Here is a 55199-nt window from a genome sequence, read left to right on the forward strand (position 1 = left end):
CGGATCAAGGCAATGTGCAAGCGCGCAGGCATCGCCAAGCTCGACGGCGGGCCCAAGGGTGCGACGATCCAGTTCCACAACGACAAGTTCGCATCGCCCCAGGGGCTGGTGGAGTTCATCAAGGCGCAGGACGGGCTGGCCAAGGTGAAGGACAACAAGATCGTGGTGCGCCGGGACTGGAAGAAGGACAGCGACAAGATCAAAGGCGCCTTCGCCATTGCCCGCGACCTCGCCGAGAAAGTGGTGGCGGAGAAGAAGAAAAAGGCCAGGACCTGACCCAGGCGCCAGGGAAATTGGGATTCTTCTGGTAAATTCCCTTGCAGGAAATTTGCTCAGCCGCAGCAGCCGTCAGGGACCATCGCGGCCTGAGCGCAGAAACAGGAGGCGCCGACCGCGCGGTCGGCGCGCGCCAGCGCCAGGTCCAGTTTCTGTTGTATGTGTTTGATCTCAACGTGTTTTCCGCGGGCTTTCAGGCAGTCGTGCAGCCCCTTGAGACTCCAGACGTTGCCCGGGTGGATTGAGGCACGCGGCAGCGTGCTGTCGAGGCCGAGATCGGCGCGGTAGACGGCTTCGGCTTCTTTCGAACGTCCCTGTTCGAACAGCAGTGCGCCGAGCGCGTGGCGGGCGGGCTGCATCCAGCCCCAGGGCTCGTCATAGGGGAGGCTGTCGTCAAGCTCCGCCGAGCGGCGCAGGTGGTCAAAAGCCGTGTCAAAGTTGCCCTTGCGGTATTCAATCTCCCCGCGCAGCATTTCTGCAGCAATTTCAAGAAGGTCCACCACGCGGTTGTTGTGCAGCAGGCGGCTTTCCGGCACCCGTGCCATCGCCTCGAGGAAGCGCGCTTCCTCGGCCTCAGCCTCTGCGACCCGGCCGGTGGCGGCAAAGGCGATGGCGCGGGCATAATGCGTGTTTGCGGAGAGCGTGCGGTACAGGTCCGTGTCGGCGGGCAGCTCCAGTGCCATTGCCTCCTCCCAGCGCCCGAAGCGCACGAGAATATGCGGCAGCATCGCAAGATAGCTTTCGAAATAGTCCGCCATCGGCGGGCTTTCGATACGCAGCATGGCCTCGGGCGTGGTTTCCCACATGGCCTTATTGGCGCGCAGGGCCGGTTCGATCTGGCCAAGGAACAGCGCGCCGTAGATCACAAAGTGGTAGTTGTGCAGGCGGTAGCCGGTGTAGATGTTGAAAGCGCTTTCGCGGGCGTAATACTTGAGGTCGGCCTCCACCGCCTTCTGGTTCCAGTGCACGACGCCGTGGTAGTCACCGCAAAGCACATCGATATGGGTCGGCATATGCACCAGGTGGCCCGCGTCCGGCACCAGCGTGCGCAGCACGTCGGCGGCCTTCAGCGCCTTTTCGGGGGTGGGCGACATCTCCATCAGGTGGACGTAGAGGTGCAATATGCCGGGATGCTGCATGGCGCCGGGAGCGGCCTGCATGGCGTCCTCCAGCACATTCCGAGCTTCCAGAGTGGCCGCGCCTTCCGCCGGGGTGCCGCGCTTCAGGTCCCACATCTGCCAGGGGGTGAGGTTCAGGAGGCTTTCGGCATAGACGGTGCGCAAGTCCAGATGGTCCGGGCAGGCGGCGAAAGCAGCGCGCATCGCATCGGCAAAGGCGTGATCCCAGCCGTGCATGTCCGCGGCCGGCGTGCGCTGCGGATAGCGGGCGGTGAGCGCACGGATCAGCTGAATCTCGGCCTCCGTGCAGCCGTCCTCCAGGCAGGCGAGTGCGGCTTGCGTTGCGTCATAAGCGACCGCGAGCGCGTCCGCGCGGCCCTTGTCGTCGCGCAACGCCCAAGGGAGGTTGTAGTTCGGCCCGGCGGCATAGGCTATGCCCCAATGCGCCATGGCACAGCGCGGATCGTGCGCCAAGGCGCGGCGGAAGCAGGCGATGGCCTCGTCGTGGTTATAGCCGTAGGTCCAGATCAGGCCGCGATCGAACCAGAATTGCGTATCGGGTGAGGTGGTGGTCACAGGGCAGGTGTAGCTGCCGAGGTTGTAGCCGTACCGCATGAAAAAACCTCCCCAATCGTCTGGAGAGGTTAGGCGCGGGCCGGTGCCCGGGCAAGGCGGTTTCGGGTGCGGATCACTCGGCCGGCAGCCGTTCCTCGGTCCGGGCCATTTGCAGCATCAGGAAGAACGCCAGCGAGGCCATCGCCAGAAGCCCGCAACCCAGGGGCAGCAGTGAGCCGTCGAACATCAGCCCCACCGGCGCGGCGATCAACGCGGCCAACACGGTGGAGATCGAGCCAATCACAGAGGCGGCCATGCCCGCGATGTGGCCCATCGGTTCCATCGCGATGGCGTTGAGGTTTCCAAGCGTGGTGCCTGCGAGGAAGAAGACGCTGGTCTGCCAGAAGACGAAACAGGCAAACAGCACATTCTGGGGAAGGCCGGCAGTGCTCAAAAGCAGCATGATCGTGCAGACCGCGATCTGCACCCGGAGCGACCAGGTCACGATGCGGCGCATGCCGACGCGCACAACGATGAACGCGTTCAGCACGCTGGCGGTGCCTGCCATCAGGGCAACGAGGCCGAACCAGAACGGAAAGCTTTCGGCGCGGCCGAAGATCACGTCATAGATCGGCTGCACCATGGTGAGCATGGTCAGCAGCATGCCCATGCACAGCGCCTGCACCAGGATCGACAGCCGCACCGAGGGATGGGCGAACATCTCCTGCACCGCGGCCATGAGGAGCGGCATGCGGAAGGGGCGGCGGTCCTCGCGGGCCAGCGTCTCGGGCAGGCGCAGACCCATCCAGAGCACCATGATGACGGCAAACAGCGCAAAAGCGAGGAAGATACCGCGCCAGCCGGAGAACGCGATGATGCCCGCGCCCAGCATCGGCGCGATGGCCGGAACCAGAGTGAAGATCATCATCGCAAGCGACATCAGCTTGGCCATTTCCCGGCCCGCAAAGAGGTCGCGGACGATGGCGATCCCGACGATGCGCGGACCCGCGGCACCCAATCCCATCAGCACGCGGGAGACCAGCAGCACCTCCAGTGACTGCGCCAGCCAGGCCGAGGCCGCCCCTAGAATGTAGAGCGCCGCGCCCCCCGCGATCACCCGCTTGCGGCCGAAGGCGTCGGACAGCGGCCCTGTGAAGAAGGTGCCGATCCCGATGCCCAGCATGAAGGCGGTCAGCACCAGCTGGGCGCGGTTGACGTCATCCGGGCTGAGCGCGGCACCGATTTCCGGCAGGGCCGGAAGCATGGCGTCGATCGAAAAGGCAATGGTGGCGAACATCATCGCGATCAACGCCACGAATTCGGCCTTGGCCATGCCGTGCGCAGGGGAATTCGACATCTGGAACCTCTTACACCTCTTCAGGCGGCGCCGGGGATCGGTCCGGACTGGGAGGCATCCGTTCCGGGTATCACGAATCCCCGGAGCGGACCAGCACCGCGCTGCACAGAACGCTGTGCATTGTTGCGATGCTTAGAGGTTTGCGTGGCTCAGTCCGCGCTGCCATCCGCCAGCTGGCTGCGCAGGTCCGCGATCACCTGCTGCCAGAGTTCGGGCGGCTGGGCGCCGGGCACGGCGTGCTGGTTCGCGATGATGAATGTGGGCACCGAGGTCACGCCCATCTTGCGCGAATGGGCATCGCGGGTGCGGATGGTCTCCACGTCATTGTCCCCGGCCAGCAGCCGCGCGGTCACCTCAGAGTCCATACCGATGGAGGCGGCGATCTCCGTCAGAACGCCACGGTCGCCGATGTCCTGCGCCTCTGCAAAATAGGCCTCGAACAGGGCATCCACCGCGTGGGTCTGCTTACCCTCGATACCGGCCCAATGGATCAGCCGGTGCGCATCCAGCGTATTCGGCGTACGCTGCATAGCCTCGAAGTTGATGCTCAGCCCGGCCTTCTCCGCATGTTCGACCACCGGCGCATAGGCCTTCACAGCACCCTCCTTGCCGCCGAACTTGCGCTCAAGATACGCGCGCCGGTCCATGCCCTCGCGCGGCATGTCGGGGTTCAGCTGGAAGGGGTGCCACTCGATCACGAAGGGATGGTCCGGCTCTGCGGCCAGCGCCCTGTCCAGATTGGCCTTGCCGATGTAGCACCAGGGGCAGATCGGGTCGGACAGGATGTCAAGTTTGACGGCGGTCATGCGGATGTTCCTTTGAAACAGGCGGGCAGGGCGCGGCGGAGGAGCTTGCCGTTGGGGCCTGCGGGCAGGGTGTCGAGGCGGATGTAGGCGCGCGGCTGTTTGTACCGTGCCAGCCGTGCACTGGCAAAGGCCGCCAGGTCATCGGCATTCAACTCTTCGGGACCGGTGTAGAAGGCGGCGATTATAAAGGTTCCGGGCTTCACCTCCACCGCCGCCACGCCGGCCTGGGTGATGCCGGGATGCCCGGCCAATGCAGTCTCCACCTCTATCGGGGAGACCCGGTAGCCGCCCGCGTTCATCATGTCGTCGCTGCGGCCGGCGTAGCGGATGGCGCCGGTACCGGTCATTGCGCCCAGGTCGCCGGTCATGAACCACTCGCCCTGAAAGCGGGCGCCGGTCTCGCCGGGCGCGTTGAGGTAGCCGAGCATCAGTCCGGGGTCGGAGCGGTGCACGGCAATGGTGCCTTCCGCGCCGCGCTCAACCACACCTTCAGGGCCGACGATGGCCACCCGCCGGCCCGGCTGCGGGCGGCCGAGCGTGCCGTCTTCAGCGGGCGCTCCGGGGGCGGCGGAGATGAACGTGGAGCATTCTGACATGCCGTAGGCTTCGTATAGCGGCTTGCCGGTGGCAGTCTCCCAGGCCTGCTGCAGATGGGCCGGGAGCTTTTCTCCCGCCGCAAGCCCGTGGCGCAGGTCCGGAAGATCCAGCGGGCCCTGCGCGAGCATCTTACGGTAAACGCCTGGGGCGGCAGCAAAAAGCGTGGCGCGGTGGTGCTTAAGGAGCGTGGGCAGTAGCTCCGGTGTTGTGCCGGGGGCCGGGATCAGGGCAGTGGCACCGTTGGCCCAGGGGTCCATCAGCCCGGTGCCCAGCGTGAAGGTCCAGTTGAAGGCGCCCGCGTGCAGCAGGCGGTCCTCAGGGGTAAGTCCATACCAGCCCTCCACCATCATCCGCCGGGCCCAAATTGCCCGGTGTGCATGAGCAACCGCCCGCGGGCTGCCGCTGGTGCCGGAGGTGTAGACCACGTAAGCCAGCCGCTCCGGATTTCCCATCGCGTAGCCGCAGGGCGGCAGTGCCTGCATCGCGCAGAGTTCCTCGCGGGTGATCTCATGCGGGTGGGGCGCGGAGGCAATGGCGGGGTCGCGCAGCACCGCGGCGGGCCAAAGCTCTGCGAGGATGCGCGCCACTTCCGGCCCGGTCAGCTGCGGCGAAGTGGGCACCGGAACCAAGCCCGCGGAAATGGCACCGAGGTAGGCGACCGGGAACTCAACCGTGTTGCCGAGCCGGAGCAGCACCATGTCCCCGGGCGCAAGCCCCGCGTTCAAGAGCCCTGTTCCCGTGCCGCGCACCGCGGCCTCCAGCCGCGCATAGCTCCAGTCCCCGGCGCTGTCCCCGGAAACAATCGATAACGCCGTCTTCTGCGCCAGCCGGTCTGCATGGCGCAGCACGTAGGCGGCGAGGTTGAAGGGAGAGGGGCAGGGCGCAATTTGCGCCGGATCGGAAAGGGCCAGCATGGGGGATGGCTAGCCCGTGCCGTCCTGCGTTGCAAGCCGCCGCGGAGGCGCATATAGAGTGGTCATGACGGACCGCGACCCGAAATCCCTGATCACCATCGCCCGCGCCAGCGGCGGTGAAGAAACTGCCGAACCGCTCGATCTGGGCGCCCGGGTGCGCGAGCTGCGCAAGGCGCGGGACTGGACGCTGGAATATGCCGCCAACCAGGCGGGGCTCGCGCGTTCTACCCTGTCGAAGATCGAAAACGGCCAGATGTCACCGACTTACGAGGCGTTGAAGAAGCTGGCGGTGGGGCTTGAGATCTCGGTACCGCAGCTGTTCACGCCGCCGCAGCGCGATCAGGTGAATGGCCGCATGACCGTGACGAAATCTGGCGACGGGTCGGCCCATGCGACCGCCACCTACGAGCACGAGCTTCTGGCCGACGGGCTCACCCGCAAGCAGATGCTGCCCTACCGCGCCCGTGTCCGCGCCCGCGCGATGGAGGAATTCGACGGCTGGGTGCGCCATGACGGCGAGGAGTTTCTCTATGTGCTGACCGGGGTGGTTAAGCTCTACACCGAGTTTTACGAGCCGGTTGAAATGCGCCGCGGCGACAGCGCCTATTACGATGCTGCCATGGGGCACAATGTTATCTCGCTCAGCCCGGAGGATGCGACGATCCTCTGGGTAACCTCGCTGGCCTGACCGGGACTCTTGCCTGCCTGCCTTAGTTGGTGCGGCCGTCAAGTTCCTTGAGCAGGCTTTCGATATAGAGGAAATCATCCACCTCCTCCCGGGCTTCGGTGAGGGTCAGATGGTGGGTGCGGGCCAGATAGGCGACGAATTTGTCCCGGTCTTCCACAATGGAGGGCGCCTTGCTCACTTTCAGATATGGAAAGCGCTGTTTGATGCGGGGCATCCTGTCGAACCAGCTGGCAGCTGCTGCTTGTACAGGCATGGGGGGCACTCCCTGACAAACGGTTTCTAGCTATCGGACCCTGATGGTAACACTTTTTGCCGTTGATGTAACGATTGTGCGAAGGTGTTGCCGCCGAGCCACGAATTTGGGCGGGAAGCTGCCGTTCCCGCCCATGCCGCACTCAACACTGAAGCAGGGTTTCAGGCCTTGGCAAACAGCCGCGGCAGCACCGCCTGGCCGAGGCCGACGGCGATCAGCTGCATCAGGATGAACATCGGGATATGGCCCGGATAGATACCTGCGAAGGTGTCGCTGAAGCCGCGGGCGATGGTAACCGCCGGATTGGCAAAGCTGGTGGAGGCGGTGAACCAATAGGCGCCGGTGATGTACAGGCCAACCAGCGCGGGCACCGCCTCGGGGCGGGAGCGCAGGCCGCCGAAGATCACGAACAGGAGCCCGAAGGTCGCCAGCACCTCAGCCAGCCACTGGGCGCCGCCGCTGCGGTGCATGGTGGCAGAGCTTTGCAGCACATCCAGGCTAAACATGCCGTGGCAGGCCCAAACCCCCAGGATGCCGCCGCAGACCTGAACAAACACATAGGGCGGCACGGCGCGCCAGGCGTGTTGGCCGCGCAGAGCAAAGGCAAGTGTGACGGCCGGGTTGAAATGCGCGCCTGACACCGGGCCAAGCGTGGTGATGATGACGTATAGCATGCAGCCCGTCGCTACCGCATTGGCCAGAAGCGCCAGCGCCACGTTTCCGTCGGCCAGCCGCTCGGCCATGATGCCGGAGCCGACAACGCTGACCAGCAGCATTGCGGTGCCAAGACCCTCAGCGAGCAGCTTCTGGCCGGTCATGCCAGCTCTCCGATGCGGGCCAGTTCTGCGCGCAGCTGCTCCGGCGCCATCTCCTTGAGTGGCAGCGCCAGCAGCGCCTTGGCGCGCCGCTCCAGCGTCTTGAAGGCGGCGCGGAAGGCGCGGTCCCAGTCCTCGGGCTTGGCCGCGGCCGGGTCCGGCACGCCCCAATGCGCCCGCAGCGGCGCGCCGGGCCAGACCGGGCAGGTTTCACCCGCGGCGGCGGCGCAGACAGTGATCACCAGATCCATTTCCGGCGCGCCCGGCCCGGCGAATTCGTCCCAGCTCTTGGAACGCGCGCTGGAGACGTCGATGCCCTTCTCCGTCAAAAGCGCAAGCGACTGCGGATGCACCAGCCCGGTCGGCGTGGAGCCTGCAGAGTAGGCGCGTACGATTCCGCGGCCTGCGTGGTTGAAGATCGCCTCCAGCAGGATTGAGCGGGCGGAGTTGCCAGTGCAAAGCACAAGGATATTCATCGGTTGAAGCCTGTTGTTGAGGTTAATGGGAGGGCTGCATCCGGCCGATATCATCGACGCTGTGCTGCAGGGACATGCGGTCCAGCGTCTCATACGGCAGCGCGGTAAAGGCGCGGATGCGGTTGCGGAGAAGCCCATAGGCCTGCTGGAAGGCGAGGCGCTGCCCGGCCTCGGTGCCATCTGCCTTGACCGGGTCCGCGACGCCCCAGTGGGCGCTCATCGGCTGGCCGGGCCAGGCCGGGCATTCCTCGTTGGCGGCTTGGTCGCAGACGGTGAAGATGAAGTGCATCTTCGGCGCGTCCTCCGCGGTAAACTGGGTCAAATTCTTGGACCTGAGGCCGGAGGTGTCATAGCCCTTGGCCTCGAGCAGGGCTGTCACCTCAGGATGCGGCCCGCGGGAAGGGCGGGTGCCCGCAGAAAAAGCATGGAACCTGCCGCTGCCTTCACGGTTCAGGATCGCCTCGGCGAGCAGAGAACGGGCCGAGTTGCCGGTACAAATGAACAGCACGTTCAAGGGCGCCCGGGCGGCGGGCAGGGGCAACGCTTCTTCAGAAAAAGGGGCGCAGACATCCGGCCGGTTCTGGCAGCAGCCCGCGAGAAGATCGTCGAACATCCCGCGCAAACCGGCAAGGTTTGCGCCATAGAACAGCGAGGTGCCCTGGCGCTGCTGCGAGATCAGCCCGGCCTGTTTCAGCACCCCGAGATAGGCGGAGGCGGTGTTGGGCTTGAATCCCAGCGCGGTGGCGATCTCACCCGCCGGGACGCTGTCCGGATAGCGCCGCATCAAAAGGCGGAACAGCGCAAGTCGGTTCGGATGCGCGAGGGCGGCAAGCTTATCGGAGATTTCTAATTCCATAATTCGCGAATTACGGAATTAGATGCCGTGAGTCAATCCGCCCAAGCCGGAAAAATGGCTTGGGTCGAATCAGGTCTTTTGTGGGATTGAAGGGGAGGCGGTCAGTCCGCCTGCCACCACCAGACATCGGGCATGAAGTCGGTGCGGTCGCCGTAGACCGGCAGCACATCCGGGTAGCGCATTTCCTTCACATGGGCGATGCGGCCGGTGTCGAAGTTCCAGAACGGGATGACATAACGTCCGGCGGTCAGCACCCGGTCGAGCGCGCGCACGGCGGCGGTGAAATCATCCGGGTCTTCCGCGGTCAGCATGGCGTCGATCATCGCCTCCGCGGCGGGGCTGTTCATACCCATGAGGTTGCGGCTCCCGGGGGTTTCCACCCCGTCTCTGCCCCAGTAGTAGCGCTGCTCGTTACCGGGGCTCAGCGACAGCTCGCGGCGGTAGCGCGTGAGGTCGAAATCATAAGCGTTTTCTCGTTCGACATATTGAGCGTTGTCAACGGTTTCCGTTGCCAAGCTGATACCCAGCCTCTCCAGGGCACGGGCGTAGATTTCGGCAACAGTCTTCATTTCGGCATCGCCTTGGCGGATCAGCAGGGAGAGCTCCAGCGGCTGGCCTCCGGCGTTGCGAAGCACGCCGTCCACGACGGTCCAGCCGGCCTCGCTCAGGAGCCGCAATGCCTCTCGCAAATTTGACCGGTTGCGCAGGCTGCCGTCACCCTCGGGTAGGCTGTAGCCGTCCAGCGTACCGGGCACCAGACTGTCCGCAAAAGGCGCGAGCAGGGCTTCCACCTTGCCGGTTGCGGGCCCGGGCTGCATCGCCAGATCCGAGCCCGAGAAATAGGAGGTGATGCGGCGCGGCGTGGAACCAGCTACGGTGGTGCTGATGTACTCGTAATTGAAGGCCAGGATCAGTGCCTCGCGCACGCGCCAGTCATCGAGCGGCGCCCGGCGGGTGTTCATGACCAGACCGGTCATGCCGGAAGGGCGCAAATGCGGGATCTCGCTTTTTACCACGTCGCCGCGCTGGATCGCCGGGAAGTCGTAGTCGTTTTCCCACTTGGCGGCGTTGAACTCGCGCACCGCGCTCAGTTCTCCCGCCTTGAAGGCCTCCATCAGCACGGTTTCGTCGCCGAAGAAGTCGATCCGCATCTCGTCGAAGTTCTGGGTGCCGCGGCGGAAGGGCAAATCTTTGCCCCAGTAATCCGGGTTGCGTTTAAAAGTCACGAAGCGCCCCGGCTCATGATCGCTGACCACATATGGCCCGGTGCCGACCGGGGCGCCCTCGATAGCGCCGCTGCCAAAGGGCTTGCCCTCGAACTGCGCCTTCTTCAGCACCGGCCGCATGCCGGCGATCAGCGCGAGCTCCCGGTCTTCGGTGTTGAATGTGAGGCGCAGGCTGCGGGGGCCGGTCTGCTCGATTCTCTCCACCTTGGTCCAGAATCCGCGGTAGCGCGGATGGCCCTCGGTGCCGAGGGTTTCATAGGACCAGATCACGTCCTCGACGGTGACCGGGCTGCCGTCGGAGAATCGCGCCTCCTCCCGGAGAGTGAATTCGACCCAGGACCGGTCTTCCGCCACCTCGATTGATTCGGCCAGCAGCCCGTAGAGCGTGAAGGGTTCGTCCCAGGAGCGGCCCATCAGGCTCTCGTATCCCCAGAACCTGAGCTGCCACGGCGGGGTGCCTTTGAGGGTGAACGGGTTCAGGCTGTCGAAGCCGCCGGTGTTGCCGAACACCACCCGGCCGCCTTTGGGAGCGTCGGGGTTCGCGTAGGGTAAAGCCACAAAATCCGGTGGCAGCGCGGGGTCGCCATACATAGCTATGCCATGGCGCGGTTCCGCACCTGCGAATCCGGCGCCCGCCAGCAGGGTGATTCCCGCCAGCATACCGCGCCATTTGTGAGAGATTATTGACCGCACTTGCCTAGCCATCCCGCTCCGCCCTTATTTTCTTGAGCCTGCACGCTACGAGCGCTTTTTCGTCTTTTCAAACTTTTAGCTTGGATGGAAGCCGGAAATTGCTTATAAAGGGATCACTGCTCGATAGGTTTCTTGCCTGTATGAAACCTGCCTCAATAACTGACGCCCGCCTTGTGCGGGCGTTTTTTTGTGCGGTATCCCCTGATCCGTGGCGCGAAAGCGCGCCCTGGTCCGGGACGGCTTTGCCGGAAAATCAAGGCTGACCCAACGTCAGTGTGCGGTCAGCGGCTGCGGGAACACCCGTCTGCTCTTGCGCGTTCCCTTCGCGCCTGCAGCATGGCAGAGTGCAGCCAGTTACGTTCAATCAGACCCGAGGGGAAGCCCATAATGTCCTTGCATGGAAAAACTGCCGTCGTCACTGGCTCCAATTCGGGAATCGGGCTGGGGGTTGCGCGCGAGCTGGCGCGGGCCGGGGCCGATGTGGTGCTGAATTCCTTCACCGACCGGGAAGAGGACCACGCCCTGGCTGCGGAGATCGCCAAGGAATGCGGCGTCACTGCGCGCTATATCCAGGCCGACATGTCCAAGGGCGCGGAATGCCGGGCGCTGATCGAGAAGGCGGGCGCCTGCGATATCCTGGTGAACAATGCGGGCATCCAGCACGTGGCGCCGATCGACACCTTCCCTGAGGACAAATGGGATGCGATCATCGCAATCAACCTCTCCTCCGCCTTCCACACCACGGCTGCCGCGCTGCCGGTGATGCGGGCTGCGGGCTGGGGCCGGGTGGTCAATATCGCCTCTGCCCACGGGCTCACCGCATCGCCCTATAAGTCCGCCTATGTCGCGGCCAAGCACGGCGTGGTCGGCATGACCAAGACCGTGGCGCTGGAGACCGCCGAGGAGCCGATCACCTGCAACGCGATCTGCCCGGGTTATGTGCTGACCCCTCTGGTGGAAGCGCAGATCCCCGACACCATGAAGAAGTACAGCATGGGCCGCGAGGAAGTGATAAAAAAGGTCATGCTGGAGCGCCAGCCGAGCCGGGAGTTCGCCACGGTGGAGCAGCTCGGTGGTACTGCGGTGTTTCTCTGTTCCGATGCCGCCGCCCAGATTACCGGCACCACTATCAGTGTCGATGGCGGCTGGACAGCACTGTAAGGCGGACGACGGGAAAGGGGCCGGGCCCCTCCTGGCCCTTCGGGGCCAATTCACCCCCGCGGTAATTCCGGTCAGAAAGTAAAGGACGGATCATGGCGAAGCGGATCAATCTGGCTCTGCAGGGCGGCGGCGCGCATGGCGCCTTCACCTGGGGGGTGCTGGACCGGCTGCTGGAGGCGGAGGAGATCGAGGTGGCGGCGATCACCGGCACCTCGGCGGGCGCTTTGAACGGAGCGGCGCTCAAGGCGGGCCTGGTGCATGGCGGCCGGGACGGCGCGAAGGCGGCGCTGGATGCTTTGTGGCGGCGTATGGGCGCGGTCGGCGACATGCGCTTTGCCCACTGGTTTGCCAACTTTGATGCGGTGGCCTGGGCCGGGGTGATGGAGGCGGCAATGCCGTTTTCTCCGCTTGAGGCGGCGAGTCAGATGATTTCGCCGTACCACTACGGGCCGTTCTACGATAACCCGCTGCGGGACGTGGTGGAGGGGTTCAACTTTTCCGAAGTCTGTGCGGATGAAGGCCCGGAGCTGTTCATTTGCGCCACCTGCGTGCGCAGCGGCAAGATCCGCATCTTCGAAGGCGATGAGCTGAGCACCGAGGCTATCCTGGCCTCGGCCTGCCTGCCGGATATGTTCCAGGCGGTGGAAATCGAGGACCCGGAGACGGGGCGGATGGAGGCTTACTGGGACGGCGGATTCACCGGCAATCCGGCGCTGTTTCCGCTGTTCCGCGATGACCTGCCTGGGGATGTGCTGATTGTGAACATCAACCCGCTGGAACGCGACGAGATCCCGAAGACGCCGCAGCAGATCCGCAACCGGGTAAATGAGATCAGCTTCAACACCTCGCTCCTGCGCGAGCTGCGCGCGGTCAGTTTTGTGCAGCGGCTGATTGCGGAAGGAACACTGGAGCGCGGGCGGATGAAGGAGGTCTTCGTGCATATGGTCGCCGATGACGACCTGATGACGCGGCTGTCAGTCACCACAAAGCTGGTGCCGGTGCCGCAAATCCTGACCCGGCTGAAGGCGGCCGGACGGCAGGCGGCGGAAGTATTCCTTGACCGTCACGAGGCCGATTTGGGAGTGCGCTCCTCCGCCGATCTGCCAGCGATGTTCAGTTAGGCGGCGCTGTCGCCTGCGGGCTTGCGGCCCTGTCCGGCCGGGCGGCTCGGGTCCTTGGCATTGGGGTAGACGAGCCCGGCCGAGATGACCAGCTTGGCCGCATCCTCTACCGTCATGTCGAGTTCGACCACGTCTTCTTCGGGGAAGAACAGAAGGAAGCCCGAAGTCGGGTTCGGAGTGGTAGGAACAAAGATGCTCATCAGCCGGCCGCTGACATCGGCCCGGTCGGAGACCTCGCCCTTCGCGGTTGTGGAGATAAAGCCGATCGCCCAAATTCCCTTTCGGGGGTACTGGATCAGGCACGCCTTGTCGAAGCTGCGTTCAGCCTGGGCAAAGACGGTTTCGGAGATCTGCTTGATGCCGGAGTAGATCGTGCGCACCACGGGCATGCGGTCGACGAGGCGCTCGGCAAAGCCGATCAGCGAGCGGCCGATGATCCCCTTGGCAACCCAGCCCACCACGATGGTGAACAGCAGGAAGATGATCAGCCCGACGCCGCGCAGGTTGATGCCGATATACTGCTCGGGGCGGAATGTGGCAGGCACCAGCGGCAGCACCACACTGTCGATCCAGCCCATCACGGTCCATAGCAGCCAGACCGTCAGCCCGACCGGCGCGATGACGACAATGCCGGTGAAGAAAGACGCCCGGAGGCGTGCAAACAGGCCCGGGCGGCGGTGGGGTTCTTGGTCAAATGGCGTGGTCATCGGTCTGCTTGGCGGAATTGGGTGATGGGAACCTAGGCACGGTCCCGGGGCGGAGCAATGGCCCCGCCCCGGAAATCAACTCAGCCGCGCAGATTGTTGAGTTCCTGTGCGATCTTTGCCGCAAGCCGCGCATTGTTGCGCACCAGCGCGATGTTGGCAGTGAGCGAACGGCCCCCGGTCAGTTCGAAGATGCGCTGCAGCAGAAAGGGGGTAACGTTCTTGCCCGCGATGCCCTGGGCGTCGGCCTCGGTCTGGGCCTGTGCGATCACCGGGGCGAGGTCTTCGGCCGGGATCTCGTCGGCGGCCGGGATCGGGTTGGCGATGAGCTGGCCGCCGGGCAGGGCCATGGCCTGGCGGGCGGCGTGCGCGCGGGCGATCTGGGCCGGATCATCCATGCGCAAGGGAGCCTTCAGATCGGACTGCGCGGACCAGAAGGCGGGGAAGCTGTCCTGACCGTAGGCGATCACCGGCACGCCCTGGGTTTCCAGCACTTCCAGGGTCTTCGGCACGTCGAGGATCGCCTTCGCGCCCGCTGCGACCACGGTAACCGCGGTCTGCGCCAGCTCCAAGAGGTCAGCGGAGATGTCGAAGCTGGTCTCCGCCCCCTTGTGCACGCCGCCGATGCCGCCGGTGGCAAAGACCTCGATCCCTGCGAGCCGGGCCGCGATCATGGTTGCGGCGACGGTGGTTGCACCGGTGCCGCCGGTGGCGATGCAGGCGGGCATGTCCGCCCGGGAGATCTTGGCGACACCCTTGGCCCGGCCGAGCGCCTGGAGTTGGTCCGGCTCAAGCCCTGCGTGCAGCACGCCTTCGATCACCGCCATCGTTGCAGGCACTGCGCCCGCGTCGCGGATGTCCTGCTCAACCTGGGCGGCGACTTCCACGTTCTGCGGGTAGGGCATGCCGTGGGTGATGATGGTGCTTTCGAGTGCCACCAGCGGGCGGCCTTCGGCCTTGGCGGCCTCAACTTCGGCGGAATAACGGATCTCGATCAAAGCGGGGGTTCTCCTGAAACATAAGTGGCAGCAGCCTTGAGCGCCGATGCCAGCGCGGGTTCGCGGGCGGCGCCGCGGGCCTCGGCCGCGATATGCGCGGCCATGAAAGTGTCGCCCGCGCCGGTGACGCGCGCGACTGTTACCCGCGGCGGCACCAGGGTGATGGCGCCCTCAGCGCTGGCTTCGGTGGCGGAGCTGCCGCCGTCGGTGACCAGGACCCGGGCAGCGCCGCGGTCCAGCATGGCCCGGGCGGCGGTTTTGCTGTCGGTGAACTCGGCCTGGCAGAGGATGCCGGCTTCCTCCAGGTTCACGTAGAGCGTGCCGCGGGTATGGGCGAGGAAGGGGCGCAGGCGCTCGGCCTTGCCGGGCGAGGCAGGGGCGACGCGCAGGTCTGCGCGGGCAAAGGCGGGGCTTGCCAGGATATCGTCAAGCAGCGACAGGGTGAGGTTCCCGTCGAGCGCCACCTGGCCTGTATAAGGCGCGGCCTCACTGCCAAGCGTGCCATCCGACAGCGGGCGCAGGATCTTGTCGCCCGCCGCCTCCAGCGAGTGGGCATCCGCAATGGCGGCGATCAGCCCGTTGGCGCCTTCGACGGCCATGTAGCGGTCGGTCGGCAGGTCCTCGGAGCGGTAGACGTGATCGGTGATCAGGCCAAGGTGGCCGCAGGCGGTGATCAGCTCGTCCCCTTCGGCGTCGCGGCCAACGGCGGTCAGAAGGCCCGGGCGCAAGCCGAAGCGCGCCAGCGTCATCGCAATATTCATCGCAACGCCCCCCGGGACCCGGGTGATCCGTCCCGGCATGTCGGAGCCGCGCTGCATTTCCATCGGGCAGCGGCCGATGATGTCCCATAGGACCGAGCCGATGCACAAGATTTCGGGGGCCTGGCTGCCGGATTGTTGTGTCATAGCGTCCTATTGCCGCCTTTTGGGCGCTGCCGCAAGCGGGATCGGCTGCGGGAGGACCGGGCTCAGCCTCCGGGCACGGCAAAGGTGAGCGATGCCCAGAGGCTTTCCCAAACTGCATCTTCGCCCTCCGGAGCCGGGCGCAGGACCACGGCATTCAGAAGGTACTGGTGACCGGGCAGGACCGGAATCGCCGCTTCGCCAGTGTCCGAGGTTTCAACTGTCTGCCGGGTCACGCCGCCGTCCGGGCCGCGGGCAAAAACCTCGACCTGCACGTGCGGGCGCGGTCCGCCCTGGTAGAGCAGCCGCACCGGTATCGTGTTTAAGTATGTGGTGTAGGGGTTGGCGAGCGCAACGAATTCCGTCTCGAGCCCGGTCTCGCGGTCGCGGCCCGTGCCGCCGCCAATTGCCACCAGCGACTTGGCGTATCGGGTATAGCGCTCGCTGAACCCGGCCTCGGGGAGACCGCGCGCCAGATGCTGAGAGCGGATGCCCCTAATCTCTTTTTCCTCCGTAAACCTCTGGAACGCATCCCAGTTGTCATAACGGATGGTCTGCGGTTCAGTTTGGTGCAGCAGCAGCCACAATCCATCACCAACGGGGCCTGCCTGCAGCGCGGGCATGTCACCGGAACGGCCCTCATAGCGCTCGGCGCCGCGGCTGCTGATCAGATCGAAACGGGCGATGCGGTGGCTGAGATAGGGCTGCTCGGCGCCCATGAAATGCTCTCCGTTCCTGAGCCGCGCGATGAGCGGCGCGCCTGAAGGGGCTTGATATTTCTCCGGCGCAATCCAAAACTCGTGGGACAGCCCCGGCGCCGCCGCGGCGGCGAGGCCGAAGAAGAACATTTGGCAGAACAGGCGGAACCGCATGACGTTGACCTCGGCAGTCCAGACCGGCGCCTTTGGGCTGCAGGCCGTGTTGCAACTGCTTGTGTTTAATCTGATTGCCGTCTGTCTGGCAATTGCGCCACGGGCGGCGGCTCATGAGGTGACCCCGGCGATTGCCGATTTTACCGTGGAGGGGGGGCGGATCAGCATCAGTCTGCGGCTCAATGCCGAGGCCCTGGTCGCCGGGATCGACCTCGACGGTCTGAGCAATACGGACAACGCCTCTGGCGCGGCTGATTATGACGAACTGCGCGCGCTGCAGCCGGAGGAGCTGGAACCGATGCTCCGGCTTTTTGCGGAGGACTGGCTGCCGGGGTTCGCGATCGACGCCGGCGGTCCGGTCCCCTTGGCGCTGGAGGCGGTTGAGATCCCCCCGGCCGGCGACACCATCCTGCCGCGCGCCACCCTGTTGCGGCTGAGCGGCGCGGTGCCGCCGGAGGCGCGCAGCCTGCGCATCGCCTGGCCGCAGGGCTCCGGCGGGGTGGTGCTGCGGCAGCACGGGGTGGAGGAGCCTTATACCGGCTACCTGCAGGGCGGCGAGCGCTCGCCGCCCGTGCCGCTCTCCGGCGGCGCCGCGAAGACGCCGGTGCAGGCCTTCGCCGAATATGTGCCGGTCGGCTTTTCGCATATCCTGCCCAAGGGATTGGATCATATCCTGTTTGTGCTGGGGCTGTTCTTCCTGAGCCCGCGCCTCCGCCCCCTCTTGGTGCAGGTGAGCATTTTCACTCTGGCGCACACTATCACGCTGGCGCTTGGCGCCTTGGGGATGGTGAACGCAAACCCGGCGGTAGTGGAGCCGCTGATTGCGCTTTCGATCGTCTTTGTTGCGGTGGAGAACGTCTTTGCCCGCAAGCTGCATAGCTGGCGCACGCTGGTGATCTTCGGCTTCGGGCTGCTGCACGGGCTGGGCTTTGCCTCGGTGCTGGGCGCCTTTGGCCTGCCGCCTGCGCATTTCGTGCCGGCACTGCTGGGCTTCAATATCGGGGTCGAACTGGGCCAGCTTGCGGTGATTGCCGCGGCCTACCTCGGCGTGCGGCTGTGGTTCGGGCGGCACCCGAAGTACCGCGGCCGGGTGGCGATCCCGGCCTCGATCACAATTGCGCTAATCGGCGGCTACTGGTTTACCGAGAGGATGCTGGAGGTGCTTTAGGCGGGCGGGGCAGCCTGAGCCGTCTCAGCCCATTGCGCGCTTCAGGGTCTTCAGCGCGGCAAGCGGGTCCTCGCTGTGCCAGATCTCCTCGCCGATGGCGAAGAAGTCGGTAAAAGGCGCGATCTGGCGCATCAGCTCCTCGGTCAGGCCGCCTTCGGCCACCACAGGGATTTCGATCATCTCGGACCACCATTGGAACAGCTCGAGTTCCGCCTGGGTGCCGTCTCCCAGTCCCGAGGTGCCGACGGGGCCAAAGCTGATGTAATCCGCACCCGCTTCGCCCGCGGTCATGCCGTCGTGCTGCGAGGCGCCGCAGAAGGAGCCGACGATGGCATCGGCGCCAAGCGCCTTGCGCGCCGCCCGCACCGAGCGCGAGGCGTCGGTCAGATGCACGCCGTCGAGCCCCAGCCGCTCGGCCAGGATCCGGTGGTCGGAGATCACCAGCGCCACGTCGCGCTGCATCGTCACTTCGCGCAGCGCATCGCCCGCGCGGCTCAGCGTGTCCTCGTCCCGGCTGGCCAGATCAAGCCGCACGCAGGCGATATCGACCTCGTCCAGGACACGGCCCAGCAGCGCCGGGAATTTGCCCAGCTCAAAGCTCGGCGGGCTCACCAGGTAGATCTGCGGCTGCTCCGGGGCGTTAGCGGGGGTGTCCATCACGTTGGTCCTTTTGCCGGGCGGGTGTGCGGGCGTTTGGCCGGTGTTTACCCGATTTGCCGCCGGACGCAAGGATTTGCGCAGACCGCACACGCCGATCCCGGGCAGAACAAGGGCGCAAGACCTTGCCCCCCGCCGCTGCCGGGATTACAGCAAGGCGGATCTATTTCAGAGCACCCGGAGACCCAGATGCCCACCGGCACCCCTCAGCCCGCCTTTGTCCTTGTGCGCCCGCAGATGGGTGAGAATATCGGTGCCGCCGCCCGGGCGATGTGGAACTTCGGGCTGGACCGGATGCGCATCGTGGCGCCGCGGGACGGCTGGCCGAACCCCAAGGCGGTGGCTATGTCCTCGGGCGCGGGGCGGCTCCTGGACGAGGCGCAGCTCTGCGCCGATCTGCCGGAGGCGCTGGGGGATTGCACCTATGTCTTTGCCACCACCGCACGCCAGCGCGGGCTGACCAAACCGGTCTACAGCCCCGAGCGCGCGATGCAGATCGCAGCCGGGAAAATCGCCGCGGGCGAGAAGGTCGCGGTGCTGTTCGGGCCCGAACGCGCAGGGCTGGAGAACGAGGATATCGCCAAGGCCAACGCCATCATCTCTGTCCCGGTGAACCCGCTTTACGCCTCGCTCAACCTCGGCCAATGCGTGCTGCTCACCGCCTATGAGTGGATGCGCCAGTCCGGCGAGGTGGTGCATGAGACCACTGACCTCGGCCGCAAGGGCGACTGGGCCACCGGCATTGAGGTCGAGAAGCTGGTGGAACACTACGAGGAGCGGCTTGAGGAGGCCGGGTTCTTCTTCCCGCCGGAGAAGGCCGAGGGCATGAAGGTGAACCTGCGCAACCTCTGGAGCCGCATGCGGATGACCCGGTCAGATGTGCAGATGCTGCACGGGATCCTGCGGCAGATGGTCCGCTGGAAGGACCGCCAGGACTAGGGCCGCTGGACCTTCCCCGGCACCGGACCTAGCTTTGGCAGCAACAGACGATGAGGCAAGCATGAGCAAACGCAGCATTTTCGAAGAGGTCGAGGGCGAAAAGTCCGACGCCCCCGCAGCACAAACCGGCGTGATCGACCGCGGCCGCGGCGGCGCGCGCAGGGCGATCCGGGTCTGGCTGATGCTGCTGTTTGCACTGGTGGTTGCGATGATCGTGGTCGGCGGGCTGACCCGGCTCACCGACTCCGGCCTGTCGATCACCGAATGGCGGCCCGTCACCGGGGCGATCCCGCCAATGTCGGAGGCCGAGTGGCAGGCGGAGTTCAGCAAATACAAGCAGATCGATCAGTGGCGCATCCAGAACCAGTGGATGGAATTGTCCGATTTCAAGGAAATCTACTGGTGGGAGTGGGGGCACCGGCAGCTGGGCCGCGTGATCGGCCTGGTTTGGGCGCTCGGCTTCCTCGGCTTCCTCGTCGCGCGCAAGATCCCCGCGGGCTGGACCGGGCGGCTGCTGCTGCCGGGCGTGCTGGGCGGTGTGCAAGGCGCAATCGGCTGGTGGATGGTGGCCTCCGGCGTCACCCAGGGCGAGGGGATGACGGCTGTGGCTTCCTACCGCCTTGCGGTGCATCTGGGGCTTGCCTTCGTGATCCTAGGCTTCCTGGCCTGGTACATCCTGCTCCTCGGCCGCAGCGAGCGCGAGCTGTTGCAGGCCCGCCGCGCCAAGGAGGCCAAGCTGTTCGGCCTTGGCACCGGGCTGATGCATTTTGCGTTTCTGCAGATTCTTCTGGGCGCGCTGGTAGCGGGCATTGACGCAGGCCGGTCCTACACCGACTGGCCGCTGATGGGCGGCCAGGTGATGCCGCCGAACCCTTTCATGATCGAGCCGGTGTGGAGAAACTTCTTTGAAAACCCGGGGCTGGTGCAGTTCATCCACCGGGTCGCAGGTTACCTTCTGTTTGCCTTTGCCGTTGTGGCCTGGCTGCGCGGCCGCCGCAGCGCCCATGCGCGCACGCGCTTTGCCTTCAGTATTGCCTTTGCGGCCCTGTCGGTGCAGGTGGTGCTGGGCATCGTCACCGTGCTTTATGCCGCGCCGCTGCATGCGGCCATCACCCATCAGCTGGTGGCGGTGCTGGTCTGGGTGCTGATCCTGCGCGCCCGTTTCCTCGCCGCCTATCCGGTTGCAACCTTGATCAAGGACCATTGAGACATGAACGCATTTGATGACCTGATGGCGTTTGAGCGCGACACCCAGGCGCTGGGGCAGATCGCGGGCCGCCTTGGCTGGGACCAGGAAACCGTGATGCCGCGCGGCGCGGCGCCGCAGCGGGGTGAGGAGATGGCGGCAATCGAATCCGTGCTGCACGCCCGCCGCTCGGACCCCCGCATCGCCGAGTGGCTGGAGCAGGCCGAGGCCCCCGATGACGCAGGCAAGGCGCAGCTGCGCGAGATCCGCCGTGCCTATGAACGCGCGGTGAAAGTACCCGGCGATCTTGCCAAGAAGATTGCGCAGGTCACCTCGGAGGCGCAGGGAAAATGGGCCCAGGCGCGCGCCGACGACGACGTGCCCGCCTTCCTGCCGGTACTGGAAGAGGTCGTGGCGCTGAAACGCGAGGAGGGCCAGGCGCTGGCCGCGGGCGGCCACGTCTATGACGCGATGGTCGAAGATTACGAGCCCGGCACCACCTCCGCGGAGATTGCCGCGATCTTCGATGCCATGCGCCCCAAGCTGGTGGAACTGCGCGGAAGAGTGCTGGAGAAACCCGCGCCCAAGGGGCTGGAGGGAACCTTCGCCGAAGCTGCGCAGATGGAGCTGACCCGCAAGCTGGCCACGGCCTTTGGATACGACATGCACCACGGCCGTGTCGACAAGGCGGTGCACCCGTTCAGTTCGGGCTCCGGGCTGGATGTGCGCATCACCACGCGCACCAGCGAAATCGATCCGTTCAACTGCTTCTACTCGACCATCCACGAGGTCGGCCACGCGGCCTACGAGCAGAACATCAGCCGCGGCTTCCTGCTGACGCCGCTGGGCCGGGGTGTGTCGATGGGCGTGCATGAAAGCCAGAGCCGGATCTACGAAAACCAGCTTGGCCGCGGCCGCGCCTTCACCGGGTGGCTGTTCGAGGAAATGCGCGCCGCCTTTGGCGATTTCGGCGTGGCGGATGCGGAGGCCTTCTACGCGGCGGTCAACACCGTGCACCAGGGCTACATCCGGACCGAGGCGGACGAGCTGCAGTACAACCTGCACATCATGCTGCGTTTCGATCTGGAGCGTGCATTGATGTCGGGCGATCTGGATGTCTGGGATCTGGAAGCCGCGTGGAACGACCGCTTTGAGAGCGATTTCGGCTATAAGGTCGACAAGCCCTCGAACGGCTGCTTGCAGGATGTGCATTGGTCGGTGGGCCTGTTTGGCTATTTCCCGACCTATGCGCTTGGCAACGTCTATGCCGGCTGCCTTTATCAGGCGCTGCAGCGTGATCTGCCGGGGCTGGATGTGCAGCTGGCGGTGGGCGATACCAGCGCCGCGACCACCTGGCTGCGGGAAAACCTGCAGCAGTACGGCAGCCTGCGCGCCCCGCGCGAGACAATCGCCCATGCCGCCGGTATGGACCCCGCGCCCGGCCCGCTGCTGAGTTACCTCGAAGATAAGTTCACCCGGATTTACGGGCTTTGATCCCGGCGCCGGTGCCGGTTGTGTTTCCGGTACCGGCCGCTGCTCCGGCAGGCGGCGCGGGGGGCGGGGTTCCGTCAACGGGGCTGGGGCGGCTGCGCTGCCCCGAAATTGCCTTATTTCGGGCGCATGCTTCCAGCCTCACTGAAGGTGAGCAGGAGACCGCACCGATGCATACCGCCGTTGCCTATCTGATCTTTGCAAGCTTCGTCTTGTCGCCGACCCTGTTCTGAAACCCGTACCGGGATCGCTCAGATCAGCGCCATACGCTCCGCCCGCTCCGGATCGGGGAAGGGGCGGTAAAGACCGAACTCTGCCCGCGCAATCAGGGCAGAGACATTGGAGTAGAGCCGCTCCACCTCCTCGTCATGTTCGCCCAGCACGCGGAAGGCCTGGTCCAGCTGGGTCATGTCGCGGAACTCGATTTCCAGAAGGAAATCGCGGCAATTGTCCCCGGCGAGGTTCAGCTTGCGCCGCAAAAGCCGCCAGCACTGCACCACGCCGCGCTCCTTCAGATAGCCCATCCATTGGTCCACCGCGCTGGCAAAGCTTAGCGCCTTGGCTTCGTGATGCAGGTCGATGGAGCAGTGATAAAGGTTCATGAGACGGCCCGCCGCAAAAGATACACTTTCGGGTAGAGTGGCCGAAATGCCTTAGGGAAGGGTTAAACGCAAAACGCCGCCCCGTGACAGGGCGGCGTCGGGATTTTGCAGCGGAAGAGGGCTATTATTCCGCCTGCTCCTCCTCATCCCCGTTTTCGGCGATCCAGGCGACCGAGACGACCTCCTCGCCCTTGCCGGTGTTGAACACCCGCACTCCGCCGGCCGAGCGCGAGCGGAAGGAGATGCCGTCAACCGGAACCCGGATCGACTGGCCCTTTGAGGTGGCCAGCATTATCTGGTCGTCCAGTTCCACCGGGAAGGAAGCGACGATCTCGCCGCCGCGCATCGCCTTGTCCATTGCGGTAACGCCCATGCCGCCGCGGCCGCGCACCGGGTAGTCGTGGCTGGAGGACAGCTTGCCGGAACCGCCGGCGGTGATGGTCAGGATCAGGTTCTCCGCCGCCGACATCTCCGCATAGAGCTCGGTTGAGAAGTTCGGATCGGCGACCGCATCCTCGTCCGAGGTTTCGGCATCGTCGGTCAGGCCGGCCATGGCGCGGCGCATCTTGAGGTAGGCGGAGCGCTGTTCCGGGGTGTACTTCGAATGGCGGATCACCGACATCGACACCACCCGGTCGTCGCCGCTGAGCCTGATGCCGCGCACACCGGTCGACTCGCGGGAGTTGAACACGCGCACGTCAGTGGAGCGGAAGCGGATCGCGCGACCCGAATTGGTGAACAGCATCACGTCGTCGTCTTCCGAGCAGATCCGCACGTTCACCAGTTGAACAGACCCGTCCTCGGGCAGCTTCATCGCGATCTTGCCGTTGCGGCGGACATTGGTGAAGTCGGACAGCCGGTTGCGGCGCACGTCGCCCGCGCTGGTGGCAAAGACTACCTGCAGGTTTTCCCATTCCTCGTCCGGTACATCGACCGGCATGATGGCGGCGATCGACACTCCCGGCGGGATCGGCAGGATGTTGACGATGGCCTTGCCCTTTCCGGTGCGGCCAGACTGCGGCAGGCGCCAGGTCTTCAGCTTGTAGACCATGCCATCGGTAGTGAAGAACAGCAGCTGGGTATGCGTATTGGCCACAAACAGCGTGGTCACCACATCCTCTTCTTTGGTCTGCATGCCGCTGAGACCCTTGCCGCCGCGTTTCTGCGAACGGAAATCGGCCAGCGGCGTGCGCTTGATGTAGCCGCCGGAGGTCACGGTCACCACCATGTCCTCACGCTCGATCAGGTCCTCGTCTTCCATGTCGCCGGACCAGTCGACGATCTCGGTGCGGCGCGGCACCGCAAAATTGTCGCGCACCTCGCGCAGCTCGTCCGAGATGATCCCCATGATGCGCTCGCGCGAGGAAAGAATCTCGAGGTATTCCTTGATCTTGCCCGCCAGTTCTTCCAGCTCGTCGGTGACTTCCTTGACGCCGATCTGGGTCAGGCGCTGCAGGCGCAGCTCGAGAATGGCGCGGGCCTGGGTTTCCGACAGGTTGTACGTCCCGTCGTCATTGGCGGTATGGGTCGGGTCATCGATCAGCGCGATATATTCAAGGATCGGCTGGGCCGGCCAGCGCCGGGTCATCAGCTTTTCACGTGCCTCCGCCGCGTCAGTGGACTGGCGGATGGTTGTGACAATCTCGTCGATATTGGTGACCGCCACCGCCAGGCCGCAGAGCACATGGCTGCGCTCGCGCGCCTTGCGCAGAAGATGGGCGGTGCGGCGCGCCACCACGTCCTCGCGGAAGTCGATGAAGGAAGTCAGGAAGCGGCGCAGGGTCAGCTGCTCCGGCCGGCCGCCGTTCAGCGCCAGCATGTTGCAGCCGAAGTACGTCTGCATCGGGGTGAAGCGGTAAAGCTGGTTCAGCACCACCTCGGGCGTTGCATCGCGCTTCAGCTCGACCACTACCCGCACGCCGTTGCGGTCGGATTCGTCCTGAACGTGGCTGACGCCTTCGATCTTCTTTTCGCGGACCTGCTCGGCGATCTTTTCGATCATCGCGGCTTTGTTCACCTGATAGGGAATCTCATCCACGACAATGGCATAGCGGTCTTTCCTGATCTCCTCAACACGGGTCTTTGCGCGGATGATCACGCTGCCGCGGCCTTCGAGATAGGCCTTGCGGGCGCCAGAGCGGCCCAGCATCACCGCGCCGGTCGGAAAGTCCGGGCCGGGAATGTAGTCGATCAGCTGTTCGCTGGTCAGATCCGGGTCCTCGATCAGCGCGAGGGTGGCATCCACCACTTCGCCGAGGTTGTGCGGCGGTATGTTGGTTGCCATACCCACGGCAATGCCGCCCGCGCCGTTGACAAGCATGTTGGGGAAACGGGCCGGCAGTACTGTCGGCTCGCGGTCCTTGCCGTCATAGTTGTCCTGGAAATCAACGGTCTCTTTCTCGATATCCGCCAGCAGCGCCGCGGCGGGCTTGTCCATGCGTACCTCGGTGTACCGCATGGCGGCCGGGTTGTCGCCGTCCATCGAGCCGAAGTTGCCCTGGCCATCCAGCAGCGGCAGCGACATCGAGAAGTCCTGCGCCATGCGCACCAGCGCGTCATAAATCGCCGAGTCGCCGTGCGGGTGGTATTTACCCATCACGTCGCCGACCGGGCGCGCCGACTTTCGGTAAGCCTTGTCGTGGGTGTTGCCGGATTCGTGCATCGCATAGAGGATGCGCCGGTGCACCGGTTTCAGCCCGTCCCGCAGATCGGGGATGGCGCGGCTGACGATGACCGACATCGCATAGTCCAGATAGGACGTGCGCATCTCGGCCTCGATGGACACCGTGGGGCCGTGGTATGCTGGCCGTTCCGGCAGATTTTCGTCCGTGTTTTCAGGAGTTTCCGGCGTATCGCTCACGTTGGCTGCCCGCTCTTTCTTTTGGGTCTATATCTTGTGTCCGTACCCTATCAGATACTGCATATGGGGCGCAAGCTGACAGCCCCTGGGGCCGGAAACAGCCCGTTCACGAAGAGATAACACTCTGTTTTTGCAGAAATTAACAAAATACGCTCTAGGATGAGGATGAGGGGGTAGTTTTTGGAGGCTTAAGAATGGAGACCACCGAGACCGAGCTGATGCTCAAGGGATACGGGCTGACGATAGCCGAATTCACCTATCACATGCCCGATCACACCCATGTCCTGAACACGTTCCTGTGGCAGGATTACGATCTGGCGCCGGATCATCCGCGGCTGTTCAAGTTCATCGAGTTCTGGCAGCGCGAGATCGAGGGCCCGTTGCATTCGGTGCGCTTCAACCACCGCAAGATGATCGGCCCAGGCGAATGGCGCAACGTGGTTGGGGAATTCCAGATCCACTGACCAAAGCGGCGCCCGGCACGGCCCGGGCCCCGGCGGCACGGATCCCGGCGGGCCTCAGGCCGAACAGCTTGCCCCGCCGAGGACGCAGAACTTGGCGCAATGGGGATGGTTCAGCGGCACCGGCCGCTCGGCCTGCTCCAGAGTTTCGCCCATTTCGAACTCCGGCGCATAAGGCAGCAGGGTGCATGCCAGTACCGCCGGCCGCGCAGCGCCCTTGCGCTTCACCACCATCCGTGAGGAGGCGCACATCACGCTGTCCGGCCGCTTGCCCAGGATGTCCCAGCATGCGGTGGTGATTTCCGGCACCTCGACGCTTTCGTCCATTTCTGGAAACAGCACCGTCTGGCCGGGGTCGGCGGCGTCGATGGCAAAACCCTCGCGCTCGAACAGCGCCGCGTAGCCCGCGCGTGCCTCCGCCTCACTTTCGCCCCAGACGGTGCGGCCCGCCACCGCCATGCGGAAGCCCGCGTCCCGCAGCCAGCGCATGCCCTCCAGCGTCTTTTCAAAACTGCCCGCGCCGCGCTCGGCGTCGTGCAGCCTCGCGCTGTGGTGGTCGACCGAGACCCTCAGAGTGAGCTTTTGGCTGTAAGTCTCGCACAGGGCCCGCAAACCTTCGCGCACCGCCGGGCGCATCATCGGCCGCATCGCGTTGGTGAGAATCAGCACCTCATAGCCGCGTGCCAGCGCCGCCCCGGCCATCGCGTTCATTTCGGGGTTCATGAAGGGCTCGCCGCCGGTGAAGCCGATTTCGCGCACCGGCCAATTGCGCGCCGCAATCTGGTCCAGGTAGTCCTCGACCTCGGCGGCGGTCAGATAGACCAGCGCGTCATTTGTGGGCGAACTCAGGATATAGCAGTTGCTGCACTCGATGTTGCACAGCGTGCCGGTATTGAACCAAAGGGTCTCCGGATGGGTGAGCGGCACAAGGGCACGCGGCTGACCATCTGCCGTCACTTTCGGGTGCTGGAATTTCCCGGCGTTTGCGACGGATTTCTGAAGGTCTTTCATGCGGATGTCCTTTTGGGGCGGTTCCTTTCGCGGCAAGCTAGCTTATACTGGAAGGGAAATGAAAGCAGCCGGACAGGCACATGACAGGGATGTGAAGCCGCGGCACGTGGCCCCTGAGCCGGCCCCCAGCAGGAAAAGAAGGGGATAAAAGCCACATGGTTTCGCGTGTGATACCGGTCGACCCGTTTGATCTGGTGATCTTTGGCGGCACGGGCGATCTGGCCCGGCGAAAGATCCTTCCAGCGCTGTTCCGCCGCCATTGTGCGGGCCAGCTGCCAAGGGGTGCACGCATTGTCGGCGCGGCGCGCTCGGATATGGATACCCCGCAATACCGGGCCCTGGTCGCGGAAGCACTGCACCAATACGGTGGCGGCGAAGCTTCCGGCGCGGTGGTGGAGGCATTTCTGCAGCAGGTGAGCTATGTAGCGCTCGACGCCCTGGGTGAAGAGGGCTGGGAGTCGCTCGGTGCGCTCTTGCGCCTGCCCGGAGCCGCCCAGGTGCGGCTGTTCTACTTCTCGGTCGGTCCCAGCCTGTTTGCGCCGCTGGCGGAGCGGCTGCATGGACATGGGCTCACCCATGCCGATGCGCGCATCGTGGTGGAGAAGCCTTTCGGACATGACCTGGAGACCGCCCGGGCGCTTAACCGCACCCTGGCCAGCCATTTCCAGGAAAGCCAGATCTACCGGATCGACCACTACCTCGGCAAAGAGACGGTACAAAACCTGATGGCCGTGCGCTTTGGCAACATGCTGTTCGAGCCTTTGTGGAACAGCCAGTATGTCGACCACATCCAGATCACCGTGGCCGAGACCGTCGGCGTCGAGGGGCGCGAGGAGTATTACGAGCGCGCCGGCGCCATGCGCGACATGATGCAGAACCACCTGATGCAGCTGCTCTGCCTCATTGCGATGGAGCCTCCCGCCAAGTTCGACCCGGATGCGGTGCGTGACGAAAAGCTGAAGGTGATCCGCGCGCTCGATCCGGTGGAGCCACACCACATTGTGCGGGGCCAGTACCAGGCGCGGCTGGATCCGGAGGACCCGCACCCGTCCTACCGCGGGTTGGTCGGCAATCCGCGCAGCACGACCGAAAGCTATGCTGCGCTAAAAGCGCACATCAGCAACTGGCGGTGGGCGGGCACACCGTTTTACCTGCGCACCGGCAAGCGGCTGGTGAACCGGTCTTCCGTCATCAACGTGATGTTCAAGGACGCGCCGCATTCAATCTTCGGGGCGGAGGCCGGACGCCACGCCAACCACTTGAAGATTCGCTTGCAACCGAATGAAGGTATTACACTTAGTGTCACCATCAAGGAGCCGGGACCCGGTGGCATGCGGCTCATCGACGTGCCGCTGGACATGAGCTTTGCCAAGGCGCTCGGGCCGGAAAGCGGGACGCCCCCGGATGCCTACGAGCGGCTGATCATGGATGTGGTGCGCGGCAATCAGACCCTCTTCATGCGGGGTGACGAGGTCGAAGCCGCCTGGGCCTGGACCGATCCGGTAATTGCGGGGTGGAAGTCCCGCGGCGATGTGCCTAAACCTTATGATAGCGGTACCACCGGCCCGGACGACGCCAATCTGCTGATGCGACGGGATGGCCGGGAGTGGAGGGGAATCAACCCATGAATGTTAACGAATACCCGGATCGGGATATGCTGGCGATCGAGGTTGCCAATGAAATCGCAGGCGATCTGAAGACGCATCTGCTGCATCACGACAGCGCTTCCTTTGCAGTGGCGGGCGGCACCACGCCGGGGCCCATCTTTGACGATTTGTGCGCAGCGGATATCGAATGGGACCGGGTGCGGGTGATGGCGACGGATGAACGCTGGGTCCCGCCGGAGCATGAGCGCTCCAACATGCGGCTGATCCGCGAGCGGCTGTTGTCCCATCGCGCCGCCGCTGCCCGCTTTGTGCCTTTCTATATTGAGGGCAAGGAACCGGAAGCGGCGCTGGCGGAGCTGGAAAGCGCGGTTATGCCCGAGTTGCCGCTGTCGGTGCTGCTTTTGGGCATGGGTGAGGACATGCATACCGCCTCACTGTTCCCCGGCGTTGCCGGGCTGGCCGAGGCGCTGGCTGCCGATGCGCCGCCCTTGGTTGTGATGCGGCCTGACAGCCAGCCGGAAGCGCGCATCAGCCTAAGCGCGCCGGTCCTGGATGCGGCGATTGCCAAACATCTGGTGATCTATGGCGACGCTAAACGCGAAGCGCTGGAACGCGCTGCCACACTGCCGCCGGAGGAGGCGCCGATTCAGGCGGTTCTTTCCGAGGTTACCGTTCATTGGGCTCCTTGAGACAGGAAAAGGCGAATGTTTGAGAAGTTGAAGTCGCTTCATGCCGGGCTGCAGAACCACCGGATCGAAACTTTGTTCCAGGACGATCCGCTGCGTGCGGAAGGCTTCAGCCTGCGCGCTGACGGCATGCTGTTCGACTACTCCAAGACCGCGATCACCGCGGAGGTGCGTGCGGCGCTGATTGAGCTGTGCGAGACGCGCGGGGTGGCGGAACGGCGCGCTGCGATGTTCGAAGGCAGGAAGATTAACGAAACTGAGCAGCGCGCGGTCTTGCACACGGCGCTGCGCGACCCCGACGGCCTGCCGCTGGAGGTGGATGGCCGCGACGTGCGCGCGCCGCTCAAGGCGACGCTCACGCGGATGGAGGACCTCGCGCGCCGGGTGCGCAGCGGAGTGATGGCGGGGCCGGGCGGAGCCTTCACTGATGTGGTCAATATCGGCATCGGCGGTTCGGATCTGGGCCCCGTGATGGCGACCTTGGCGCTCGCGCCCTATCACGACGGGCCCCGCTGCCATTTTGTCTCCAATGTCGATGGCGCCCACATTCATGACACGCTGCAACAGCTTGATCCGAAACGGACATTGGTGATCGTCGCCTCCAAGACCTTCACCACGATCGAAACCATGACCAACGCCAGGACCGCGCGCCGCTGGATGGAGGCGGGAGGCGGTGATCCGGCCGCGCAGTTTCTCGCGCTTTCCACCGCTGAGGACGAGACAAGCGCCTTCGGCATCCCGCCCGAGCATGTCTTCGGGTTCGAGGACTGGGTCGGCGGGCGCTACTCGGTCTGGGGGCCGATCGGGCTGAGCCTGATGCTGGCCATCGGGCCGGAGGATTTCCGCGCCTTCCTCGACGGCGGGCGGGCGATGGACGAGCATTTCCGCACCGCGCCCTGGCAGGAGAACATGCCGGTGATGCTGGCACTCACCGGAATCTGGCATCGGCAGGTCTGCGGTCATGCCACCCGCGCGGTGCTGCCTTACAGCCAGCGCCTGCAGCGGCTGCCTGCCTACCTGCAGCAGCTGGAGATGGAGTCCAACGGCAAGTCGGTGGCGATGGATGGCTCGGCGCTGGAGTATGAGAGCGGCCCCGTGGTGTGGGGTGAGCCCGGAACCAATGGGCAGCATGCCTTCTATCAGCTGATCCACCAGGGTACCAGCGTGATCCCGGCCGAGTTTCTGGTGGCGGCGCGCGGCCATGAGGCGGAGCTGGCAGAGCACCATAGGCTGCTCGCGGCAAATTGCCTGGCTCAATCAGAAGCGCTGATGCGCGGCCGCGGCCTGGAGGAGGCGCGGGGGTTGATGCGGTCCAAGGGGTTCGAGGGGGCTGAACTGGAGCGCCAGGCGCGGCACCGCGTTTTCCCCGGCAACCGGCCCTCGACCACGCTGCTCTTCCCGCAGCTTACGCCATATGTGCTGGGCCAGATAATCGCGCTGTATGAGCACCGGGTGTTTGTCGAAGGTGTGATCCTCGGTATCAACTCCTTTGACCAGTGGGGCGTGGAGCTGGGCAAGGAACTGGCGAACACCCTCGCGCCACTGCTTGCAGGCGAAACCGGCGCGGAGGAGAAGGATGGCTCCACCCGCCAGTTGATCGCCTATGTGCGGGAAGCAGGCTGAGACTGCCGGAGACGCATTTTTGTAAAGCTATTCCTGCAAAGGCGAGGGCTGGCGGATGCCTGGTTAGGTGCGATTTTGCAAAGGGCGGCCCGGTCCTTACGCAGGCCGGGCCGTATGCACTCAGGGCACCGTGACGTTGCTGGTGAACGTATTGACGAACTGGCCGCTCTCCGGGTCGGTCAGCGAGGAAAATTCGCCGCCGCCCTTGGCCTCCTGCCATTTGCCGGTACCGCCGCTAACTTCCCAATCGCCGGTAAGAGCGCCGGTCTCGTCCATCGCCTTGGCGGTCCAATGCAGCACTACTGTATCGCCCGCATTGTCGGTGAAGGCGCAGATGCCGTTGCCATCTGCCGCGCCCGAGGCGATCTCCACCGCGCCGAAGCAGGGGCCGGCTGCGCCCTGCATCGGATGGGATTCGTCCCCCATTTCGACGCTTTCGTAATCGGAGCGGATCTGCATCACCATGTGGCTCTCGGCGATCTCGGTCACCGTGCTGCTGCTGATCCCCATGCCTTTGCCCGGCTGATCCCAGGTTGTCTCTGCACCAGCCGGAGCGGCGACTGCGGCACATGTGGAAATTGCGGCGGCGGTGAGATATCTGCGGTTCATGAAATTTCCCCCTCCAGAAATACGGCCCGCCAAGGTGCGGGTCCGATCCGCAAGTATAGCATGAATCGGGAGAGGGCGTTCAGCGTCGAATGTGCGCCTTGGGAACTGCCAACCGGGCGGAGCCTTTGAATACTCCGCCCAGCGGCCGTATCGAGCGGTTGTATGTCAGGCAGTTTCCAGGTGCGGAGCGGGCATATCACAGCCTTTCTGGGTCATCTGCGCGGTAATAGCGTCATAGTTGCCCTTCGCAGCCGAGAGTGCGGTGGCGTGGTCTTTGGTAGCCGCGAGCGCAAATGCAGCGGGCCAGAAAAGCACAAGCGCCACGCCGGTAGCAATAGCGTCATTGGTGGCGGCCTGCTTCTGTTCCGCGTTCAACAGGTTAAGCCGGGAAACGATTTCGTTCCGCTCCGCCATAAGCTGGGCACAAGATCGTCCTTGGTAGGAGGAGGGGCTGACATAGCTGGCGGCGATTTTGTCCGGATTTTGAGCGCAGCCCGCCAGTGCAACGGCGGCGGCAAGAATCCCAGGGACAGTATTCTTCATTGGATATTTCCGTTTTGTTGAACTGAATGGAAACAATTGGAACTTGCATAACAAAGGCACTCTTCTATCGCAGCGGCATATTCACGAGAAGCAAAAAATGTCTCGAATGCTCGCTAGAGCAGTCGGTCGTTCGCGACAAAAAAACGGAAGTGGGAAGGTGGAGCGGGTAGCGGGAATCGAACCCGCGCGTTCAGCTTGGGAAGCTGACAGGCTACCATTACATCATACCCGCCTGTACCTGCTGAGGTAGCCAAATCGCCGGGGCGGGTCAACGGCGAAAATGCACAAACAACAGCGGCCCGCAGGCCGCTGTTTCTTCGGAGGCGCTATGCCTCCTGCCCGGTTGGAGTATCACCGGGACAGGTGGTCAGTGGTGAACAAATAGTCATCTTCGCCGGAGTGGCAGGCAATGCAGCCGGCATCCATGCCCTTCGCCACCCGGCCGGCAAGCCGCATGCCAGCGGGGTTCTTGTCGATTGATCCGTCGGGGAGGTACTTGGCCCAGAACCAGTCCTGATTGTCCGGGTCATAACCCGCTTCGCGGCGGAACATCACCGTCACCGCAGCAAGGTGCGTCGCCGGGTCGGCCAAAACCTGGCTCGCCTCCACGCCTTCGGGGCCGTAGTTGCGCTTGATGACCAGGTCGCCGGTGTGTCCGTTCAGGCTGGCGGTGGTGTAAAAGGTTTCCAGCATCATTCCGTGCGGCGCCACCCCGTCGTAAGGGAAGCTGCGCAGCATACCTTCTCCTGCCAGGTTCAGTTCGGTCATCACGCGCCACAGCTCGGCGGCGTAATCAGCATCGGCGTCGGTACCAAAAGCCGCCTCCTGGGCGGCGGCCGGACTGGCGGCCGCCATGGCCAGCGCTGCGGCGATAGCAAAGTGTTTCATCTCCAATCCTCCCAGTGAGCCCCTCGGATCATCCTAACGCCGCTGGCCGGTCCGGCCCAAGACCGGCGCGCCCGGTTTCACCTGCCTGTGCGCAAGCGTGACTGGACGGGGCAGGGCGGGCCGCAGGATGCTGGGTCAAACCAAAGGGAGTCACAAATTGCTGAAGCGAATCTTTTTCCTTGCTGCCGCTCTGGCGCCTCAGGTTTCTGCCGGGGCGGAGGCCCGCGTCTGTATCGAAAACGCGTCCGGCAAGAGCCACTTCTTTGTTGCCGAAGCGGCGGATGGCAGCCGGGAGTCTGGCAATTTAGCGCCGGGCGGGCAACTCTGTGCGGCGGGGGGCGAGCCGGGAGCGCGGGCCGTGGTGTCGGTATTTGAGAATGCGCAGCACCTGGAGGGCTGTTCGCGGCTCACCCCGATGGGACAAAGCGAAAGGCTGATCCGTTACGCCGATTTCGACCGCTGCGAATGGCGCTCCCACAGCCGCTAGCGCGCGCCCTGAACTGGCGCGCACCGGTCTTGCTCCAGGCTCTCAGCCGCGCCGCCGGCGTCTGCGGCCGCCGCCATCGGCTTCGCCGCCAGTGTTAAAACTGACGTCGGGCAGGGTGACAACGCTTTCGAGGATCGGGAAGGGCTCGGCCGAGTTGGGAATGGCCGAGGCATTCACGAAATGCTCCTGGAAGCGCGGCTCGACCGCGGTTTCGATCTTCACGATGTTGCGCACCGTTTCCTCGATCTCACGCCGGGCGTCGGTGTTCAGGAGCGCGATGCGGGCCCCGGTGCCAGCCGCGTTGCCGGCCGAGGTGACCTTCTCCAGCGGGCAATCGGGGATCATGCCCAGCACCATCGCGTGTTTGGCCGAGATATGCGCGCCAAAGGCCCCGGCCAGAACCACCCGGTCCACCGTGTCGGCGCCGAACTTGTCCATCAAAAGCCGCGCACCGGAGTAGAGGGCGGCCTTGGCCATCTGGATCGCCCGGATGTCCGGGTTGGTCACGGTGATTGTGGGGCCGCCATCCGCGGAGCCGTCCCACAGCAGGTAGGCATTGGTGCGCCCGTCCTGGATGCAGCGGGGAGAGCCGGTCTGCGCGGCAGACCCGATCAGGCCGGAGGCGTCAAGCACACCTGCCAGCCGCATCTCGGCTATCGCCTCGATGATGCCGGAGCCGCAGATGCCGGTAATGCCGGTGGTGGCGATGGCCTCTGCAAAGCCCGGATCATCCGACCACAGATCCGAGCCGATTACCCGGAAGCGCGGCTCCTTGGTCTCGGGGTTGATCTCCACCCGCTCGATCGCACCTGGCGCGGCACGCTGGCCACTGGAGATCTGCGCGCCCTCGAAGGCGGGTCCGGTGGGGGAGGAACAGGCGAGGACTTTGTCCTTGTTGCCGAGCAGGATCTCGGCGTTGGTGCCCACATCGACCACCAGCACCAGATCTTCGGACTTGTCCGGCGCTTCCGACAGCGCGACCGCCGCGGCATCGGCGCCGACATGGCCTGCGATGCAAGGCAGCAGGTAGACGCGCGCGGCAGGGTGGATGTTCAGGTCCAGTTCCGCCGCCCGCAGCGCCAGCGCATTGGAGGTCGCCAGCGCAAACGGCGCCTGGCCCAGCTCGAACGGGTCGATGCCAAGGAACAGGTGGTGCATCACCGGGTTGCAGACAAATACCGCGTCGACGATCAGCGCTCTGTCAATCTGCGCTTCCTCGGCGATTTGGGAAAACAGCGCGTTCATGCCCTCGCGCACCGCGCGGGTCATTTCCTGATCGCCGCCCTTGTTCATCATCGAATAGGAGACCCGGCTCATCAGGTCTTCGCCAAACCGGATCTGCGGGTTCATGATGCCGGAGGAGGCGGCGACCTCGCCCGATTGCAGATTGCACAGATGCGCGGCGATGGTGGTCGAGCCGAGGTCCACCGCAAGTCCGTAGATCGGGCCTTCGTAGAAACCCGGCCAAATGTGCATGATCTTCGGCGGGTGGCTTTCGTCGCCCAGATGCACGGCGACAGTCACTTTCCAGCCGCCCTTCCGCAAGGCGGGCTGGAGGCTGTGCAGGATGTGCAGGTCGGTTTTGACGTCCTTCAGCTCCCATTGGGTTTCCAGCGCTTCGATCAGCCGCTCCATGTCGCCCGAGGGCTTGTGCATGTCGGGCTCCTCGACCTCGACATAGAACAGCCGGGTGGAGGGGTTCATTACGATGTCGCGGGCCTCGGCGCGTTTGCGCACGACCTGGCGGTGAACCTGGCTTTCTGGCGGCACGTCGATCACGATGTCGCCCTGCACCGTGGCTTGGCAGCCCAGGCGGCGGCCTTCGGTAAGGCCCCGCTTGTCCTTGTAGCGTTGCTCCACCTTGTTCCATTCGCTGAGCGCGCCGTCCCGCACGGTTACGCCATGCTTGGGGAACTCGCCGTAGGAGGGCGTTACCTGGCACTTGGAGCAGATGCCGCGGCCGCCGCAGACCGAGTCCAGATCGACGCCAAGCTGGCGGGCGGCGGTCAGCACCGGAGTGCCCACGGGGAAGCGCCCGCGTTTGCCGGAGGGGGTAAACACAACGAGAGGTTCGTCAGCCATGCCTGTGCCTTTTGGTTCCGCAGTTTGGGCGGAGCATATGGGCTTTTGCGGCAGACGAAAGGCGGGGCGCGGCATTTTCCCGTCTGCGGGCGGCATATTGGCCAAAATCATGCCCGGGAGATGCGGATTTTTCCCGCTGGTGCAGGCCAGTCGGTGCGCGCGCTGACCCTGCGTCGGGCAAACTTGCCTGTGGCCTCTTCCCCCCCGGCAGCATCTGTGCAATAGGGTCACCGCCAAACGGGGTTATGCATGGGGACGACAAATGCAGATTCGTGAGGCTCTCACCTTTGATGATGTTCTTCTGGTACCGGGCGCATCCGACGTGCTGCCCAGCACCGCCGATACCCGCACGCGGGTCACCCGCTCGGTGTCGATGAACATCCCGCTGCTCAGCTCTGCCATGGACACGGTGACTGAATCGCGGATGGCCATTGCGATGGCGCAGGCGGGCGGCATCGGCGTCATTCACAAGAACCTCTCCGCTGAGGAGCAGGCGCAGGAAGTGCGCCGGGTGAAGCGTTTCGTCTCTGGCATCGTCTACAACCCGATCACGCTCACCGCCGATCAGACCCTGGCGGATGCCAAGGCGCTGCAGGAGAAATACCGGGTCACCGGCTTCCCGGTGGTGGATGCACAGGGCCGCGTGGTTGGCATCGTCACCAACCGCGACATGCGATTTGCCTCCGATGACAAGACCCCAGTGTCGGTGATGATGACCTCCAACAACCTCGCCATGCTGCAGGAGCCCGCGGACCTGGAGGAGGCCAAGTCGCTAATGAAGGCGCGGCGGATCGAGAAGCTGCTGGTGAGCGACAAGAATGGCAAGCTCACCGGCCTGCTGACGCTGAAGGACACCGAGCAGGCGGTGCTGAACCCGACCGCCTGCAAGGATGACCTGGGCCGCCTGCGGGTGGCTGCGGCGACCTCTGTGGGCGACAGCGGCTTTGAGCGCTCTGAAGGGCTGATCGCCGCGGGCGCCGACATCGTGGTGGTGGATACCGCCCATGGCCATTCCGCCGGAGTGCTGGAAGCAGTGAAGCGGATCAAGGCCCAATACGGCAAAGTTCAAGTGATCGCGGGCAATGTGGCCACCGGTAACGCAACCCGCGCGCTGATCGACGCGGGCGCGGATGCGGTGAAGGTCGGTATCGGCCCGGGCTCGATCTGCACCACCCGCATGGTGGCGGGCGTGGGCGTGCCGCAGCTGACCGCAATCATGGACTGCGCTGCTGCTGCCGGCGACACGCCCGTCATTGCCGATGGCGGCATCAAGTTTTCCGGCGATTTTGCCAAGGCGATTGCGGCTGGCGCTTCCTGCGCCATGGTCGGCTCGATGATCGCGGGCACCGATGAATCCCCTGGCGAAGTGATCCTCTACCAGGGCCGCTCGTTCAAATCCTACCGCGGCATGGGCTCGATGGGCGCGATGGCGCGCGGCTCGGCCGACCGCTATTTCCAAAAGGATGCCGCCAGCGACAAGCTGGTGCCCGAGGGCATTGAGGGACAGGTCCCCTACAAAGGCGGCGCCGGTGCGGTTATCCACCAGCTGGTAGGCGGCCTGCGCGCAGCGATGGGCTACACCGGCTGTGCTACCGTGGAGGAGATGCGCCAGAACTGCGAGTTTGTGCGGATCACCGGCGCGGGTCTCAAGGAGAGCCACGTGCATGATGTGCAGATCACCCGTGAATCGCCGAATTACCGGGTGGGCTGAAGATGTTGCGCGCCGCGGTTGAAGCGCTGCCGCCAGGGCGCGGGGCATGACCCCCGCGGCCCGCTGCCAGGCGGCGATTGAGATCCTGGACCAGGTATTGGAGGGCGCCTCCGCGGAACAGGTGCTGACCGCCTGGGGCCGCCGCAGCCGCTTTGCCGGCTCAAAGGACCGCGCTGCGGTGCGCGACCATGTGTTCACCGCGCTGCGCTGCCTGCGGTCCCATGCGGCGCTTGGCGGGTCGTGGTCGGGCCGCGGACTGATCCTCGGCGCGATGCGCGAGGCGGGGGAGGACCCGGCCGCCATCTTCACCGGCGAGGGCCACGCGCCGCAGCCCCTCACTCCCGCCGAACGGGCGCTGCCGGCGCTGCCGGAGGGGGCCGAGCGGCTCGATATTCCCGACTGGCTCTGGCCCGCTTTCAGTGCCAGCCTTGGCAATCAGGCCGAGGCGGCAGCGCTGGCACTGCGCTCCCGCGCGCCGGTGCATCTGCGGGTGAACATCGCGCGTGCGAGCCTGGCGGAAGCGCAAGAAGCGCTGGCGCAGGAGGGCATCGCCACCGTGCCGCACCCCGCTGCGGCGACCGCGCTGGAGGTCACTGAGGGTGCACGCAAACTGCGCAACTCTGGCCCCTACAAATCAGGTATGGTCGAACTGCAGGACGCTGCCAGCCAGGCGGTCTGCGAATTGCTGCCGCTGGCCGATGGCATGCGAGTGCTCGACTATTGTGCAGGCGGCGGCGGCAAGAGCCTTGCGATGGCGGCGCGGGCACGGGTTGCACTCTTTGCCCACGACGCCGATCCGCGCAGGATGAAAGACCTGCCGGACCGCGCGGCGCGTGCGGGCGCTCCGGTTCAGCTTCTGGAATCCAGTGAACTGGAGAAGGCCGGGCCCTTCGATCTGATCCTTTGCGACGCGCCCTGTTCTGGCTCCGGTTCCTGGCGGCGGGCGCCCGAAGGTAAATGGCGCCTAACACCCGGTAAACTACAGCTGCTGCGCAAAACCCAAGGTGAAATCCTTGCCGCTGCGGCCCCTCTGGCAGCGCCGGGCGGGGTTCTGGCTTTTGCCACATGCTCCATGCTGGAGGAAGAAAACTCCGCCCAAGTTCAAGCGTTTATCGCGCGGAATGAAGGCTGGCAGATGACTGCCGAACAGAGTTGGCAGGTGCAGGAAGGCACCGATGGTTTCTACGTTGCCGTGTTGACGCGCGCGAAGGCCGGTTGCTAGGTTCACTCCCGGAAAACCTATGTTTTTCTTAACGTGGTTTTAACTCAACTTGCCGCGTTATTGCGGCACCAAGCACTGTCCATGGAGCCGCAATGATCGGTCGCCGAGAAACCTCCGTCCCGGAATTGCGCGTCTATGCGCCTGAACATGCCCGGCTTGCGGCGACACTCCTGCTGGCGGTGATGCTGATGCTTGCCCCTTGGCTGCTGGCGCTGCCTGAATGGATGGGCCGCGGCTTTGTGATGGTGGGGCTGACGCTGGTGGCGGTGGCGGGGCTGATGCTGTTGCAGACACGGCTGCGCCTCAACGCCCGCGCGATGGCGGCGGAGCTGCTCACCGGCTTCATCGAAAAGGATGCAACCCCCAGCTTTGTCACCGACGATGACGGGATGATCCACGCCTGCAACGCTGCCGCGGTGAAACGTTTTCAGGACGCGTCCAAGGAGACCCTGGCAGGCACGCTGCGCTCGGTGCTCGCAAACCCATCGGCGGTGCTGTTCCGTCTGCAGAACCGCGCCCGCGTTGATGGCGCCGCACGTGAGGACATCGTGACCCGCCGCGGCCACGTGCGGCTGGCGGTGCACCAGATGAACGGCGGCAGCTATCTGTGGCGGGTTGAGGATATTCTGGAGCGCGCAGGCTCCGGCCGCGGCGCGGAAGCGGTGGCAGTGCCAATGATCACCGTCGGCCGCACAGGCGCCGTTCTGTTTATGAACGAGGCCGCCCGCGGCCTGATCGGCGAGCGGGCGAAGTCCACCGACAGGCTGTTCCCCTCGCTGCCGGTGCTGCCAGGGAAGATCAACACGCTCAGCACCAAGTCCGGCCCGGTGCAGGTGCTGGTCAGCGAGAAGAACCGCACCCAGGGCCGCAGCGAGCTCTACATGATGGAGGTCGACGAGAAGGAACTGGCCGCGGGACAGGCGGGCTTTGAATCCCTTCCCGTTCCCTTCCTGAAAGTCGCGCCCTCGGGTGAGATACTGACCGCCAACAAGATGGCGCTCCGGCTCCTCGGCATTGACAGCTGCGGCAACCGCAAGCTCGGCCAGCTGATGGAAGGCCTGGGCCGGCCGATGTCGGACTGGCTGCGGGATACGGCGGACGGGCTTGCCCCGAACAAGTCCGAGTTCCTGCGCGTGGCGCGCCGTGACAAGGAGGTCTTTGTCCAGATTACTCTGACCCGTATTCTGGAGGAAGGCGCGCCGGTGCTCATTGCGGTGCTGAATGACGCGACCGAGCTGAAAACGCTGGAAGCGCAGTTCGTCCAGAGCCAGAAGATGCAGGCGATCGGCCAGCTCGCCGGCGGGGTGGCGCATGATTTCAACAACCTGCTGACCGCAATTGCAGGCCATTGCGACCTGCTCCTGCTGCGCCACGACCAGGGCGACCAGGATTACGGCGATCTGATCCAGATCCACGAGAATGCCAACCGCGCCGCCGCGCTGGTCAGCCAGCTGCTGGCGTTTTCGCGCAAGCAAACCCTCCAGCCCGAGGTGCTGGATGTGCGCGACACGCTTTCGGACCTTACACATCTTCTGAACCGCCTGGTGGGTGAGAAGGTCACGCTGACGCTCAGCCACGACCCGGTGATGAAGGCGATCCGCGCCGACAAGCGGCAGCTGGAGCAGGTGCTGATGAACCTGGTGGTGAACGCGCGGGATGCGATGCCCCAGGGCGGCGAGATCCGGGTGGAAACCGAGGTGCTGTCGCTCGACGGCCCGCTGGAGCGCGACCGCGCCACGGTGCCGGAAGGCGACTGGGTGACAGTTAAGGTCTCGGACGAGGGCGTGGGTATCGCGCCGGACAAGCTGCAGAAGGTGTTCGAGCCTTTTTACACGACCAAACGCACCGGCGAGGGCACCGGGCTGGGCTTGTCGACCGCTTATGGCATCATCAAGCAGACCGGCGGCTATATCTTCGTGGATTCCGTGAAGGGCCACGGCACCCAGTTCACCCTGTTCTTCCCCGTCTACAAGCAGCAGCCGCAACTGCAGCCCGCCGCCAGGAGCGAGGACAAGGCCGCCGCCGCTAAGCACGGCGAAGGCGTGGTGCTCCTGGTGGAGGACGAGGCGCCGGTACGGGCTTTTGCCTCCCGCGCGCTCAGGATGCGCGGCTACACTGTCCTGGAAGCGGAATCGGCCGAGGACGCCCTGCGCACGCTGGAGGATCCGGGGCTTACCGTGGATGTCTTCGTCACCGATGTGGTGATGCCGGGCATGGACGGGCCGAGCTGGGTGCGCGAGGCGCTGAAGGAGCGCCCCGAAACCCGCGTGGTCTTTGTTTCCGGCTATGCCGAGGGCGCCTTTGGCGAAGCGGAACCGATGGTGCCGAACTCGGTCTTCCTGCCAAAACCTTTTTCTCTCAACCAGTTGACGGAAACTGTTCACGCGCAGCTGCACTAAGGTTTCCGGTACTGGAAGCATCAGGGGCCGCCCAATTTTTTGGGGCGGCCCTCTTCTTTGGCGCGGGACAAGGCCGTCAGGCCGCCGCGCATCGCCGTCGCGCCCCCACGCGGCGGCGATTTTGCTGTGGCTGGGTGGTCCCTCGAAATCGCGTACGGACGAGGCCGGGATAAACTGCCAGTCACTTTTGCCGGATGGCCTCCGCGCGCACCGGCAACGCGCGGCTCCGCATCTCAGCAAGAATGTTCAGCGCGCCGGTATGCTGTCGTAGAGATCGAACTCCGCTGCCCGCTTGCGCCGCACCAGCGCCTCGGTCTCAGGGCTGACGTCCAGATGCGCTTGCGGGCTCACGTTGCGGCGCTGTGTCGTGATGCTCTGCTCCAGCCGCGTTTCCAGGAAGGTGCGGAAGGCGTCCTGGTCCTCGTAGCGGAACAGGTGGGTGACCTTGCAGCCGTTGGCCTGCGGCTCGAGAAACTTGGCCTGGCTCCCGACATTGGCAAAGCCGGGGGGCTTGCCCTTGCAGGCCGCATGCAGGAAGGCGTCGAAGGAAATGCCCCTGGTCGAATTGGGTTTGCCTTCCATGAATGAGCGCTGGCGGAACCGGTACCAGCTGCCGAGCCAGCTGAACGGCTCGCGCATCACCGCCGCCACTTCCAGCTCGGCATCGCAGACCTTCTCGTACATTGGCCGGATCCAGCGGTTATAGCGGAACAGCGGCGCATGCTTCAGCTCCGGCGGGTCGGAGATCGCCAGGTCGGCGCGGTTCCGCAGAGCATCCTGATAGGCGGTGGTGCCGGTCTTGGGCACCGACAGAAGCACCAGCCGTTCTTTGAAAAAGATCATCATTTCGTTAACTGCCCGGTAAATCCTGCTGGCTTCATTCAACCTTAAATCAATCTTTAACACCTCGCACCCGCTTCTGGTACAGCAGAAACCAGTTGCAATGTTCTCGTTTTGATCGCATACGGAACAAGAGGCGAACAAAGCAGTGATTGCCGCACGCCCCGGTGTGTGACACATAGAAAGGGACAAGGGACTATGGCGGATCTTTTGACCATGAAGAACAAGATGAGCGGTGACAAGCAGAAGGCGCTGGACAGCGCGCTTGCCCAGATTGAGCGGCAGTTCGGCAAGGGCTCGATCATGAAGATGGGCGACGGCAGCGCCGCCCAGGAGATCGAGGCCAGCTCGACCGGCTCTCTGGGCCTGGACATCGCGCTGGGGATCGGCGGCCTGCCGATGGGCCGGATCATCGAGATCTACGGTCCGGAAAGCTCGGGCAAGACCACGCTGACGCTGCATTGCATCGCGGAACAGCAGAAGAAGGGCGGCGTCTGCGCCTTCGTCGACGCGGAGCACGCGCTCGACCCGCAGTATGCCGCGAAGCTGGGCGTCGACCTGGACGAGCTCTTGATCTCGCAGCCCGACACCGGCGAACAGGCGCTGGAGATCACCGACACGCTGGTGCGCTCGGGCGCGGTCAACATGGTGATTGTCGACTCGGTGGCGGCTCTGACGCCGAAATCCGAGCTCGAAGGCGACATGGGGGACAGCAGCGTCGGCGTGCAGGCCCGCCTGATGAGCCAGGCAATGCGCAAGCTCACCGGCTCGATCAGCCGCTCCAAATGCATGGTGATCTTCATCAACCAGATCCGCATGAAGATCGGCGTGATGTTCGGCTCGCCCGAAACCACCACCGGCGGCAACGCGCTGAAGTTCTACTCCTCGGTGCGCCTCGACATCCGCCGCATCGGCTCGATCAAGGACCGGGACGAGGTGGTCGGCAACCAGACCCGCGTCAAGGTGGTGAAGAACAAGGTGGCGCCGCCGTTCCGGCAGGTGGAATTCGACATCATGTATGGCGAAGGCATCTCCAAGATGGGCGAACTGCTGGACCTCGGCGTCGCCGCGGGCGTGGTCAACAAGTCCGGTGCCTGGTTCTCCTACGGGGATGAGCGGATCGGCCAGGGCAGGGAGAACGCCAAGCAGTTCCTGCGCGAAAACCCGTCCATCGCCTATGATATCGAGGACAAGATCCGGGCCTCACACGGGCTGGAGTTCCACCGCCCCGAGACGGATGGCGCCGACGATATCCTCGAGGCCTAAGCACCCGGTAGTCTGATCAATTCACGGGCGAAGGGGCGTGGCGAGGGCCGCGCCCCTTTTTCGTGCGGCTGGCGGCCTTCCCGCTGTGGACAGTGCCCCGGCGGGGCGGTAAACCTGCCCGGACCGCTGAAAAAAGCCCGTAAGAGATCCCGCACATGCCGACGCTCAACGATATCCGTTCAACCTTTCTGAACTACTTTGCCAAGCAGGGCCACGAGATCGTGGAGTCGAGCCCGCTGGTGCCGCGCAACGACCCGACCCTGATGTTCACGAACTCCGGCATGGTTCAGTTCAAGAACCTCTTCACCGGGGTCGAGACCCGCGACTACAAGCGCGCCACCACCTCGCAGAAATGCGTGCGCGCCGGCGGCAAGCACAACGACCTCGACAACGTGGGCTACACCGCGCGCCATCACACGTTCTTCGAGATGCTCGGGAACTTCTCCTTTGGCGATTACTTCAAGCAGGAGGCGATCCCCTTTGCCTGGGAGCTGATCACCAAGGATTTCGGCATCGACAAGAGCCGCCTGCTCACCACCGTCTACCACACCGACGACGAGGCCTTCGAGATCTGGAAGAAGGTCGGCGTGCCGGAAGACCGGATCATCCGCATCGATACCTCCGACAACTTCTGGCAGATGGGGCCGACCGGCCCCTGCGGCCCCTGCACCGAGATCTTCTATGATCACGGCGACCACATCTGGGGCGGCCCTCCGGGCAGCAAGGACGAGGACGGCGACCGCTTCATCGAGATCTGGAACATCGTCTTCATGCAGAACGAGCAGTTTGAGGACGGCTCGATGAAGGCGCTCGATATGCAGTCAATCGACACCGGCATGGGGCTGGAGCGGATCGGCGCGCTGCTTCAGGGCAGCCATGACAACTATGACACCGACCTGTTCAAGGCGCTGATCGAGGCTTCGGCCGAGGCCACCAGTGTTGACCCCTATGGGGATCAGAACGTGCACCACCGGGTGATTGCCGATCACCTGCGCTCCACCTCCTTCCTGATTGCCGATGGTGTGATGCCCTCCAACGACGGCCGGGGCTACGTGCTGCGCCGCATCATGCGCCGCGCCATGCGCCATGCGCATCTGCTGGGCGCGAAGGATCCGGTGATGCACCGCCTGGTCCCCGCGCTGGTGAGCCAGATGGGCGGCGCCTACCCGGAACTGGGCCGCGCCCAGGCGCTGATCGAGGAAACCCTGAAGCTGGAGGAAACCCGCTTCAAGCAGACGCTCGACCGCGGTCTGAAGCTGCTGGATGACGAGCTGGCGGGCCTCGGCGAGGACGCGCCGCTGCCGGGCGAGGCTGCCTTCAAACTTTATGACACCTACGGCTTCCCGCTGGACCTCACGCAGGACGCACTCCGCGAAAAGGGCCGCAGCGTCGATACAAGGGGCTTCGATGCCGCCATGGCCGAGCAGAAGGCCAAGGCGCGTGCCGCCTGGGCGGGGTCCGGCGAAAGCGCCGACAGCACCATCTGGTTCGACATCGCCGACACCCACGGCGCCACCGATTTCCTCGGCTACGAGACCGAGACAGCCGAGGGCCAGATCCTCGCTATCGTGCAGGACGGCGGTGAGGTGAAAGAGGCAGGCAAGGGCGCAAGCGTGCAGCTGGTGCTGAACCAGACGCCGTTTTATGCCGAGGCCGGAGGCCAGGTTGGCGACAGCGGCGAAATCCGCATCGAAGGCGGCGTGGTCCGTGTCACCGACACCAAGAAAGCCGCGGGCGTCTTCATTCACTTCGGCGAAGTAACCGAAGGCACCATCAGTACAGGCGCGGCCGCGCAGCTGGAGGTCGACCACGCCCGCCGCACCGCGATCCGCGCCAACCACTCGGCAACGCACCTGCTGCACGAGGCCCTGCGCGAGGCGCTTGGTGATCACGTCGCGCAGCGCGGCTCCCTCAACGCCGAGGACCGTCTGCGTTTCGACTTCAGCCACGCCAAGGCGCTGAGCGCTGAAGAGCTGGCCAAGGTCTCTGCCGATGTGAATGCCTACATCCGCCAGAACACGCCCGTGGAAACCCGCATCATGGCGCCGGACGACGCCCGTGACCTGGGCGCGCAGGCGCTCTTCGGGGAAAAATACGGCGACGAGGTGCGCGTAGTCTCCATGGGCCGGGCGCCGACTGGCAAGGGCCAGGACGGGCATACCTATTCCATCGAGCTCTGCGGGGGCACCCATGTAAAGCAGACCGGCGACATCGGCGCCTTCGTGATCCTGGGCGACAGCGCGTCTTCCGCGGGCGTGCGCCGCATCGAGGCGCTGACTGGCGCCGAGGCGTCCCGCTATCTGGAGGAAGAGGCGCTGCGCATGGCCGAGGTCGCAAGTGCTCTGAAAGCCCAGCCGTCGGAGGTGATGAGCCGCCTGAAGGCGCTGATGGACGAACGCAAGAGCCTGCAGAACGAGGTTGCGCAGCTGCGCCGCGAGCTGGCGATGGCCGGCGGTTCCGGCAATGGCGGCGGCGCGGAAGCGAAGGTGGTCGACGGCGTCAAGTTCCTCGCGCAGGTGCTGAATGGTGTGTCGGGCAAGGACCTGCCCGCGCTGATCGACGAGCACAAGGCACGGCTGGGCTCCGGCGCGGTGCTGCTGATCGCAGATGCCGGCGGAAAGGCCGCGGTGGCCGCAGGTGTGACCAGCGACCTGACCGGGCGCGTCTCTGCGGTGGATCTGGTCAAGGCCGCGGTTGCCGAACTCGGCGGCAAGGGCGGCGGCGGCCGGCCCGACATGGCCCAGGGCGGCGGCAAAGATGCCGCCAACGCAGATGCGGCCATCAAGGCTGCCGAAACCGTATTGGGAGGATAAGCAAATGGGCGCACTCTGGATCGCGCATGTCACCGTTACCGACGCCGAGGCCTACGGCAGATACGCCGAGCTGGCGGGGCCTGCCATCGCCAAGCACGGCGGCGAATTTATCGCCCGGGGCGGCCGCTTTGTGCAGCTGGAGGGCAAGGAGCGGCCGCGCAACGTCGTCGCCCGTTTCCCCAGCGTCGAGGCGGCAGTCGACTGCTACAACAGCCCCGAATACCAGGAGGCCTTGAGCCACGCGCGCGACGCCTCCGAGCGTGAGCTGATGGTGGTGGAGACCAGCGAGTAGGCCAGAGTGCCTGCCGCAAACACCCCGCCGGTTTGAGTATTTCGGGAAAGATGAAGGGGAGCGGTGCTGGCCGCTCCCTTTTTCCGTCAGTATGGGTTGCGCGGGCTGCGGTCGGCTGAGAGGCTCTGCTGGCGCCGCTCCACCAGGGTTTCGATGGCATCGGCCAGATGCGACTCCTGGATATTGTAGTCTTCGCGCGCCAGCCGGATACGGTGGGCTTCGATCATCACATCTGCATGGGTGTAGCCGGCGGGCGGCTCAAACCGGTAGCAGGCAAGTTCGATCAGGAGCCCCATCGGGTCCTTGAAATAGATCGAGTCCATAAAACCGCGGTCCTTGGGCCCGGAATGCCCGATCCCGCGCGCCTCCAGCCGCTGAACGGCCTGGCTGAAGGTGGCCTTGCTCACGTTGAACGCAAGGTGATGCACGCAGCCCGGTTCGGTGGGGGTGCGGCGCGGGTCCGGCGTGCGGTTTTCATTGGTGAAGACGGTGATCAGACGGCCATCCCCCGGATCGAAGTAGAGGTGGCCTTCGTCCGGGTTGTCCAGGTTCGGCTGATCGAAGACAAAGGGCATCCCCAGCACGCCCTCCCAGAAGTCGATCGATGTCCGCCGGTCTGCTCCGGTCAGCGTGATATGATGGACGCCCTGCACTTGCAGCTTCTGCATCTGTTTCTCCCCCGATTTTGGGAGACGGTAGCACGGCAGATGCAGACAGCAAAAAAAGGCCGCCCAGGAGGGCGGCCTTTTATTGGATCAGCTGGCGGCCTTGGCCATCCGCTTGCGCTCGTGCGGGTCGAGATAGCGCTTGCGCAGACGGATCGAGTTGGGGGTCACTTCCACCAGCTCGTCATCGTTGATGTAGGCGATGGCCTCTTCCAGCGACAGGGTGATGGGCGTGGTCAGACGCACCGCGTCATCGGTGCCCGAGGCGCGCACGTTGGTCAGCTTCTTGCCCTTCAACGGGTTCACTTCCAGATCGTTGTCGCGCGAATGCTCGCCGATGATCATGCCGGTGTAGACCTCGGCCTGGGCGCCGATGAACATCTTGCCGCGCTCTTCGAGGTTCCACAGCGCATAGGCCACGGACTGGCCGTTCTCCATCGAGATCAGCACGCCCGCGCGGCGGCCCGGGATCGCGCCCTTGTGAGGCGTCCAGCCGTGAAACACGCGGTTCAGCACGCCGGTGCCGCGGGTGTCGGTGAGGAATTCGCCGTGGTAGCCGATCAGCCCGCGCGAGGGCACATGGGCGATGATGCGGGTCTTGCCGGCACCGGCCTGGCGCATCTCCACCAGGTCGCCCTTGCGCGCACCGGTGATCTTCTCGATCACCGCGCCGGAATACTCGTCATCCACGTCGATGGTGACTTCTTCCACCGGCTCCATGCGCTGGCCGTCTTCCTCGCGCATGATCACCTGCGGCCGGGAGATCGACAGTTCGAAACCCTCGCGGCGCATGTTCTCGATCAGAACGCCCATCTGCAACTCGCCGCGGCCGGAGACCTCGAAGGCCTCGCCGCCGGGAGTGTCGGCGATCTTGATCGCGACGTTGCTTTCGGCCTCTTTCATCAGCCGATCGCGGATCACCCGGGACTGCACCTTCTTGCCATCGCGGCCTGCCAGCGGGCTGTCATTGATGCCGAAGGTCACGGTGATGGTGGGCGGGTCGATCGGCTGGGCGTCCAGCGGCTCGTCTACCGCCAGCGCGCAGATGGTGTCGGCCACGGTGGCCTTGGACATGCCGGCAATCGACACGATGTCGCCTGCCTGGGCTTCCTCGATGTCCTGCTGAGCGAGGCCGCGGAAGGCCTGAATGCGGGTCACGCGGAACTGCTCGATCTTCTGACCTACGCGGGTCAGCGCCTGAACCGTGGCACCGACCTTCAGCTTGCCGCTTTCAACGCGGCCGGTGAGCAGACGGCCGACGAAAGGGTCGCTGCCCAGCGTGGTCGCCAGCATGCGGAAGTCTTCGTCCTGGCGGGCGATCTGCTTGGGCTTGGGCACGTGGTTCACTATCAGGTTGAACAGCGCGTGCAGATCCTTGCGCGGCCCGTCAAGTGACGGGTCGGCCCAGCCGGAGCGGCCCGAGGCGTACATATGCGGGAAGTCGAGCTGGTCCTCGTTGGCGTCGAGCGAGGCAAAGAGGTCGAAGACCTCGTCCAGCGCCCGGTCGGGCTCGGCGTCGGGTTTGTCGACCTTGTTCAGCACCACGATCGGGCGCAGGCCAAGCGCCAGCGCCTTGGAGGTGACGAATTTCGTCTGCGGCATCGGGCCTTCGGCGGCATCGACCAGCAGCACAACGCCATCGACCATCGACAGGATACGCTCCACCTCGCCGCCGAAGTCGGCGTGGCCAGGGGTGTCGACGATGTTGATGCGGGTGCCGTGCCATTCGACCGAGGTCGGCTTGGCAAAGATGGTGATGCCGCGCTCGCGCTCGAGGTCGTTGGAATCCATTGCGCGTTCCGCCACCGCCTGGTTCTCGCGGAAGGCGCCGGATTGTTTCAGAAGCTCATCTACCAGTGTGGTCTTGCCGTGGTCGACGTGAGCAATGATCGCAATGTTGCGCAGGTCCATGACGTATGCCTTTGTAAGGAAGTTGGGGCGCGCATAGCCCGATACCGGCCCGAAGACCAGAGGAAATGCGCTTGATTGCCCCGCAAAGGCGGATCAGCGCCCCTTTCCGGGCGCTTGGGTCAGTGGCCGGAGGTCTTTGAAAACAGGTGGATGATGATGATGCCGGTCATGATCAGTACCATGCCCAGCACCGCGGGCCAGTCCAGCCGCTGGCCAAACACCACAAAGGCAATGACCGCAATCAGCAGGATGCCGAGCCCGGACCAGATGGCATAGACCACGCCAACCGGCATGAATTTGAGCGTGAGCCCCATCATGTAAAAGGAGAACCCGTAGGCCACCAGCACGAGGAGTGACGGCCCGAGCCGGGAGAACTGCTGGCTGGCTTGCAGCGCCGTGGTGCCGATGGTCTCCGCCGCGACGGCGATGATCAGGTAGACGTAATGCACGGGCATGGTGCTTTCCCTCCTTGGCGGCGGCCGGTTGCTCCCGGGGTAGCGGATTGCGGCCGCGCGGGAAAGCTCGGAAACGGCACCAACTGGCGCAATTCCGCAAGGCGTGAGGGGGCATTGGCGTTTCCGCAGGTAAGTGTGCGCAAATGCACTGGACCGGCGGGGCGCCGCCTCTTAGGGGAATGATCAGGGTCTTGCCGTATTTTTAGGGGCATTGTCCTGATTCCCTTCACCCGCCAAGGAGCGCCGTAATGTGCCGCTGGGCCGCCTATATCGGAGCCGACATTTTCCTTGAGGACATCGTCACCCGGCCCGCGCATTCGCTGATCGTGCAGAGCCAGAGTGCCGCGAAGTGCAAGACCGCGACCAATGGCGACGGCTTTGGCGTGGCCTGGTACGGCACACGGTCGGAGCCGGGACTCTACCGGGACGTCTTGCCGGCCTGGTCCGACACTAACCTCAGGGCGCTGGCGCATCAGGTCCGATCGGGGCTGTTCCTGGCGCATGTGCGTGCGTCCACGGGTTCAGCGATCAGCCGCAACAATTGCCACCCCTTTGCTGCCGGGCGCTGGAGCTTCATGCACAACGGCCAGGTCGGCGGGTTCGAGCGCTTCCGCCGCTACGCCGACATGTGCATTCCCGATGCGCTGTACGAGCACCGCAAGGGTGCGACCGACAGCGAGGTGCTGTTCCTGCTGGCTTTGCAAGAAGGCCTCGACACCGGGCCGAAGGCAGCGCTGGAGCGGGCGGTGGCACGGATGGAGGCGCTGTCGCGGGAGCGGGGCAGCACACCGCATATGCGGCTATCGGTGGCGATGTCGGACGGGGAGCGGCTTTTTGCGGCGCGCTACTCCTCCGATCACATTGCGCCCTCGGTCTTCTACCGCTGGTGTCCGCAGCTTGGCGGCTGGGCGGTGGTGTCGGAGCCGCTGGAAGATACCGGCGCCGCCTGGAACGAGCTGAAGCCCGGGCAGTTCCTGACGCTAAGCCGCGAGGGAGCGGAGGCCGAGGATTTTGTGCCCGGCGGGATCACGCAAGCAGCCTGAGGATTGGGCTATAAGTAATTGTTATTGAACTGAAAATGAAGCGCGGAACCGGAGTTAGGCCCCGCCACGCTGCGCAAACCAGGGCTCCACTTGCGCACGCACGTGGTCCCACAAGGCGGGTGCGCCGCGTGCCACCTTGGCTCCGACACGGGTGTCGAGCTGCGCAAGGGTCACCTCGTAATCGACCCAGCTGCCGCCGCCGTTCATCAGGTTAAGCAGCACCGGCTGCACCCGGTCGATGGACTTGGCAAAGCGGGCTTCGGGACACACCGCGGCCTCAAACCGCTGCCAGAGTGCGCGCAGCGGCACGCCTTCGTCCTTAGGCAGCAGCCCGAACAGGCGCGCGGCGGCGGCTTCCTCGCGCTCGGCGAGCGCAGCAAGAACCGCGGGATCGGTGACGCTGTGAATGGGCGCGTCGCCGGCGTCAATTTCGACCAGATCATGTAGCAGCAACATCCGCAGCACTTCGTCGAGGTCGATTGGCATTGCGGCGTGCTCAGCCAGCACCCAGGCGTGCATCATGACGTGCCAGCTATGTTCAGCTGAGTTTTCATGCCGCGTACCGCCGCCCAGCTTGGAGGCGCGAAGGACGCCCTTCAACTGATCGGATTCGTTGAGAAATTCCATCCTGCGCGCAAATTCGGCACAAGGTGCTTTGCCGGTCCCGTTCAGAAGCGTCATGGCCTGGGCATAGGCATGCGGCAGGGCCTGCTCCAGCGCCGCGGCGCGGCCGCCTTCGAGGTTGCGGCGGACAATCCCGATATGGCCCGGCAAGGGCGCGCGGCCGCAGAGGGTTTGGAACACCGGCTGGCAATGGTCGAGCCGCTTGGCAAATTGCGCATCGGGGGTCTCCGATGCCTCGAACTCATGCCAAAGGCGCAGCATTTCATCTCCCTGATCGGGAGGCAGCAGGCCGAACAGCCGGTCGGCAGCGGCCTGTTCGGCGGCGGCGACGGCCTGCCAGTCGGACGCGCTGTCGATCGGGTGGTCGCCCGCGTCGATCTCAACCAGGTCGTGCAGAAGCAGCATCCGGATCACCCGGCCGATCTCCACTTCCGGCGCGGCATGAGGCGCCAGCGCCAGCGCATAGAGTGCAAGGTGCCAGCTGTGCTCGGCGGAGTTCTCTGCGCGGGAGCAGTCGAGGATCAGGTTCTGCCGCTCCACCTGGCGGAGTTTGTCGGCTTCCAGCAGGAAGGCGAATTGCGCGTCGAGCCGGGCGCTCACGCTTGCCCCGCCTGCCTGGCCGCGAGCGCTGCTTCGGCCGCGGCCTGCGCTTCAGCCACCTTGCCGTTCAGGAACGTGCGCGCCTTGCGCTCGGCCAGGCGCACGCGCATTTCGGTCAGAAACGCTTCCTCCAGCGATTGCGAAGCGGCGGCCAGAACCTGGCCGACTTCCACATATAGCCGGTCCTCGCCAATGGCGTCCTGCACTTTCAGCGTGTCCTCAGCCAGTTTGGCGGCAAGCGTTTCAATGGTGGACGCCATCAGCGGCTGTTCTCGGTCAGCCTGCGTTTCACATAGTCGCTGACATTGGTTATCAGTGTGTCCATGTGCTTGTCCTGGAAGAAGTGATCTGCGCCCTCAACCTCGGTATGGGTGATGGTGATGCCTTTCTGCTCGTGCAGCTTGCCCACAAGGTTGGCGGTATCGGCCGGCGGCGCCACGCGGTCGGCGGTGCCGTTGATAATCAGGCCCGAAGACGGGCAGGGCGCAAGGAAGGAGAAATCATACATGTTGGCGGGCGGCGACACCGAAATGAAACCGGTGATCTCGGGCCGGCGCATCAGAAGCTGCATGCCAATCCAGGCGCCGAAAGAGAAGCCCGCAACCCAGCAATGCTTGGAGTTGGAGTTCATCGACTGCAGGTAGTCCAGCGCGGAGGCCGCATCGGACAGCTCACCCACACCCTGGTCATATTCGCCCTGGCTGCGCCCGACGCCGCGGAAATTAAAGCGCAGCACGGTGAAGCCCATGTTGTAGAAGGCGTAATGCAGGTTGTAGACGACCTTGTTGTTCATCGTCCCGCCGAACTGCGGATGCGGGTGCAGCACGATGGCGATGGGGGCGTCTTTTTCTTTTTGCGGATGATAGCGGCCTTCGAGGCGGCCTTCGGGTCCAGGAAAGATGACCTCAGGCATGGGTGGTTGGATCCTACTCTCGTTTTCGGGCGTGCCGGCAGAAAACTTGACGAGTTCCGTCGGGCATCTTAGAACGGTTCTAATCACGGCGGGCGGGTGTCCGCCGTCCGTCAGGCTGAGATACGCACAGACGCGGTCAAGGTCAATGATGACGCAGTGCTGCGCTGAATTCGAGGGGTGAAGGATGAAGCTATCCACAAAGGGGCGTTACGCAATGGTTGCGCTGGCGGATATCGCGCTTCAGCCAGCCGGGGAGCTGGTGTCCCTCGGCGATATCTCGAAACGGCAGGATGTTTCGCTGCCGTATCTGGAGCAGCTGTTTGTGAAGCTGCGCCGCGCCGGCCTGGTGGAGTCGGTGCGTGGCCCGGGCGGCGGCTACCGGCTGGCAAAGCCCGCTGCCGACATCCGCATCGTCGATGTGCTATCCGCGGTGGATGAAACCGTGGATGCGATGCACAAGGGCGCGGGCGCTTCGGGCGCGCTGTCCGGCAGCCGGGCGCAATCGCTGACCAACCGGCTGTGGGAAAGCCTGAGCGCACATGTCTATGTTTTCTTGCATCAGACAAAACTGTCGGATGTGGTCAAAAACGACCTTGCGCCCTGTCCGGCGGTACCGAGTCTGTTTGCGGTGGTCGATGATTGAGGGGGCGGCAAGGCGGGAAAGCTTTGCAGCCACCGGCGTTTACGCTTATGAGGCAGCAGCAGCACGGAAAAAGATGACTCCATGACACGGGTTTACCTCGACCATAACGCCACAACCCCGCTGAGGCCCGAGGCCCGGGATGCGATGATCGCGGCGATGGACGTCTGCGGCAACCCGTCGTCGGTCCACGCCGAGGGCCGTGCAGCCAAGGCGCTGGTGGAAAAGGCGCGGGCGCAGGTGGCGGCCGCCTTTGGTGCCGATGGGGCGGACATCGTCTTTACCTCCGGCTCTACTGAGGGTGCGGCCCTGGCGCTGGAGGGCAGAGGCCTGCACGGCGCAGGGGTGGAACATGACGCAGTGCGCGCCTGGACGGTTGAGGATCTAGCTGTAACGCGCGACGGGGTAGTCGAAATTCCGGATCCCGCACAGGCCGCGGTGCAGCTCGCCAATTCGGAAACAGGGATCATACAGGACCTGCCGCAGGGGCTCGCCGTCACCGACGCCACGCAGGCATTCGGCAAGCTGCCGGTGGCTTTCAACTGGCTCGGCGCACAGATGGCCCTGGTCTCCGCGCACAAGCTGGGCGGGCCCAAGGGCTGCGGCGCGGTGGTGATGCGGCGCGGCACCGATCTGCCTGCGCGCATCAGGGGCGGCGGCCAGGAAATGGGCCGGCGCTCGGGTACTGAGAACGTGATCGGCATCGCAGGCTTTGGCGCCGCGGCGGAAGCGGCGGCCCGGGATCTTGCGGATGGTGTTTGGGAACGGGTTGCCGAACTTAGAAATATTCTAGAAGAGGCTCTTGTGGCCGGCGCAAGCCATACTATTTTTGTCGGGAAGGCTCAGAAGCGGCTGCCCAACACGCTTTGCTTTGCGGTGCCCGGCTGGAAGGGCGAGACGCAAGTGATGCAGATGGATCTTGCGGGCTTTGCGATCAGTGCGGGCAGCGCTTGTTCCAGCGGCAAGGTGCGCGCCAGTGCGGTGCTGACCGCCATGGGATACAGCGAGGCCGAGGCGCAGGGCGCGGTGCGTGTCTCGCTCGGGCCCGCAACAACAGAAGAAGAGGTGCTGCGCTTTGCCGAAGCGTGGCTGGCAAAAGAAAAGAAACATCGCGCCCGCGCGGCGTGAATGAGGAGAAGATGATGGCCGCTTTGGACCAGACCCAAGTCAAGGAAGGTGTTGACCAGGAGACCGTGGACGCGGTGCGTGAAGTGGGCGGCGCCTACAAATACGGCTGGGAAACCGATATCGAGATGGAATACGCGCCCAAGGGCGTGAACCCGGATATCGTCCGGCTCATCTCGGAAAAGAACGAAGAGCCGGAATGGATGACCGAATGGCGCCTCAAGGCCTTTGAACGCTGGCAACAGATGGACGAGCCGCAATGGGCGATGGTGCATTACCCGGAGATCGATTTCCAGGACCAGTACTATTACGCGCGGCCCAAGTCGATGGAAGTGAAGCCGAAGTCACTGGATGAGGTTGATCCCAAGCTGCTGGCTACTTACGAAAAGCTCGGCATCCCATTGAAAGAGCAGATGATTTTGGCTGGTGTGGAAGGCGCCGAGGATGCGCCCGCCGAGGGCCGCAAGGTAGCTGTGGACGCGGTGTTTGACTCCGTCTCCGTTGGCACCACTTTCCAGGCGGAGCTGGAAAAGTCCGGCGTCATTTTCTGCTCGATTTCTGAAGCAATCAAGAAGCACCCGGAACTGGTGAAGAAATATCTCGGCTCCGTGGTGCCGGTCTCCGACAACTTTTACGCCACGCTGAACTCCGCCGTCTTCTCCGATGGCTCCTTTGTCTATGTGCCGCCGGGCGTCCGCTGCCCGATGGAGCTGTCAACTTATTTCCGCATCAATGCGGAAAACACCGGCCAGTTCGAGCGCACTCTGATCATTGCCGACAAGGGTTCCTATGTGAGCTACCTGGAAGGCTGCACCGCGCCGCAACGCGACACCGCGCAGCTGCATGCCGCGGTGGTGGAGATCGTCGTCGAGGAAGATGCCGAAGTGAAGTACTCCACCGTGCAGAACTGGTATCCCGGTGACGAGACCGGCAAAGGCGGCATCTACAACTTCGTGACCAAGCGCGCCGACTGCCGCGGCGACCGCGCCAAGGTGATGTGGACCCAGGTCGAAACCGGCTCTGCCGTGACCTGGAAGTATCCGTCCTGCATCCTGCGCGGCGACGACAGCCAGGGCGAGTTCTATTCGATTGCAATCACCAACAACTACCAGCAGGCCGACACCGGCACCAAGATGATCCACCTTGGCAAGCGCACCAAGTCGCGCATCGTCTCTAAGGGCATCTCGGCCGGCAAGGCGCAGAACACTTACCGCGGGCTGGTGTCGATGCATCCGAAGGCGAAAAACTCGCGCAATTACACCCAGTGCGACAGCCTGCTGATCGGCGACAAATGCGGCGCCCATACCGTCCCCTACATTGAGGTGAAGAACAACTCCTCCCGCGTCGAGCATGAGGCAACCACCTCCAAGGTGGACGACGACCAGCTGTTCT

General features: G+C 64.5%; 51 protein-coding genes and 1 tRNA gene (2 of these 52 running past the window's edge). 23 read left to right on the plus strand and 29 right to left on the minus strand.

Features of this window, described 5'->3' with window-relative positions; genetic code table 11:
- Positions 1–276, plus strand: partial view of a transcription-repair coupling factor gene (gene mfd / locus ACOHWE_RS02385; protein ID WP_420663825.1) — the end only. Its footprint begins 3180 nt before the window's first position; the window shows 276 of its 3456 coding nt (coding positions 3181–3456); its start codon lies beyond the left edge, outside the window; it ends in the stop codon at positions 274–276.
- A gap of 56 nt (positions 277–332) precedes the next feature.
- On the opposite strand, the gene ACOHWE_RS02390 is transcribed toward mfd, so the two are convergent.
- The 4 genes from ACOHWE_RS02390 to ACOHWE_RS02405 form a co-directional block, all read right to left on the minus strand.
- Positions 333–2009 (minus strand): tetratricopeptide repeat protein, encoded by a 1677-nt coding sequence (locus ACOHWE_RS02390; RefSeq protein WP_420663826.1) that lies wholly within the window; start codon positions 2007–2009, stop codon positions 333–335.
- 73 nt (positions 2010–2082) lie between these two features.
- On the minus strand, positions 2083–3306 hold the full coding sequence (locus ACOHWE_RS02395) for a multidrug effflux MFS transporter (protein WP_420663828.1): 1224 nt from the start codon (positions 3304–3306) through the stop codon (positions 2083–2085).
- A gap of 149 nt (positions 3307–3455) precedes the next feature.
- The gene (locus ACOHWE_RS02400) at positions 3456–4112 is read right to left on the minus strand and encodes a DsbA family oxidoreductase (protein WP_420663830.1); all 657 of its coding nucleotides are present in this window, start codon (positions 4110–4112) and stop codon (positions 3456–3458) included.
- Positions 4109–5623 (minus strand): class I adenylate-forming enzyme family protein, encoded by a 1515-nt coding sequence (locus ACOHWE_RS02405; RefSeq protein ID WP_420663832.1) that lies wholly within the window; start codon positions 5621–5623, stop codon positions 4109–4111. Before ACOHWE_RS02405 ends, ACOHWE_RS02400 begins: the two co-directional genes overlap by 4 nt.
- Positions 5624–5687: 64 nt before the next feature.
- Between ACOHWE_RS02405 and ACOHWE_RS02410 the strand changes: the two genes are divergently transcribed.
- Complete coding sequence (locus ACOHWE_RS02410) at positions 5688–6311, plus strand: helix-turn-helix domain-containing protein (RefSeq protein WP_420663833.1); 624 nt, start codon at positions 5688–5690, stop codon at positions 6309–6311.
- Between the two features lie 22 nt (positions 6312–6333).
- Here the strand turns inward: ACOHWE_RS02410 and ACOHWE_RS02415 are convergent, their stop codons facing one another.
- The 5 genes from ACOHWE_RS02415 to ACOHWE_RS02435 form a co-directional block, all read right to left on the minus strand.
- Positions 6334–6564, minus strand: a complete 231-nt coding sequence (locus tag ACOHWE_RS02415; protein WP_420663835.1) for a hypothetical protein — start codon at positions 6562–6564, stop codon at positions 6334–6336.
- A 161-nt stretch (positions 6565–6725) separates the two neighbouring features.
- Positions 6726–7382: an aquaporin gene (locus tag ACOHWE_RS02420; RefSeq protein WP_420663836.1), complete on the minus strand. Its 657-nt coding sequence runs from the start codon at positions 7380–7382 to the stop codon at positions 6726–6728.
- A complete protein-coding gene (locus ACOHWE_RS02425) occupies positions 7379–7855 on the minus strand; it encodes an arsenate reductase ArsC (RefSeq protein ID WP_420663838.1) in 477 nt (158 codons plus the stop codon). The genes ACOHWE_RS02420 and ACOHWE_RS02425 overlap by 4 nt, the downstream gene beginning before the upstream one ends.
- A gap of 22 nt (positions 7856–7877) precedes the next feature.
- Positions 7878–8711 (minus strand): arsenate reductase/protein-tyrosine-phosphatase family protein, encoded by an 834-nt coding sequence (locus tag ACOHWE_RS02430; protein ID WP_420663840.1) that lies wholly within the window; start codon positions 8709–8711, stop codon positions 7878–7880.
- 101 nt (positions 8712–8812) lie between these two features.
- Complete coding sequence (locus ACOHWE_RS02435; protein WP_420663841.1) at positions 8813–10597, minus strand: extracellular solute-binding protein; 1785 nt, start codon at positions 10595–10597, stop codon at positions 8813–8815.
- Positions 10598–11017: 420 nt separating this feature from the next.
- On the opposite strand from ACOHWE_RS02435, the gene ACOHWE_RS02440 reads away from it, so the two are divergent.
- Positions 11018–11791: a 3-hydroxybutyrate dehydrogenase gene (locus ACOHWE_RS02440; RefSeq protein ID WP_420663842.1), complete on the plus strand. Its 774-nt coding sequence runs from the start codon at positions 11018–11020 to the stop codon at positions 11789–11791.
- A 92-nt stretch (positions 11792–11883) separates the two neighbouring features.
- Positions 11884–12912, plus strand: a complete 1029-nt coding sequence (locus ACOHWE_RS02445) for a patatin-like phospholipase family protein (RefSeq protein ID WP_420663844.1) — start codon at positions 11884–11886, stop codon at positions 12910–12912.
- Here ACOHWE_RS02445 and ACOHWE_RS02450 read toward each other — a convergent pair.
- The 4 genes from ACOHWE_RS02450 to ACOHWE_RS02465 form a co-directional block, all read right to left on the minus strand.
- Complete coding sequence (locus ACOHWE_RS02450; protein ID WP_420663846.1) at positions 12909–13619, minus strand: DUF502 domain-containing protein; 711 nt, start codon at positions 13617–13619, stop codon at positions 12909–12911. The genes ACOHWE_RS02445 and ACOHWE_RS02450 overlap by 4 nt on opposite strands.
- An 80-nt stretch (positions 13620–13699) precedes the next feature.
- Positions 13700–14614 carry a pseudouridine-5'-phosphate glycosidase gene (locus tag ACOHWE_RS02455; RefSeq protein WP_420663848.1) on the minus strand — a complete coding sequence of 305 codons (915 nt, stop codon included), beginning with the start codon at positions 14612–14614 and terminating at the stop codon, positions 13700–13702.
- Positions 14611–15519: a PfkB family carbohydrate kinase gene (locus ACOHWE_RS02460; protein WP_420663849.1), complete on the minus strand. Its 909-nt coding sequence runs from the start codon at positions 15517–15519 to the stop codon at positions 14611–14613. Before ACOHWE_RS02460 ends, ACOHWE_RS02455 begins: the two co-directional genes overlap by 4 nt.
- Before the next feature lie 62 nt (positions 15520–15581).
- Positions 15582–16388, minus strand: a complete 807-nt coding sequence (locus ACOHWE_RS02465; RefSeq protein ID WP_420663851.1) for a DUF4198 domain-containing protein — start codon at positions 16386–16388, stop codon at positions 15582–15584.
- On the opposite strand from ACOHWE_RS02465, the gene ACOHWE_RS02470 reads away from it, so the two are divergent.
- Positions 16387–17556, plus strand: a complete 1170-nt coding sequence (locus ACOHWE_RS02470; RefSeq protein WP_420663852.1) for a HupE/UreJ family protein — start codon at positions 16387–16389, stop codon at positions 17554–17556. The genes ACOHWE_RS02465 and ACOHWE_RS02470 overlap by 2 nt on opposite strands.
- Positions 17557–17580: 24 nt before the next feature.
- On the opposite strand, the gene ACOHWE_RS02475 is transcribed toward ACOHWE_RS02470, so the two are convergent.
- On the minus strand, positions 17581–18213 hold the full coding sequence (locus ACOHWE_RS02475) for a thiamine phosphate synthase (protein ID WP_420663854.1): 633 nt from the start codon (positions 18211–18213) through the stop codon (positions 17581–17583).
- Between the two features lie 189 nt (positions 18214–18402).
- On the opposite strand from ACOHWE_RS02475, the gene ACOHWE_RS02480 reads away from it, so the two are divergent.
- The 3 genes from ACOHWE_RS02480 to ACOHWE_RS02490 all read left to right on the plus strand — a co-directional run bounded on the left by ACOHWE_RS02480 (position 18403) and on the right by ACOHWE_RS02490 (position 21832).
- Positions 18403–19152 (plus strand): RNA methyltransferase, encoded by a 750-nt coding sequence (locus tag ACOHWE_RS02480; RefSeq protein ID WP_420663855.1) that lies wholly within the window; start codon positions 18403–18405, stop codon positions 19150–19152.
- A 61-nt stretch (positions 19153–19213) separates the two neighbouring features.
- Entirely contained in the window at positions 19214–20359 is a 1146-nt protein-coding gene (ctaA, locus tag ACOHWE_RS02485; RefSeq protein WP_420663857.1) for a heme A synthase, read from the plus strand.
- 3 nt (positions 20360–20362) lie between these two features.
- Positions 20363–21832, plus strand: coding sequence for a carboxypeptidase M32 (locus ACOHWE_RS02490; protein ID WP_420663859.1), 1470 nt, complete (start codon positions 20363–20365; stop codon positions 21830–21832).
- A 248-nt stretch (positions 21833–22080) separates the two neighbouring features.
- Here ACOHWE_RS02490 and ACOHWE_RS02495 read toward each other — a convergent pair whose 3' ends face one another.
- Both ACOHWE_RS02495 and gyrA read right to left on the minus strand, forming a co-directional pair.
- Positions 22081–22431 (minus strand): DUF6614 family protein, encoded by a 351-nt coding sequence (locus ACOHWE_RS02495; RefSeq protein ID WP_420663861.1) that lies wholly within the window; start codon positions 22429–22431, stop codon positions 22081–22083.
- Between the two features lie 124 nt (positions 22432–22555).
- Positions 22556–25291, minus strand: coding sequence for a DNA gyrase subunit A (gene gyrA / locus ACOHWE_RS02500; RefSeq protein WP_420663862.1), 2736 nt, complete (start codon positions 25289–25291; stop codon positions 22556–22558).
- A 194-nt stretch (positions 25292–25485) separates the two neighbouring features.
- Here gyrA and ACOHWE_RS02505 point away from each other — a divergent pair, with 194 nt between their 5' ends.
- Entirely contained in the window at positions 25486–25755 is a 270-nt protein-coding gene (locus ACOHWE_RS02505) for an usg protein (protein ID WP_420663863.1), read from the plus strand.
- Positions 25756–25809: 54 nt separating this feature from the next.
- Here the strand turns inward: ACOHWE_RS02505 and ACOHWE_RS02510 are convergent, their stop codons facing one another.
- Entirely contained in the window at positions 25810–26763 is a 954-nt protein-coding gene (locus ACOHWE_RS02510) for a radical SAM protein (RefSeq protein ID WP_420663864.1), read from the minus strand.
- A gap of 155 nt (positions 26764–26918) precedes the next feature.
- On the opposite strand from ACOHWE_RS02510, the gene zwf reads away from it, so the two are divergent.
- From zwf to pgi, 3 genes are read left to right on the plus strand one after another with little or no spacing between them, the layout of a single operon-like run.
- A complete protein-coding gene (zwf, locus tag ACOHWE_RS02515; protein WP_420663865.1) occupies positions 26919–28391 on the plus strand; it encodes a glucose-6-phosphate dehydrogenase in 1473 nt (490 codons plus the stop codon).
- Positions 28388–29059, plus strand: coding sequence for a 6-phosphogluconolactonase (pgl, locus tag ACOHWE_RS02520; RefSeq protein WP_420663867.1), 672 nt, complete (start codon positions 28388–28390; stop codon positions 29057–29059). The genes zwf and pgl overlap by 4 nt, the downstream gene beginning before the upstream one ends.
- 15 nt (positions 29060–29074) lie before the next feature.
- Entirely contained in the window at positions 29075–30679 is a 1605-nt protein-coding gene (gene pgi / locus ACOHWE_RS02525; RefSeq protein ID WP_420663869.1) for a glucose-6-phosphate isomerase, read from the plus strand.
- A 120-nt stretch (positions 30680–30799) separates the two neighbouring features.
- Here pgi and ACOHWE_RS02530 read toward each other — a convergent pair whose 3' ends face one another.
- From ACOHWE_RS02530 to ACOHWE_RS02545, 4 genes are all read right to left on the minus strand, one after another.
- Positions 30800–31288, minus strand: a complete 489-nt coding sequence (locus ACOHWE_RS02530; RefSeq protein WP_420663871.1) for a hypothetical protein — start codon at positions 31286–31288, stop codon at positions 30800–30802.
- Positions 31289–31453: 165 nt separating this feature from the next.
- Positions 31454–31831, minus strand: a complete 378-nt coding sequence (locus ACOHWE_RS02535) for a hypothetical protein (RefSeq protein WP_420663872.1) — start codon at positions 31829–31831, stop codon at positions 31454–31456.
- Positions 31832–31989: 158 nt separating this feature from the next.
- Positions 31990–32063, minus strand: a tRNA-Gly gene (locus ACOHWE_RS02540).
- A 119-nt stretch (positions 32064–32182) separates the two neighbouring features.
- Positions 32183–32719, minus strand: a complete 537-nt coding sequence (locus tag ACOHWE_RS02545; RefSeq protein ID WP_420663874.1) for a hypothetical protein — start codon at positions 32717–32719, stop codon at positions 32183–32185.
- A 358-nt stretch (positions 32720–33077) separates the two neighbouring features.
- On the opposite strand from ACOHWE_RS02545, the gene ACOHWE_RS02550 reads away from it, so the two are divergent.
- The gene (locus ACOHWE_RS02550; protein WP_420663876.1) at positions 33078–33206 is read left to right on the plus strand and encodes a hypothetical protein; all 129 of its coding nucleotides are present in this window, start codon (positions 33078–33080) and stop codon (positions 33204–33206) included.
- 42 nt (positions 33207–33248) lie between these two features.
- On the opposite strand, the gene ACOHWE_RS02555 is transcribed toward ACOHWE_RS02550, so the two are convergent.
- Positions 33249–35288, minus strand: a complete 2040-nt coding sequence (locus ACOHWE_RS02555) for an ASKHA domain-containing protein (RefSeq protein ID WP_420663877.1) — start codon at positions 35286–35288, stop codon at positions 33249–33251.
- Positions 35289–35550: 262 nt separating this feature from the next.
- Here ACOHWE_RS02555 and guaB point away from each other — a divergent pair, with 262 nt between their 5' ends.
- The 3 genes from guaB to ACOHWE_RS02570 all read left to right on the plus strand — a co-directional run bounded on the left by guaB (position 35551) and on the right by ACOHWE_RS02570 (position 40620).
- On the plus strand, positions 35551–36999 hold the full coding sequence (gene guaB / locus ACOHWE_RS02560; RefSeq protein WP_420663879.1) for an IMP dehydrogenase: 1449 nt from the start codon (positions 35551–35553) through the stop codon (positions 36997–36999).
- A 46-nt stretch (positions 37000–37045) separates the two neighbouring features.
- A complete protein-coding gene (locus tag ACOHWE_RS02565) occupies positions 37046–38221 on the plus strand; it encodes an RsmB/NOP family class I SAM-dependent RNA methyltransferase (RefSeq protein ID WP_420663881.1) in 1176 nt (391 codons plus the stop codon).
- A 92-nt stretch (positions 38222–38313) separates the two neighbouring features.
- Positions 38314–40620 carry an ATP-binding response regulator gene (locus ACOHWE_RS02570; protein WP_420663882.1) on the plus strand — a complete coding sequence of 769 codons (2307 nt, stop codon included), beginning with the start codon at positions 38314–38316 and terminating at the stop codon, positions 40618–40620.
- 246 nt (positions 40621–40866) lie between these two features.
- Here ACOHWE_RS02570 and ACOHWE_RS02575 read toward each other — a convergent pair whose 3' ends face one another.
- A complete protein-coding gene (locus ACOHWE_RS02575; RefSeq protein ID WP_420663883.1) occupies positions 40867–41466 on the minus strand; it encodes a gamma-glutamyl kinase in 600 nt (199 codons plus the stop codon).
- A 192-nt stretch (positions 41467–41658) separates the two neighbouring features.
- On the opposite strand from ACOHWE_RS02575, the gene recA reads away from it, so the two are divergent.
- The 3 genes from recA (at position 41659) to ACOHWE_RS02590 (ending at position 45831) form a co-directional block, all read left to right on the plus strand.
- Positions 41659–42726 (plus strand): recombinase RecA, encoded by a 1068-nt coding sequence (recA, locus tag ACOHWE_RS02580; protein WP_420663884.1) that lies wholly within the window; start codon positions 41659–41661, stop codon positions 42724–42726.
- Positions 42727–42881: 155 nt separating this feature from the next.
- Positions 42882–45539, plus strand: a complete 2658-nt coding sequence (gene alaS / locus ACOHWE_RS02585) for an alanine--tRNA ligase (protein WP_420663886.1) — start codon at positions 42882–42884, stop codon at positions 45537–45539.
- A 4-nt stretch (positions 45540–45543) separates the two neighbouring features.
- Positions 45544–45831, plus strand: coding sequence for a DUF1330 domain-containing protein (locus ACOHWE_RS02590; RefSeq protein WP_420663887.1), 288 nt, complete (start codon positions 45544–45546; stop codon positions 45829–45831).
- Positions 45832–45917: 86 nt separating this feature from the next.
- Here the strand turns inward: ACOHWE_RS02590 and ACOHWE_RS02595 are convergent, their stop codons facing one another.
- The 3 genes from ACOHWE_RS02595 to ACOHWE_RS02605 all read right to left on the minus strand — a co-directional run bounded on the left by ACOHWE_RS02595 (position 45918) and on the right by ACOHWE_RS02605 (position 48862).
- Complete coding sequence (locus tag ACOHWE_RS02595; protein WP_420663888.1) at positions 45918–46499, minus strand: VOC family protein; 582 nt, start codon at positions 46497–46499, stop codon at positions 45918–45920.
- An 87-nt stretch (positions 46500–46586) separates the two neighbouring features.
- The gene (typA, locus tag ACOHWE_RS02600) at positions 46587–48407 is read right to left on the minus strand and encodes a translational GTPase TypA (RefSeq protein ID WP_420663890.1); all 1821 of its coding nucleotides are present in this window, start codon (positions 48405–48407) and stop codon (positions 46587–46589) included.
- A 119-nt stretch (positions 48408–48526) separates the two neighbouring features.
- Positions 48527–48862 (minus strand): DMT family transporter, encoded by a 336-nt coding sequence (locus tag ACOHWE_RS02605; protein ID WP_420663892.1) that lies wholly within the window; start codon positions 48860–48862, stop codon positions 48527–48529.
- Positions 48863–49110: 248 nt separating this feature from the next.
- On the opposite strand from ACOHWE_RS02605, the gene ACOHWE_RS02610 reads away from it, so the two are divergent.
- On the plus strand, positions 49111–49905 hold the full coding sequence (locus tag ACOHWE_RS02610; RefSeq protein ID WP_420663894.1) for a class II glutamine amidotransferase: 795 nt from the start codon (positions 49111–49113) through the stop codon (positions 49903–49905).
- 54 nt (positions 49906–49959) lie between these two features.
- Here ACOHWE_RS02610 and ACOHWE_RS02615 read toward each other — a convergent pair whose 3' ends face one another.
- From ACOHWE_RS02615 to ACOHWE_RS02625, 3 genes are read right to left on the minus strand one after another with little or no spacing between them, the layout of a single operon-like run.
- Positions 49960–51129, minus strand: coding sequence for an HD domain-containing protein (locus ACOHWE_RS02615; RefSeq protein ID WP_420663896.1), 1170 nt, complete (start codon positions 51127–51129; stop codon positions 49960–49962).
- A complete protein-coding gene (locus tag ACOHWE_RS02620) occupies positions 51126–51389 on the minus strand; it encodes a hypothetical protein (protein WP_420663898.1) in 264 nt (87 codons plus the stop codon). The genes ACOHWE_RS02615 and ACOHWE_RS02620 overlap by 4 nt, the downstream gene beginning before the upstream one ends.
- Positions 51389–52042, minus strand: coding sequence for an alpha/beta hydrolase (locus ACOHWE_RS02625; protein WP_420663900.1), 654 nt, complete (start codon positions 52040–52042; stop codon positions 51389–51391). The genes ACOHWE_RS02620 and ACOHWE_RS02625 overlap by 1 nt, the downstream gene beginning before the upstream one ends.
- A 184-nt stretch (positions 52043–52226) precedes the next feature.
- Here ACOHWE_RS02625 and iscR point away from each other — a divergent pair, with 184 nt between their 5' ends.
- The 3 genes from iscR to sufB all read left to right on the plus strand — a co-directional run.
- The gene (iscR, locus tag ACOHWE_RS02630; RefSeq protein WP_420663902.1) at positions 52227–52685 is read left to right on the plus strand and encodes a Fe-S cluster assembly transcriptional regulator IscR; all 459 of its coding nucleotides are present in this window, start codon (positions 52227–52229) and stop codon (positions 52683–52685) included.
- Between the two features lie 81 nt (positions 52686–52766).
- Positions 52767–53810, plus strand: a complete 1044-nt coding sequence (locus tag ACOHWE_RS02635) for a cysteine desulfurase family protein (RefSeq protein WP_420663904.1) — start codon at positions 52767–52769, stop codon at positions 53808–53810.
- Between the two features lie 14 nt (positions 53811–53824).
- Positions 53825–55199 carry the 5' portion of a Fe-S cluster assembly protein SufB gene (gene sufB / locus ACOHWE_RS02640; RefSeq protein WP_420663905.1) on the plus strand. 149 nt of this gene lie beyond the right edge of the window, so 1375 of the gene's 1524 nt are visible here — the first part of the coding sequence; it begins with the start codon at positions 53825–53827; its stop codon lies off the right edge, out of view.

It is taken from the genome of Cribrihabitans neustonicus (assembly GCF_048820895.1).
GTDB classification, from domain to species: domain Bacteria; phylum Pseudomonadota; class Alphaproteobacteria; order Rhodobacterales; family Rhodobacteraceae; genus Cribrihabitans_A; species Cribrihabitans_A neustonicus.

What these genes read in the sequence shown, in the direction of transcription:
- ACOHWE_RS02620 (WP_420663898.1), bottom strand. Translation starts at nt 51,389, where the DNA reads ATGGCGTCCACCATTGAAACGCTTGCCGCCAAACTGGCTGAGGACACG.
- ACOHWE_RS02445 (WP_420663844.1), top strand. Translation starts at nt 11,884, where the DNA reads ATGGCGAAGCGGATCAATCTGGCTCTGCAGGGCGGCGGCGCGCATGGC.
- ACOHWE_RS02430 (WP_420663840.1), bottom strand. Translation starts at nt 8,711, where the DNA reads ATGGAATTAGAAATCTCCGATAAGCTTGCCGCCCTCGCGCATCCGAAC.
- ctaA (WP_420663857.1), top strand. Translation starts at nt 19,214, where the DNA reads ATGAGCAAACGCAGCATTTTCGAAGAGGTCGAGGGCGAAAAGTCCGAC.
- ACOHWE_RS02460 (WP_420663849.1), bottom strand. Translation starts at nt 15,519, where the DNA reads ATGACACAACAATCCGGCAGCCAGGCCCCCGAAATCTTGTGCATCGGC.
- ACOHWE_RS02480 (WP_420663855.1), top strand. Translation starts at nt 18,403, where the DNA reads ATGCCCACCGGCACCCCTCAGCCCGCCTTTGTCCTTGTGCGCCCGCAG.
- ACOHWE_RS02575 (WP_420663883.1), bottom strand. Translation starts at nt 41,466, where the DNA reads ATGATGATCTTTTTCAAAGAACGGCTGGTGCTTCTGTCGGTGCCCAAG.
- ACOHWE_RS02505 (WP_420663863.1), top strand. Translation starts at nt 25,486, where the DNA reads ATGGAGACCACCGAGACCGAGCTGATGCTCAAGGGATACGGGCTGACG.
- ACOHWE_RS02570 (WP_420663882.1), top strand. Translation starts at nt 38,314, where the DNA reads ATGATCGGTCGCCGAGAAACCTCCGTCCCGGAATTGCGCGTCTATGCG.
- pgi (WP_420663869.1), top strand. Translation starts at nt 29,075, where the DNA reads ATGTTTGAGAAGTTGAAGTCGCTTCATGCCGGGCTGCAGAACCACCGG.
- ACOHWE_RS02440 (WP_420663842.1), top strand. Translation starts at nt 11,018, where the DNA reads ATGTCCTTGCATGGAAAAACTGCCGTCGTCACTGGCTCCAATTCGGGA.
- ACOHWE_RS02635 (WP_420663904.1), top strand. Translation starts at nt 52,767, where the DNA reads ATGACACGGGTTTACCTCGACCATAACGCCACAACCCCGCTGAGGCCC.
- ACOHWE_RS02435 (WP_420663841.1), bottom strand. Translation starts at nt 10,597, where the DNA reads ATGCTGGCGGGAATCACCCTGCTGGCGGGCGCCGGATTCGCAGGTGCG.
- ACOHWE_RS02420 (WP_420663836.1), bottom strand. Translation starts at nt 7,382, where the DNA reads ATGACCGGCCAGAAGCTGCTCGCTGAGGGTCTTGGCACCGCAATGCTG.
- ACOHWE_RS02465 (WP_420663851.1), bottom strand. Translation starts at nt 16,388, where the DNA reads ATGCGGTTCCGCCTGTTCTGCCAAATGTTCTTCTTCGGCCTCGCCGCC.
- recA (WP_420663884.1), top strand. Translation starts at nt 41,659, where the DNA reads ATGGCGGATCTTTTGACCATGAAGAACAAGATGAGCGGTGACAAGCAG.
- ACOHWE_RS02405 (WP_420663832.1), bottom strand. Translation starts at nt 5,623, where the DNA reads ATGCTGGCCCTTTCCGATCCGGCGCAAATTGCGCCCTGCCCCTCTCCC.
- ACOHWE_RS02590 (WP_420663887.1), top strand. Translation starts at nt 45,544, where the DNA reads ATGGGCGCACTCTGGATCGCGCATGTCACCGTTACCGACGCCGAGGCC.
- ACOHWE_RS02610 (WP_420663894.1), top strand. Translation starts at nt 49,111, where the DNA reads ATGTGCCGCTGGGCCGCCTATATCGGAGCCGACATTTTCCTTGAGGAC.
- ACOHWE_RS02555 (WP_420663877.1), bottom strand. Translation starts at nt 35,288, where the DNA reads ATGGCTGACGAACCTCTCGTTGTGTTTACCCCCTCCGGCAAACGCGGG.
- ACOHWE_RS02395 (WP_420663828.1), bottom strand. Translation starts at nt 3,306, where the DNA reads ATGTCGAATTCCCCTGCGCACGGCATGGCCAAGGCCGAATTCGTGGCG.
- ACOHWE_RS02450 (WP_420663846.1), bottom strand. Translation starts at nt 13,619, where the DNA reads ATGACCACGCCATTTGACCAAGAACCCCACCGCCGCCCGGGCCTGTTT.
- ACOHWE_RS02470 (WP_420663852.1), top strand. Translation starts at nt 16,387, where the DNA reads ATGACGTTGACCTCGGCAGTCCAGACCGGCGCCTTTGGGCTGCAGGCC.
- ACOHWE_RS02595 (WP_420663888.1), bottom strand. Translation starts at nt 46,499, where the DNA reads ATGCAGAAGCTGCAAGTGCAGGGCGTCCATCATATCACGCTGACCGGA.
- ACOHWE_RS02425 (WP_420663838.1), bottom strand. Translation starts at nt 7,855, where the DNA reads ATGAATATCCTTGTGCTTTGCACTGGCAACTCCGCCCGCTCAATCCTG.
- alaS (WP_420663886.1), top strand. Translation starts at nt 42,882, where the DNA reads ATGCCGACGCTCAACGATATCCGTTCAACCTTTCTGAACTACTTTGCC.
- pgl (WP_420663867.1), top strand. Translation starts at nt 28,388, where the DNA reads ATGAATGTTAACGAATACCCGGATCGGGATATGCTGGCGATCGAGGTT.
- ACOHWE_RS02390 (WP_420663826.1), bottom strand. Translation starts at nt 2,009, where the DNA reads ATGCGGTACGGCTACAACCTCGGCAGCTACACCTGCCCTGTGACCACC.
- ACOHWE_RS02565 (WP_420663881.1), top strand. Translation starts at nt 37,046, where the DNA reads ATGACCCCCGCGGCCCGCTGCCAGGCGGCGATTGAGATCCTGGACCAG.
- ACOHWE_RS02475 (WP_420663854.1), bottom strand. Translation starts at nt 18,213, where the DNA reads ATGGACACCCCCGCTAACGCCCCGGAGCAGCCGCAGATCTACCTGGTG.
- ACOHWE_RS02605 (WP_420663892.1), bottom strand. Translation starts at nt 48,862, where the DNA reads ATGCCCGTGCATTACGTCTACCTGATCATCGCCGTCGCGGCGGAGACC.
- ACOHWE_RS02510 (WP_420663864.1), bottom strand. Translation starts at nt 26,763, where the DNA reads ATGAAAGACCTTCAGAAATCCGTCGCAAACGCCGGGAAATTCCAGCAC.
- zwf (WP_420663865.1), top strand. Translation starts at nt 26,919, where the DNA reads ATGGTTTCGCGTGTGATACCGGTCGACCCGTTTGATCTGGTGATCTTT.
- ACOHWE_RS02410 (WP_420663833.1), top strand. Translation starts at nt 5,688, where the DNA reads ATGACGGACCGCGACCCGAAATCCCTGATCACCATCGCCCGCGCCAGC.
- typA (WP_420663890.1), bottom strand. Translation starts at nt 48,407, where the DNA reads ATGGACCTGCGCAACATTGCGATCATTGCTCACGTCGACCACGGCAAG.
- ACOHWE_RS02415 (WP_420663835.1), bottom strand. Translation starts at nt 6,564, where the DNA reads ATGCCTGTACAAGCAGCAGCTGCCAGCTGGTTCGACAGGATGCCCCGC.
- ACOHWE_RS02535 (WP_420663872.1), bottom strand. Translation starts at nt 31,831, where the DNA reads ATGAAGAATACTGTCCCTGGGATTCTTGCCGCCGCCGTTGCACTGGCG.
- iscR (WP_420663902.1), top strand. Translation starts at nt 52,227, where the DNA reads ATGAAGCTATCCACAAAGGGGCGTTACGCAATGGTTGCGCTGGCGGAT.
- ACOHWE_RS02495 (WP_420663861.1), bottom strand. Translation starts at nt 22,431, where the DNA reads ATGAACCTTTATCACTGCTCCATCGACCTGCATCACGAAGCCAAGGCG.
- ACOHWE_RS02400 (WP_420663830.1), bottom strand. Translation starts at nt 4,112, where the DNA reads ATGACCGCCGTCAAACTTGACATCCTGTCCGACCCGATCTGCCCCTGG.
- ACOHWE_RS02530 (WP_420663871.1), bottom strand. Translation starts at nt 31,288, where the DNA reads ATGAACCGCAGATATCTCACCGCCGCCGCAATTTCCACATGTGCCGCA.
- ACOHWE_RS02490 (WP_420663859.1), top strand. Translation starts at nt 20,363, where the DNA reads ATGAACGCATTTGATGACCTGATGGCGTTTGAGCGCGACACCCAGGCG.
- guaB (WP_420663879.1), top strand. Translation starts at nt 35,551, where the DNA reads ATGCAGATTCGTGAGGCTCTCACCTTTGATGATGTTCTTCTGGTACCG.
- ACOHWE_RS02625 (WP_420663900.1), bottom strand. Translation starts at nt 52,042, where the DNA reads ATGCCTGAGGTCATCTTTCCTGGACCCGAAGGCCGCCTCGAAGGCCGC.
- ACOHWE_RS02545 (WP_420663874.1), bottom strand. Translation starts at nt 32,719, where the DNA reads ATGAAACACTTTGCTATCGCCGCAGCGCTGGCCATGGCGGCCGCCAGT.